Origin of the sequence: Agrococcus pavilionensis RW1 (assembly GCF_000400485.1) — a bacterium.
Classification (GTDB): Bacteria; Actinomycetota; Actinomycetes; order Actinomycetales; family Microbacteriaceae; genus Agrococcus; species Agrococcus pavilionensis.
The window spans coordinates 1-56,542 of the sequence record NZ_ASHR01000017.1; the positions used below are offsets into that span (position 1 = coordinate 1).

Annotated in this window: 52 protein-coding genes and 1 riboswitch (1 of these 53 cut by a window edge); of the genes, 29 read left to right on the forward strand and 23 right to left on the reverse strand. The window is 71.8% G+C overall.

All coding sequences use genetic code 11. The features are described from left to right. The 5 genes from L332_RS0114975 to L332_RS20295 all read left to right on the forward strand — a co-directional run. A partial coding sequence (locus L332_RS0114975) for an IS3 family transposase (RefSeq protein WP_041203883.1) occupies positions 1–552 on the forward strand: 552 nt, incomplete at its 5' end. 672 nt (positions 553–1,224) lie between these two features. Beyond that, positions 1,225–1,950 carry a competence/damage-inducible protein A gene (locus L332_RS20280; RefSeq protein ID WP_021010090.1) on the forward strand — a complete coding sequence of 242 codons (726 nt, stop codon included), beginning with the start codon at positions 1,225–1,227 and terminating at the stop codon, positions 1,948–1,950. Between the two features lie 246 nt (positions 1,951–2,196). Then, entirely contained in the window at positions 2,197–3,150 is a 954-nt protein-coding gene (locus L332_RS20285; RefSeq protein WP_021010091.1) for a DUF4268 domain-containing protein, read from the forward strand. A gap of 178 nt (positions 3,151–3,328) precedes the next feature. Next, the gene (locus tag L332_RS20290; protein ID WP_021064947.1) at positions 3,329–5,881 is read left to right on the forward strand and encodes an excinuclease ABC subunit UvrA; all 2,553 of its coding nucleotides are present in this window, start codon (positions 3,329–3,331) and stop codon (positions 5,879–5,881) included. Between the two features lie 51 nt (positions 5,882–5,932). Next, positions 5,933–6,775 carry a formate/nitrite transporter family protein gene (locus L332_RS20295; RefSeq protein ID WP_021010093.1) on the forward strand — a complete coding sequence of 281 codons (843 nt, stop codon included), beginning with the start codon at positions 5,933–5,935 and terminating at the stop codon, positions 6,773–6,775. 180 nt (positions 6,776–6,955) lie between these two features. On the opposite strand, the gene L332_RS20300 is transcribed toward L332_RS20295, so the two are convergent. The 4 genes from L332_RS20300 to arfB form a co-directional block, all read right to left on the reverse strand. After that, positions 6,956–7,285 (reverse strand): hypothetical protein, encoded by a 330-nt coding sequence (locus L332_RS20300; protein WP_021010094.1) that lies wholly within the window; start codon positions 7,283–7,285, stop codon positions 6,956–6,958. A gap of 53 nt (positions 7,286–7,338) precedes the next feature. Continuing rightward, a complete protein-coding gene (locus L332_RS20305) occupies positions 7,339–8,652 on the reverse strand; it encodes a hemolysin family protein (RefSeq protein ID WP_021010095.1) in 1,314 nt (437 codons plus the stop codon). A gap of 149 nt (positions 8,653–8,801) precedes the next feature. After that, a complete protein-coding gene (locus tag L332_RS20310; RefSeq protein ID WP_021010096.1) occupies positions 8,802–9,149 on the reverse strand; it encodes a TraR/DksA family transcriptional regulator in 348 nt (115 codons plus the stop codon). 38 nt (positions 9,150–9,187) lie between these two features. Further along, the gene (gene arfB / locus L332_RS20315) at positions 9,188–9,628 is read right to left on the reverse strand and encodes an alternative ribosome rescue aminoacyl-tRNA hydrolase ArfB (protein ID WP_021010097.1); all 441 of its coding nucleotides are present in this window, start codon (positions 9,626–9,628) and stop codon (positions 9,188–9,190) included. A 129-nt stretch (positions 9,629–9,757) separates the two neighbouring features. On the opposite strand from arfB, the gene L332_RS20320 reads away from it, so the two are divergent. Further along, positions 9,758–10,621 (forward strand): AraC family transcriptional regulator, encoded by an 864-nt coding sequence (locus L332_RS20320; RefSeq protein WP_021010099.1) that lies wholly within the window; start codon positions 9,758–9,760, stop codon positions 10,619–10,621. 128 nt (positions 10,622–10,749) lie between these two features. Here L332_RS20320 and L332_RS20325 read toward each other — a convergent pair whose 3' ends face one another. Further along, positions 10,750–14,691 carry an ATP-binding protein gene (locus L332_RS20325; protein WP_021010100.1) on the reverse strand — a complete coding sequence of 1,314 codons (3,942 nt, stop codon included), beginning with the start codon at positions 14,689–14,691 and terminating at the stop codon, positions 10,750–10,752. 73 nt (positions 14,692–14,764) lie between these two features. Between L332_RS20325 and L332_RS20330 the strand changes: the two genes are divergently transcribed. The 3 genes from L332_RS20330 (at position 14,765) to L332_RS20340 (ending at position 17,828) form a co-directional block, all read left to right on the forward strand. Further along, on the forward strand, positions 14,765–16,429 hold the full coding sequence (locus L332_RS20330) for an ABC-F family ATP-binding cassette domain-containing protein (protein ID WP_021010101.1): 1,665 nt from the start codon (positions 14,765–14,767) through the stop codon (positions 16,427–16,429). 83 nt (positions 16,430–16,512) lie between these two features. Continuing rightward, entirely contained in the window at positions 16,513–17,454 is a 942-nt protein-coding gene (locus L332_RS20335) for a zinc-binding dehydrogenase (RefSeq protein ID WP_021010102.1), read from the forward strand. Positions 17,455–17,558: 104 nt separating this feature from the next. Beyond that, entirely contained in the window at positions 17,559–17,828 is a 270-nt protein-coding gene (locus L332_RS20340; RefSeq protein WP_021010103.1) for a DUF3072 domain-containing protein, read from the forward strand. Here L332_RS20340 and L332_RS20345 read toward each other — a convergent pair. Then, entirely contained in the window at positions 17,820–18,431 is a 612-nt protein-coding gene (locus tag L332_RS20345; protein WP_021010104.1) for a dihydrofolate reductase family protein, read from the reverse strand. The genes L332_RS20340 and L332_RS20345 overlap by 9 nt on opposite strands. Positions 18,432–18,669: 238 nt before the next feature. Between L332_RS20345 and L332_RS20350 the strand changes: the two genes are divergently transcribed. Then, entirely contained in the window at positions 18,670–18,930 is a 261-nt protein-coding gene (locus L332_RS20350; RefSeq protein WP_021010105.1) for a DUF2798 domain-containing protein, read from the forward strand. 28 nt (positions 18,931–18,958) lie between these two features. Next, on the forward strand, positions 18,959–19,276 hold the full coding sequence (locus tag L332_RS20355; protein ID WP_021010106.1) for a hypothetical protein: 318 nt from the start codon (positions 18,959–18,961) through the stop codon (positions 19,274–19,276). Here L332_RS20355 and L332_RS20360 read toward each other — a convergent pair. From L332_RS20360 to L332_RS20375, 4 genes are all read right to left on the reverse strand, one after another. Beyond that, positions 19,273–19,722: an Lrp/AsnC family transcriptional regulator gene (locus tag L332_RS20360; RefSeq protein ID WP_021010107.1), complete on the reverse strand. Its 450-nt coding sequence runs from the start codon at positions 19,720–19,722 to the stop codon at positions 19,273–19,275. The two genes, L332_RS20355 and L332_RS20360, sit on opposite strands and share 4 nt — an antisense overlap. Next, entirely contained in the window at positions 19,719–21,059 is a 1,341-nt protein-coding gene (locus L332_RS20365; RefSeq protein ID WP_021010108.1) for an aspartate aminotransferase family protein, read from the reverse strand. Before L332_RS20365 ends, L332_RS20360 begins: the two co-directional genes overlap by 4 nt. Before the next feature lie 98 nt (positions 21,060–21,157). Beyond that, the gene (locus L332_RS20370) at positions 21,158–21,574 is read right to left on the reverse strand and encodes a universal stress protein (RefSeq protein WP_021010109.1); all 417 of its coding nucleotides are present in this window, start codon (positions 21,572–21,574) and stop codon (positions 21,158–21,160) included. Continuing rightward, positions 21,571–23,100, reverse strand: a complete 1,530-nt coding sequence (locus tag L332_RS20375) for an APC family permease (protein ID WP_021010110.1) — start codon at positions 23,098–23,100, stop codon at positions 21,571–21,573. Before L332_RS20375 ends, L332_RS20370 begins: the two co-directional genes overlap by 4 nt. 159 nt (positions 23,101–23,259) lie before the next feature. On the opposite strand from L332_RS20375, the gene L332_RS20380 reads away from it, so the two are divergent. Further along, positions 23,260–24,498 carry a saccharopine dehydrogenase family protein gene (locus L332_RS20380; protein ID WP_021010111.1) on the forward strand — a complete coding sequence of 413 codons (1,239 nt, stop codon included), beginning with the start codon at positions 23,260–23,262 and terminating at the stop codon, positions 24,496–24,498. A 3-nt stretch (positions 24,499–24,501) separates the two neighbouring features. Here L332_RS20380 and thpR read toward each other — a convergent pair whose 3' ends face one another. Genes thpR through L332_RS20400 form a run of 4 tightly spaced genes read right to left on the reverse strand, consistent with a single transcriptional unit; the run spans position 24,502 to position 26,478 of the window. Continuing rightward, positions 24,502–25,053 (reverse strand): RNA 2',3'-cyclic phosphodiesterase, encoded by a 552-nt coding sequence (gene thpR / locus L332_RS20385; RefSeq protein ID WP_021010112.1) that lies wholly within the window; start codon positions 25,051–25,053, stop codon positions 24,502–24,504. Between the two features lie 48 nt (positions 25,054–25,101). After that, complete coding sequence (locus L332_RS20390) at positions 25,102–25,719, reverse strand: GNAT family N-acetyltransferase (RefSeq protein WP_021010113.1); 618 nt, start codon at positions 25,717–25,719, stop codon at positions 25,102–25,104. Positions 25,720–25,723: 4 nt separating this feature from the next. Continuing rightward, on the reverse strand, positions 25,724–26,035 hold the full coding sequence (locus tag L332_RS20395; RefSeq protein ID WP_021010114.1) for a hypothetical protein: 312 nt from the start codon (positions 26,033–26,035) through the stop codon (positions 25,724–25,726). After that, on the reverse strand, positions 26,032–26,478 hold the full coding sequence (locus tag L332_RS20400) for an Hsp20/alpha crystallin family protein (RefSeq protein ID WP_021010115.1): 447 nt from the start codon (positions 26,476–26,478) through the stop codon (positions 26,032–26,034). The genes L332_RS20395 and L332_RS20400 overlap by 4 nt, the downstream gene beginning before the upstream one ends. Positions 26,479–26,608: 130 nt before the next feature. Here L332_RS20400 and L332_RS20405 point away from each other — a divergent pair, with 130 nt between their 5' ends. The 3 genes from L332_RS20405 to L332_RS20415 all read left to right on the forward strand — a co-directional run bounded on the left by L332_RS20405 (position 26,609) and on the right by L332_RS20415 (position 30,378). Continuing rightward, a complete protein-coding gene (locus L332_RS20405) occupies positions 26,609–27,055 on the forward strand; it encodes an SRPBCC family protein (protein ID WP_021010116.1) in 447 nt (148 codons plus the stop codon). A gap of 509 nt (positions 27,056–27,564) precedes the next feature. After that, positions 27,565–29,610 (forward strand): DEAD/DEAH box helicase, encoded by a 2,046-nt coding sequence (locus L332_RS20410; RefSeq protein WP_052588652.1) that lies wholly within the window; start codon positions 27,565–27,567, stop codon positions 29,608–29,610. Positions 29,611–29,616: 6 nt separating this feature from the next. Beyond that, complete coding sequence (locus L332_RS20415) at positions 29,617–30,378, forward strand: class I SAM-dependent methyltransferase (protein WP_021010117.1); 762 nt, start codon at positions 29,617–29,619, stop codon at positions 30,376–30,378. A gap of 13 nt (positions 30,379–30,391) precedes the next feature. Here the strand turns inward: L332_RS20415 and L332_RS20420 are convergent, their stop codons facing one another. The 4 genes from L332_RS20420 to L332_RS20430 are packed head-to-tail and all read right to left on the reverse strand — an operon-like array spanning position 30,392 to position 33,167. Further along, the gene (locus L332_RS20420; RefSeq protein ID WP_021010118.1) at positions 30,392–31,054 is read right to left on the reverse strand and encodes a DsbA family oxidoreductase; all 663 of its coding nucleotides are present in this window, start codon (positions 31,052–31,054) and stop codon (positions 30,392–30,394) included. A 57-nt stretch (positions 31,055–31,111) separates the two neighbouring features. Continuing rightward, positions 31,112–31,564: a hypothetical protein gene (locus L332_RS30305; protein WP_021010119.1), complete on the reverse strand. Its 453-nt coding sequence runs from the start codon at positions 31,562–31,564 to the stop codon at positions 31,112–31,114. Further along, the gene (locus tag L332_RS20425; protein ID WP_021010120.1) at positions 31,561–32,187 is read right to left on the reverse strand and encodes a CDP-alcohol phosphatidyltransferase family protein; all 627 of its coding nucleotides are present in this window, start codon (positions 32,185–32,187) and stop codon (positions 31,561–31,563) included. Before L332_RS20425 ends, L332_RS30305 begins: the two co-directional genes overlap by 4 nt. Before the next feature lie 32 nt (positions 32,188–32,219). Then, positions 32,220–33,167 carry an FUSC family protein gene (locus L332_RS20430; protein WP_021010121.1) on the reverse strand — a complete coding sequence of 316 codons (948 nt, stop codon included), beginning with the start codon at positions 33,165–33,167 and terminating at the stop codon, positions 32,220–32,222. 119 nt (positions 33,168–33,286) lie between these two features. On the opposite strand from L332_RS20430, the gene L332_RS20435 reads away from it, so the two are divergent. Together L332_RS20435 and L332_RS20440 are read left to right on the forward strand one after the other, a co-directional pair. Continuing rightward, entirely contained in the window at positions 33,287–33,694 is a 408-nt protein-coding gene (locus L332_RS20435) for a VOC family protein (RefSeq protein WP_051222897.1), read from the forward strand. A gap of 87 nt (positions 33,695–33,781) precedes the next feature. After that, positions 33,782–35,320 (forward strand): MDR family MFS transporter, encoded by a 1,539-nt coding sequence (locus L332_RS20440; RefSeq protein WP_021010123.1) that lies wholly within the window; start codon positions 33,782–33,784, stop codon positions 35,318–35,320. Here L332_RS20440 and L332_RS20445 read toward each other — a convergent pair. Continuing rightward, on the reverse strand, positions 35,289–35,777 hold the full coding sequence (locus L332_RS20445) for a general stress protein (RefSeq protein ID WP_021010124.1): 489 nt from the start codon (positions 35,775–35,777) through the stop codon (positions 35,289–35,291). The two genes, L332_RS20440 and L332_RS20445, sit on opposite strands and share 32 nt — an antisense overlap. Positions 35,778–35,864: 87 nt before the next feature. On the opposite strand from L332_RS20445, the gene L332_RS20450 reads away from it, so the two are divergent. Beyond that, complete coding sequence (locus L332_RS20450) at positions 35,865–36,590, forward strand: hypothetical protein (protein WP_021010125.1); 726 nt, start codon at positions 35,865–35,867, stop codon at positions 36,588–36,590. 15 nt (positions 36,591–36,605) lie between these two features. Here L332_RS20450 and L332_RS20455 read toward each other — a convergent pair whose 3' ends face one another. Genes L332_RS20455 through L332_RS20465 form a run of 3 tightly spaced genes read right to left on the reverse strand, consistent with a single transcriptional unit; the run spans position 36,606 to position 41,954 of the window. After that, complete coding sequence (locus L332_RS20455; RefSeq protein ID WP_021010126.1) at positions 36,606–37,766, reverse strand: LOG family protein; 1,161 nt, start codon at positions 37,764–37,766, stop codon at positions 36,606–36,608. A gap of 10 nt (positions 37,767–37,776) precedes the next feature. Further along, positions 37,777–40,776 (reverse strand): AAA family ATPase, encoded by a 3,000-nt coding sequence (locus L332_RS20460; protein ID WP_021010127.1) that lies wholly within the window; start codon positions 40,774–40,776, stop codon positions 37,777–37,779. Next, positions 40,773–41,954 carry an exonuclease SbcCD subunit D gene (locus L332_RS20465; protein WP_021010128.1) on the reverse strand — a complete coding sequence of 394 codons (1,182 nt, stop codon included), beginning with the start codon at positions 41,952–41,954 and terminating at the stop codon, positions 40,773–40,775. The genes L332_RS20460 and L332_RS20465 overlap by 4 nt, the downstream gene beginning before the upstream one ends. A 98-nt stretch (positions 41,955–42,052) precedes the next feature. Between L332_RS20465 and L332_RS20470 the strand changes: the two genes are divergently transcribed. The 10 genes from L332_RS20470 (at position 42,053) to L332_RS20510 (ending at position 54,445) form a co-directional block, all read left to right on the forward strand. Next, positions 42,053–44,899 carry a Na+/H+ antiporter subunit A gene (locus L332_RS20470; protein WP_021064952.1) on the forward strand — a complete coding sequence of 949 codons (2,847 nt, stop codon included), beginning with the start codon at positions 42,053–42,055 and terminating at the stop codon, positions 44,897–44,899. Next, on the forward strand, positions 44,896–45,342 hold the full coding sequence (locus L332_RS20475) for a Na(+)/H(+) antiporter subunit C (protein ID WP_021010130.1): 447 nt from the start codon (positions 44,896–44,898) through the stop codon (positions 45,340–45,342). Before L332_RS20470 ends, L332_RS20475 begins: the two co-directional genes overlap by 4 nt. Further along, positions 45,342–46,850, forward strand: coding sequence for a Na+/H+ antiporter subunit D (locus L332_RS20480; protein WP_021010131.1), 1,509 nt, complete (start codon positions 45,342–45,344; stop codon positions 46,848–46,850). The genes L332_RS20475 and L332_RS20480 overlap by 1 nt, the downstream gene beginning before the upstream one ends. Beyond that, a complete protein-coding gene (locus tag L332_RS20485; protein WP_021010132.1) occupies positions 46,847–47,377 on the forward strand; it encodes a Na+/H+ antiporter subunit E in 531 nt (176 codons plus the stop codon). The genes L332_RS20480 and L332_RS20485 overlap by 4 nt, the downstream gene beginning before the upstream one ends. After that, complete coding sequence (locus tag L332_RS0114985) at positions 47,377–47,715, forward strand: monovalent cation/H+ antiporter complex subunit F (protein ID WP_021010133.1); 339 nt, start codon at positions 47,377–47,379, stop codon at positions 47,713–47,715. The genes L332_RS20485 and L332_RS0114985 overlap by 1 nt, the downstream gene beginning before the upstream one ends. After that, complete coding sequence (gene mnhG, locus L332_RS20490) at positions 47,712–48,119, forward strand: monovalent cation/H(+) antiporter subunit G (RefSeq protein ID WP_021010134.1); 408 nt, start codon at positions 47,712–47,714, stop codon at positions 48,117–48,119. The genes L332_RS0114985 and mnhG overlap by 4 nt, the downstream gene beginning before the upstream one ends. A 31-nt stretch (positions 48,120–48,150) precedes the next feature. After that, positions 48,151–48,237, forward strand: a riboswitch (glycine riboswitch). A 60-nt stretch (positions 48,238–48,297) separates the two neighbouring features. Next, positions 48,298–49,419, forward strand: a complete 1,122-nt coding sequence (gcvT, locus tag L332_RS20495; RefSeq protein ID WP_021010135.1) for a glycine cleavage system aminomethyltransferase GcvT — start codon at positions 48,298–48,300, stop codon at positions 49,417–49,419. A gap of 3 nt (positions 49,420–49,422) precedes the next feature. Continuing rightward, positions 49,423–49,782 carry a glycine cleavage system protein GcvH gene (gene gcvH / locus L332_RS20500; RefSeq protein WP_021010136.1) on the forward strand — a complete coding sequence of 120 codons (360 nt, stop codon included), beginning with the start codon at positions 49,423–49,425 and terminating at the stop codon, positions 49,780–49,782. Then, the gene (gene gcvP, locus L332_RS20505; protein WP_021010137.1) at positions 49,782–52,640 is read left to right on the forward strand and encodes an aminomethyl-transferring glycine dehydrogenase; all 2,859 of its coding nucleotides are present in this window, start codon (positions 49,782–49,784) and stop codon (positions 52,638–52,640) included. The genes gcvH and gcvP overlap by 1 nt, the downstream gene beginning before the upstream one ends. Next, positions 52,640–54,445, forward strand: a complete 1,806-nt coding sequence (locus L332_RS20510; RefSeq protein ID WP_021010138.1) for an ABC transporter substrate-binding protein — start codon at positions 52,640–52,642, stop codon at positions 54,443–54,445. Before gcvP ends, L332_RS20510 begins: the two co-directional genes overlap by 1 nt. Before the next feature lie 4 nt (positions 54,446–54,449). Here the strand turns inward: L332_RS20510 and L332_RS20515 are convergent, their stop codons facing one another. Continuing rightward, a complete protein-coding gene (locus L332_RS20515) occupies positions 54,450–55,229 on the reverse strand; it encodes a CPBP family intramembrane glutamic endopeptidase (protein ID WP_031223446.1) in 780 nt (259 codons plus the stop codon). Between the two features lie 217 nt (positions 55,230–55,446). Between L332_RS20515 and L332_RS20520 the strand changes: the two genes are divergently transcribed. Continuing rightward, positions 55,447–56,542, forward strand: the 5' portion of a protein-coding gene (locus L332_RS20520) for an ABC transporter family substrate-binding protein (protein WP_021010140.1). It continues 737 nt past the right edge of the window; 1,096 of the gene's 1,833 nt are visible here — the first part of the coding sequence; it begins with the start codon at positions 55,447–55,449; its stop codon lies off the right edge, out of view.

The following is a 56,542-nucleotide window of genomic DNA, read 5'->3' on the forward strand; positions in this document are numbered from 1 at the left end:
AACCAGCGCTGGGTGGCGGACTTCACCTACGTGCGCACCTGGGCCGGGTTCGCGTACGTGTCGTTCGTGATCGACTGCTTCTCACGCGCGATCGTCGGCTGGCAGGCCGCGACCACGAAGACGACGCCGTTGGTGACCACGGCGCTGCGGATGGGCCTGTGGCGGCGCGACCGAGCCGGCCGCCCGGCGCTCGACGGACTGGTCCATCACAGCGATGCCGGGTCTCAATTCACGTCCGTGAGCTTCGCCGAGACGCTCGCCCTGGAGGGCATCGCTGCGTCGATCGGCTCGATCGGCGACGCGTATGACAATGCCCTCGCCGAGTCGACGATCGGGCTGTTCAAGACCGAAGCGATTCGCGACGACTCGCCCTTCCGGACCGGTCCGCTCAAGCAGCTGGAGGACGTCGAATGGGTCACCGCTGAATGGGTCGACTGGTACAACGCCAGGCGCCTGCATTCCACCCTCGGCGACGTCCCTCCCGAGGAGTTCGAGGCCGCGTACTACGCTGACCTCGAAACGCCATCACACCCGGTGCTGGCACCCGCATAGGAGCGGCAGAGAACCGGGGACGGTTCACTTTGCGAACCTTCTGCTTAGAACAAGAGGCAATTGTGGTGCCGAACATCTCCGGGTTCTGAAGTGGTGGACGTCCGAGTTTGATTGACCCGGAACTAGACGGGTGAGGCAGCCCGACACCGTTCTACTGCACCTCGCCGCGAGACGGAACGAGCGGTCTCGCTAGCCGGGCGGTGCGCGACCTGGCGTGCGTCACGGCCCGCCGCTCACAGAACGCGGATGCAACCCGCGAGACATGCTATAATGTAGGTCTAACTACATAGTGTGCACGGTCGCTCGCCGGTTCGAATCCGGCGGCTGCTTATTGGCACGGCAGTGCTGCTTGTCCTCCTCGTCACAGCAATATCCGTTGTTTCGGCTTCAAGCCCCGATCTGGGAGGGGGGAGTCATATGACTGGTTCGGTTGTAGCGGTTCTTACCATTGCGTCGACATTTGTATCTGACATCTTCACGGGACTGGCAGTGGCGCAGGCGACCGTTGCTTTAAGGGGCAGTGCCCTGGGCGCCTCAGTTGATTGCTGAGGCGCCCTTTCTCTTGGCGGTCACGTTGTTCACGCTGTCCGCCGCTTCGCCGAAGAGGGCAGAGCGACAGGCGAGTTGAGGCGCTCGCCGGTCTCGCGCAGGTCGATGCGGCACGCTGGAGCCATGACGAACCCGACTGCCGCGATGCTCGTGATCGGCGACGAGATCCTCTCCGGGCGCACGCGCGAGGCGAACGCCTACCACCTGGCCGGTCGGCTCGGGAAGGCCGGGATCGACCTGCGCGAGATCAGGGTCATCCCCGACGACCATGCTGTCATCGTCGACGCGGTGCGCGCCCTCAGCGCTGCGCACACCCACGTCTTCACCTCCGGCGGCATCGGGCCGACGCACGATGACATCACGGCCGACGCCGTGGCGGATGCGTTCGGCGTCGGCGTCGAGGTGCGCGACGATGCGCGCGCCGCGCTGCAGGCGGCCGTCGGGCCGGGGCGCACGCTCACCGACGCGCACCTGCGGATGGCGCGCATCCCGCACGGCGCGGCGCTCATCGACAACCGCATCAGCGGAGCGCCCGGCTTCCGCATCGGCAACGTGCACGTCATGGCCGGCGTGCCCGCGATCTTCGTCGCGATGCTCGACGCGGTCCTGCCTGGGCTCGAGTCGGGGCTGCCGGTCGTCTCCGACGAGCTGCGCTTCGAGGTGGGGGAGGGCCGCATCGCCGAGCCGCTGCGCGACCTCGCCGCCGTGATGCCCGAGCTCAGCATCGGCTCCTACCCGTTCCACGACGCCGGCGTCTACGGCACCAACATCGTCGTGCGCGGCACCGACCCGGCGCGCGTGCGCGTCGCGATCGAGCGTCTCCGCGCGATCCGCGACGCCGATGGCTGAGCAAATGTGTCGATTCTTGGCTGTACTGAGCCTGGGGCGGTCGTTTGGGCGCTTGGTCGCGATCACCAAGAGATGCTGGCTCCGCTGCTGCAGCTGGTTTCGCAGGTTGACCACGCGAACTGCGGCGCCTAGTTGACACGATCACCGACTAGCTCCACGGCGGAGATGGCCATCGACGACGCCCCGCCTATGACTGATTGCCTCGGTCGGCAGACCTCGAACTGAACTCTCGATACTGTCTATGCCATGAGTGATCTGGTGCGAGCGTTGCCGATGGCTGAGTTGGGGAAACTCGAGCAGGTCCCGCTTCGAGAGGTCTGGAAGCACGAGGCCTCCGACTTCACCCAGTGGCTTGCCATGCCCGATAACATCGATCAGCTCGCGGAGGTGATCCTCGGCGGTGGCTCACTCACGGTGACCGACACAGAGGTCAACGTGGGCACCTACAGGGCCGACATCCTTGCCGTCGACTCCGAAGATCGCGTGGTCGTCATCGAGAACCAGCTCGAGCAGACTGACCATGATCATTTGGGAAAGATCCTTACGTACGGCGCGGGCAAGCAGGCTGAAGTGCTGGTATGGATCGTCAAGGATGCTCGCGAAGAGCACGAGAACGCGGTGAACTGGCTGAACGAACACACCGACGACTCGGTTCACTTGTTCCTGATTCAGATCGAGGCATGGCGTATCGGTGACTCCAGGCCCGCCCCACGCTTCAATGTCATTGCCAAGCCCAATGACTGGCTGAAAGTCGTCAGGCAAAGCACCTCTGCTGGTTCGGTCAGCGATCTGAAGCTCCAACAGCAGGCGTTCTTCGAGGAAGTTCGTGCAGCGGGCCTGGACGGAGCTCGCCACGTGAAGAGCTGGGCTAGACCGACCCCGCAACACTGGTATGACGTGCGCGTTGGATCCGGTAAGGGGCAGATCTCGATCACCTTGAACTCACAGAAGACGTATGTCGGCGTCGAGTTTTATGCGAATGCGAAGGAGACGTACTATTCACTTGAGACCCATAAGGGTGCCATCGAGGCGCAACTCGGAATGAAGTGTGAGTGGCAGGAACTCCCGACGAAGGCTGCAAGCAGAATCCTCGTGAAGAGGCACGGCGACTTCCGAGACGAGCTGGTGCGGGCAGAGCTTCGCGAGTGGGCGGTCGCGACCGTTGATAGGTTCGCGGACGTCTTCCCGCGGTACCTCTAGCGTCGGGTCCGAGGACCGGACGCGTCCGCGAGCAGGCTGGCTGCGTCTTGGTCGCTCACGGCAGAGACCCGGCACGTTTGGGCCGGGATCGAGACCGTCCGGGTGATCCGCGACGCGGTCGCCTGAGCGCCGCGTCGCCCTCAGGGTGCTTGCACCGGCTTCGCGAGAGGCTGGCGTGATGGATGCACAGGGGAGCGCGACGCAGGACGGCTTGGATCGGGTGCGGGTCCGCGGCGCTCGCGAGCACAACCTGCGCGGCGTCGACCTCGACATCCCGCGCGATGCGCTCGTGGCGTTCACCGGGATCTCGGGCTCCGGCAAGAGCTCGCTCGCCTTCGGCACGATCTACGCCGAGTCGCAGCGCCGCTACTTCGAGTCGGTCGCGCCCTACGCGCGCCGGCTCATGAGCCAGGTCGGGGTGCCCGACGTCGACGCGATCGACGGCTTGCCGCCGGCCGTCGCGCTGCCGCAGCAGCGCTCCGGCGGCTCGGCGCGCTCGACCGTCGGCAGCGCCACCTCCATCTCGAACGTCGTGCGCATGCTCTACTCGCGCGTCGGCACGTACCCGCCCGGCGCGCCGATGCTCTACGCGGAGGACTTCTCGACCAACACCGTGCAGGGCGCGTGCCCCACGTGCCACGGACTCGGCCAGGTGCACGACGTGCCGGAGTCGCTCATGGTGCCCGACGCATCCCTCACGATCCGCGAGGGCGCGCTCGCCGCCTGGCCGACCGCGTGGCACGGCAAGCAGCTGCGCGACAGCCTCATCTCGCTCGGCTACGACATCGACGTGCCGTGGCGCGAGCTGCCGCGCGAGCAGCGCGACTGGGCGCTCTACACCGACGAGTCGCCACAGGTGCCGATCTACACCGACCGCGGCCCCGCCGAGGTGCGGCAGGCGATCGCCGACGGCACCCCGCCGCGCTACATGAGCACCTTCCAGGGCGTGCGCCGCTACGTGCTGGGCACGTTCGCGGGCTCGAAGAGCGCCCGGATGCGCGAGCGGGCCGCGTCGTTCATCGTGAGCGTCGCGTGCCCCGAGTGCGGGGGTCGCCGGCTGAAGGGCGAGGCGCTCGCGGTCACGTTCGAGGGGCTCGCGATCACCGAGCTCGCGGCGATGCCGCTCGACGACGTCGCGGCGCTGCTGCGGGGCGTGCTCGAGCCCGACTGGCGGCCGAGCGGCGGCGACGGCCACCCCGAGCAGCTGCTCGCCGCCCGGCGCCTCGTGACCGACCTGCTCGCCCGCCTCTCGCCCATCATCGACCTCGGGCTCGGCTCGCTCTCGCTCGACCGCACCACCGCATCGCTCTCGTCGGGGGAGCTGCAGCGCATGCGTCTCGCGACGCAAGTGCTCTCGCAACTCTTCGGTGTCGTCTTCGTGCTCGACGAGCCCTCCGCGGGCCTGCACCCCGCCGACACCGAGTCGCTGCTGGGCATCCTGCGGCGGCTGCGCGACTCGGGCAACTCGGTCTTCTTCGTCGAGCACTCGCTCGACGTCATCCGCGAGGCCGACTGGATCGTCGACATCGGCCCGGGCGCGGGCTCCGAGGGCGGCACCGTCGTCCACTCGGGGCCGCTCGAGGGCCTCCGCGACGCGGAGGAGTCGGTCACCCGCCGCTACCTCTTCGACGCGCCGCAGCCTAGCCGCGAGCGCCGAGCCCGGCGTGAGGGCGACGGGGCGCTCGAGCTGAGCGGCGTCTCGCGGCACAACGTGCGCGACCTCTCGGTCGCGTTCCCGCTCGGCGCGCTCACCGCGGTGACCGGCGTCTCGGGCTCCGGCAAGTCGACGCTCGTCGTGCAGGCCCTCCCGGAGCTGCTGCGGGCGAGCCTCGCGAGCGAGGTCGACGACGCCTCCGCGGCCGACGACGGCGCGGCGCCCGCCGACCCGCTGACGCAGCGCGTCGAGGCCGAGACCGCCGGTCGCGCCCACGGGCCGGCGGGGCGGCTGCGCCGCGTCGTGCAGGTGAGCCAGCGGCCTATCGGCCGCACGTCCCGCTCGAACGTCGCGACCTACACCGGCCTCTTCGACCGCGTGCGGGCGCTGTTCGCCGCGACGCCGGAGGCGAGGCGGCGCCGCTACGCCGCGAGCCGCTTCTCGTTCAACCTGCCCGCCGGCCGCTGCCCGACGTGCAAGGGCGAGGGCACGATGGAGGTCGAGCTGCTCTTCCTCCCGACCGTGCACGCGCCGTGCACGACGTGCGGCGGCACCCGCTACAACGCCGAGACGCTCGAGATCGAGCTCGACGGCCGCTCGATCGCCGACGTGCTCGCCATGAGCGTGCGCGACGCCCGCGCATCCCTCACCGACGACGCCGAGGTCAACCGGCACCTCGACGCGCTCCTCGACGTCGGGCTCGGCTACGTCGCGCTCGGCCAGCCGGCGACCGAGCTCTCGGGCGGGGAGGCGCAGCGCGTCAAGCTCGCCGCCGAGCTACAGCGGGGCCAGCGCGGCGACACCCTCTACCTGCTCGACGAGCCGACCTCGGGGCTCCACGCCGCCGACGCCGACCGCCTGCTCGCGCACCTCCACCGCCTCGTCGACGGCGGCAGCACCGTCATCATGGTCGAGCACGACATGCGCATCGTCGCAGAGGCCGACTGGGTCATCGACCTCGGCCCGGGGTCGGGGGATGCGGGCGGCCAGGTGGTCGCGGAGGGCACGCCCGAGCAGGTGGCGACGAGCGCCGCGAGCCGCACCGCCCCCTACCTCGCGGCGGCGCTCGCCCGCTGATCACCGCGACCCGAGCGCCCGCGCACGGCACCGCATCCGTACGCTGTGCGCATGGAAGAGCGTGAGCAGCGCCGGAACCTCGGCGACAGCGACTTCGACATCGAGGACGCGCTGCTCGACGAAGCCGTCACGACCGTCGTCAAGGGCGCGGAGCGGCTGAACCGCAAGTGGCCCGAGCTCATCATCACGGGCATCTTCGGCGGCTTCGACGTGGGCCTCGGCATCCTCGCGATGGTGCTCGTCAAGCAGGCGACGGGCTCTGACATCCTCGCCGGCATGGCCTTCGGCGTGGGGCTGCTCGCGCTCAAGCTCGCGCACTCGGAGCTCTTCACCGAGGAGTTCCTGCTCCCGCTGAACGCCGTGATCGCCGGGCAGGGCACGTGGCTCCAGATGCTGCGCCTCTGGGCGGTGACGCTCGTCACCAACCTGCTCGGCGGGCTCGCGTTCATGGCGATCGTGGTCGTCGCCCTGCCGGACTACCACCAGACCATGATCGACTCGGCCGTCGGCTACATCGATCAGCCCTCGCTGCCCGTGATGATCGCGCTCGCGCTCCTCGCGGGCGCGACGATCACGCTGTCGACGCGGATGCAGCAGGGCTCGTCGGACGACGTCGTCGCGGTGGTCACGTGCACGATCTCCGGCCTGCTGGTGATCGGCTTCGGCATGCTGCACGGGGCGCTCAACGCCATCATCATCTTCGGCGCGATGCTCGCGGGCGCAGACATCTCGATCGGCGACTTCGCGCAGTGGTTCGCGATCGTCATCCCGTGCAACATGCTCGGCGGGCTGCTCATCATCTCGCTGCCGCGCGTCGCGCGGACGCTCCGGGTGCTGCGCGGCATCCGCGCAGCCTCGATCCCGCTCGAGAAGGCGGAGGAGCAGGCGAGCTGACGACGGGCGGCGGTAGCCCATCCGTCCGAGCAGCGGTCTCAGGCGCCACTCGGTTCACTCCCAGCGTGGAGCGACATCATCGATCCTGGAACTCCTGGGGCGCTCGATGCCTTGGACGAAGGCCACGCGAATGCCCCTCCGCAGCGACTGCGAGAGGGGCTCTCGCTGTTCGGGGCGGCGTCAGCCGACGCCCGCGCCAGCGCCGAACGGCGGGTGCAGCGCCACGGCGATCGCGAGGGCGACGACCGCCGCGCCGATCACGAGCAGGCTCGGAGCCAGCGGCGGGTTCGTCGTGCGCGGAGAGCGCCAGGCCAGCAGCAGAGCGGCCGAGATCGCGAAGATCGACCACGAGAGCAGCACCCACCCGAGCAGCCACGCCAGCTCGACCGGTGCCTCCGGCAGGACGTTCAGCGCCGCCGCGACCTGCAGCGAGACCGCGCCGAGCGCCGCGAGCACCGCGGCGACCATCGCCGGCACCCACGCGTCGTGGGTCGCGCCCGCCTTCAGCATGACGGGAGCGTAACCGCGTCTGCGACTGCTCCGCTAGGGGTCCGGAGCCGGCGTCACGCCTCGGCGCGCGTCTCGCCCTCCGGAGTCGGGTCGGCGACGGGCGTGACGAAGAGCTCGGCGATGCGATGCCGGTCGAGCGCCGTGACCTTCAGCAGCGCGCCGTCGATCCCCACGACGTCACCGACCTTCGCCAGGCGCCCGAGTCGCTCGAGGACGAAGCCGGCGACGGTGTCGGCGGAGCTGCTCGGCAGCCGCACGCCCGTCGCCTCCTCGAAGTCCTGGAAGTTGAGTCGGCCGTCGACCGTGCCGCCCTCCGTCGAGAGCTCGCTCGGCCCGGTCTCGGTGTCATACTCGTCGAAGATCTCGCCGACGACCTCCTCGAGCAGGTCCTCGAGCGTGACGATGCCGTCGGTGCCGCCGTACTCGTCGATGATGACCGCGATGTGGTGGCCCTCCGCCCGCATGGTCGCAAGCGTCGGCAGCACGCGCGCCGTCGCGGGGAAGTAGGGGATGGGACGGCCGATCTCGTCGAGGGTCGCGGCCGAGCGATCCTGCACCGCGTCGAAGAGGTCGCGCACGTGCACGAAGGCGGTGATGTCGTCGATGCCGCGATCGATGAGCGGGTAGCGCGAGTAGGGCTGCTCGCGCACGATCGCCGCCGCCTGCTCGACCGTCGCGGTGCCGTCGAGCGCCGCGACCTCGGGCCGAGGCCGCATGACCTCGCTCAGCTGGCGATCGCGGAGCGAGAGCACGTCGTCGAGGATGCGCCGCTCCTCGTCGGGGAAGCCCGCGTGGCTCGAGACCATGTCGCGCAGCTCCTCCTCCGTCATCTCCTCGCCCGTCTTGTGGGGATCGCCGCCCAGGAGTCGCACGACGAGGTTCGTCGAGACCGACAGGAACCAGATGACGGGCTTCATCACGATCGCGAAGCCGTTCAGGATCGGCGCGACGGCGTAGGCGAAGGCCGTGTTGCGCTGGATCGCGAGCCGCTTGGGCGCGAGCTCGCCGAGCACGAGCGAGAGGTACGCGATCGCGAGCGTCAGCACGACGGTCGCGACGGTGCCGGCGACCTGCTCGCTCAAGCCCAGCTGCCTCAGCAGCGGCGTCACGTACGGCGCGATCGAGGAGGCGCCGAACGCCGCAGAGGCGAAGCCGGCGACGGTGACGCCGATCTGCACGGCGGAGAGGAAGGTGTTGGGATTCCGGGCGAGCCCCGCCACCTTCTCGCCGCGCTTGCCTCGCGCGGCGAGCGCGTTGATCTGGCCCTCGCGGAGAGTGACGAGCGCCATCTCCGTCGCGGCGAACACGCCGCCGATCAGGACGAACGCCACGACGAGGGCGATGTTCGTCGCGAGATCCGCGCTCATCGGCGGAACTCCGCGTGCTGGGGCGCGCCCAGGGTCACCTGGGCGTTCGGACTATGACCGTCGGGGGCTTCCCGGCTCGCGTTGCGTCGCATGGAGGCAGGCTACAGCCGCATGCTATGCGGAGAACCGGCGGAGCGTCGGTCGCGCGCTCAGCTCTCGAGGCGGCGAGCGCAGTCGATGCAGGTCGTGGCCTGGGGCCGCGCCTCGAGCCGCTCGGGAGCGATCGGCTGACCGCACACGCTGCAGAGCGAGTCCTCGCCTCGCTCGTGCCGGGCGCTCGCCTCGTCGATCGCGGCCAGCGCCTCGAGCTGCGTCTGCCGGAGCCCTTCGAGTCGCGACCACTCGGAGGAGAGGGAGACGCCGTCGGGATCGTGCTCGTCGTCGTCGTTGAGGCCCTCGCGCATCCGTCGCAGCTCGACGAGCTCTCGCTCGACCTCGTCGAGGCGAGCGAGCACCTCGCGGCGGCGCTCCGCGATGCTGTCGGCGCGCGATGGCATGGGGCCAGGCTAGCCGTGGCCGCTGACGCCGCGGCTCGTCACTCGGGGCGCGGAGGCCGGCGGTTCTGCTTGGTCGCGGAGCGCCGGAGCTTCGCCTCGACCCGCCGACGCTGCGAGCCGCGCGTCGGGCGGGTCGCGCGGCGCGTCAGCCGCGGCACGACGGCCTCGCGGAGCAGGGCCGCGAGCCGGCGCCGCGCGGCGACGCGGTTGTCGAGCTGCGAGCGATGCTCGGAGGCGCTGATGGTGAGCACCGTGCCGGCGAGGCGCGGCGCGAGTCGGTCGAGCGCGCGCCGCCGCTGCTCGTCGTCGAGCGCCGTCGTCGAGCCGAGGTCGAGGCTCAGCTGCACACGGGAGTCGGCGGTGTTGACGCCCTGACCGCCGGGGCCGGACGACCGGGAGAACTGCTCGACGAGCTCGGTCGCCGGCACGCGCAGGCCACGCGGCGCCCCGGGGCCGGGCGGCACGAGCAGATCGTCCATGCCTCGAGTGTGCCCGTTCGCTCGCCGTAGTGGCTGCGCGACTACTGTCGCGAGCGACGATCGAGCCCGGCACGGATCATCGGGTGCGCCGACGGGCTCGCGACGACGATGGAGTGCGGAAGGAGGACCATGATCGGCACGCTGAACGCCCTCGTCGAGCTCGTCGAGCGCGACCCGGCCGCGCCGATCGACGCCGCTCGCTTCGCTCGAGAGCACGCGACGACCGAGTACCACGTGCGCCGCATGTTCTCGGCGCTCGCTGGCATGCCGCTGTCGGAGTACGTGCGACGGCGGCGGATGACGCTCGCAGCCGCGGACCTCGTGCGCGGCGCTCCGAGCCTGCTCGACGTCGCCGTGCGCTACGGGTACGGCTCGGTCGAGGCGTTCGGTCGCGCGTTCCGCGCCGTGCACGGCACCGGGCCGGCGGAAGCGCGCCGCAGCGGTGGTCCGCTCAGCACACAACCCATGCTCCGGTTCCGCCTGAGCGTCGAAGGAGGCACCCCCATGGATGTCACGATCACCGATCGACCCGCGCTCGCCCTCGTCGGCCACGCCGCCGAGGTGCCGCTCATCCACCGCGGCGTCAACCCGCACATCCAGGCGCACATCGCCTCGCTCCCGTCCGAGGAGCACGCGCGACTCAAGGGCCTGAACGACACCGACCCCGCCGGCATCCTCGCGGTGATGGCCGACATCCAGCCGGATGCGCCGGAGGGCTCGCCGCTGACCTACCTGCACGGTGTCGCGATGCACGCCGGCTCCGCGGTGCCCGACGATCTCGATGTCGTGCGCGCGGAGGCCGGCACGTGGGCGGTCTTCCGATCGAGCGGGCCGTTCCCCGAGGCGCTCCAGCAAATGATGGCGGCGACGGCGACCGACTGGTTCCCGTCGAACCCCTGGCGACTGCGGCCCGGGCCGTCGATCCTCCGCTACCTTGAGCTCACCGAGTCGCACGCGACGTGCCAGTACTGGCTGCCGATCGAGGCGGCGTGAGGGCTTCCGCGGTGTTGACGACACCGACCGAGATCGCAGCGCCGGAAGTGCGCAGAACTCCTATCGACATCAGCGATCGCGCCGTAGCGGCTCATCGATCACGACAATCCCGAAGTGAACCTCGACGATCAGACCGCTCTCTCGAACAAGGGAGTCCACGCTGAGCCGGCGACGCTGCCCCCACGCCAAAAGATCGGTGCAACGTTATTCGGACAGTTGAACTCGAAGAGGGTTAGCAGAGCGCGGCCCCCGTATCCGAGCGGGTTGTTCGGCAATAGCGAACTCCCGATGGAGCGCGTCATTTCCTCTGCGCGCGCACGCTCGTCATCCGAATCGAAGATGCCCGATGATGCCGAAAACGGCCGGAAACGGTCCCCGAGATAGGTGCCGCCGACCGTCTCGACACTGAGCACCCCCGAGCCTAAAGGCAAGTCCCGCTCGTCCGCGACGACGCTGGCGCCAACAACGACGTGCACCTTCTCAACCCAGTCCTCGCCCATGCTCGACACGTTCTCACTAATCCGATCGAGCTCCCGACCGAGGTGTGTTCCCGTGCCGCAGTAGTCATCGAGCAGGAAGAGGACGACGGTTCCCGAGTATGAACGGATACGATCCGTAAGGTCATCGGTCTTGACGATATTTGCTTTCTTGATGCCGAGAGACTTCGCCAACGCGCTTAGTGTGCCCTGAGTGCTGTCGCCAGGGACGCCGTGGTTAACCAGAATCGCGTTCTTGTAATACTGGTTGTTTGCTTCGCGAACAAGCAGTCGCGCGGCCTCTAACTTGGAAGCCGCTTGCGCCAGTCGAGGTAGTGCGGTGTTCTGCAGTCGAGTTGACGGGAAGTATCCATCCATGATCATTCGGCGCAGCATCTTGTACGCTAGGTACTGGCGGTCATGGCCGCCGAACTGTTCTAGCCAAGCCTTGATTCGAATCTCGGATATCGCCTCGCCGCGATAACGAAGATTCTTCGAGAGAGACACAAGATCCGAGTCAGTTATCATTCGTACTGTGGCAGTAGCGTGCTTAGAGTCTGCGTATACGCTGTCGAGAGCCCGCGCCCCTGCCGACTGAAGCCAGATTCCAACCAAAGGGATGCTGATAAGGAGGCGGTCCTCGGCCGGACTGCTGACAACTTCTCGAGATTTCAAGGTCGCGATGGACTGATTCAACTCCTCCGTGGTCGCGGTCTGGATCCACCGCTGCGCCAAGCCAGTAACTTCTTCAGCGCTCGCCGGTACTAGCGCCTCACCGCCGCATCGCGCGATCGACCTCAGTACGGCGCTGGCGACGATCGCCCGACGTGCATTGTGGTCGAGGCCGCTGGTGCTATCCGCCCATAGATGAATGAAGTGGGAGTCCGGAGCCTCGTTCGCCACGCTGACAGCCGCCTCGTTGACATCGGCCGAGGTCACCACGGACCGGGACATCTCCCGCATCATGAGCCAGATGCGTTGAGCCAAGAGCGTCTCGTAATAGGGGTTCCCGGAGCACAGGTAGTGGACGCGGTCTACGGATTCGACATCCCACTCGAGTTTCGTCGCTGTAGGCGTCTCGAGAAGCTCCGCAGTGGATGTCGGCGACGCGAAGTTCGTGACCGAGACGGGCACGACCTGGTTCAGCTTATGGGCTTGCGCCTGAATGATGGACGGCAGAACTTCGCTGCCAACGACGATCAGATTCAACCAAGGCTCGTCGACCAACGAACGCAAGAAGAGGAATAGAGTGTCTGCCTGCGGACCCTCCACGAGGTGACGCGGAAGTTCGTCGAAGTCGTCGATCGCAATCAGCACCCGTGCCTCCGCAGGCAACTTGCGGGACGCGGAGCGAAGCCATCGGTTGGCAACGCGCGCGAAGTTGCCCCCGTCTGGCGGTGCCAGCAGTGTCGGGTCGTCCAGCACGATCCCATACGCTTGCGAAACTGCGTCTTGGATTTCATCGAGTAGCGAGATGACGAGGTCTCCGGCCGATTGTCCGGGCCCGAGGGCACGGCCAAGAGCCAAGAGACTGCCCGCCCATCCGCGCGACTGCGACACCTCCCGGAGCAGGACGCGCGTCAGTGAGGTCTTGCCCACCCTCTTGTGGCCGGTGATGTACGCGGAAGCGTTTCCCGCGAGCAGCGCGTCGAGCGACTTCAGGTCATCCGCGCGACCGACGAGCCTCTCCGGCTCCGAGATTGTTCCAAGGTTGAACGGGTTCACATCCATCTGAGACCAAGTCACAGGCATCTGATCTTCGGCAGCAAGGGAAGTGCTCATCGTGAAGCTCTGCAGGAGCTGATCTGTCCAGTCCATAACGCATTCTAGACTGATGGCCCGTCGCGCAATTCCGGACGCCACAATCCTGGCGACGATCTCATTCGATGCTCCAGGCCCGAGCGTCTCGAGGGTCCCGCTTCCCGCCAGGCCGATTTCCGGAGCGGAGACCCGGAGTGTAATTTTCTCCGCGGTGGCGTTTCCCGTGTTGACGACTATGAATCGGATGTCGTACGCCGAGCCCTCCGCGGCACTGAACGGCAACTTCGACGACGCGAGCCGGACCGTGATGCTCGGGCGAGATATTTCGCCCAACCTCGCGATCGCCCCATCAGCACGCTCGCAAGCGATTGTGACTAGGGGTGCTATGAGGTCCTGTAGGAGTGCGCTACCGGAGTCGATGATGCGGCTTGACAGGAGATTCAAGTCCCGGCGAGCCTCGGATAGGTCGTGATGAGTTGTCGTTTCTAGTTCCGTGAGTCGCTCCGCCTCGGAGAACATCTCCTGCGCATCACGTACTATGGCGAGCTCCACTTCGTCCAGCCAGCCCGTGCGCAACGCGACTCCGTCTCGAACGACCAGACTGGGCGTCTGCGCTTGCCGAGCCCCCACGTAGAAGGTCTGAAAGACGCGTTGGTAGAGAGGCACTAGCTTCGCCGTCGCAGCAGCGGTGTTCTTCGCTTCCAGCGCATCGAGATCAAAATGTTCTTGCCAGGCCTGTCGAAGAGTCGCCTTTTCGGAGTTCGAGTACGCAGACAGGGCCACCTCGTGACCCACGGCGGCGACCAGCCGCAGCGTGTAGGCACACCATGCCCGTTGCGATGCAGGGTCGTTCGCGACGAAATCACCCAGAGCGTTGATCAACCAAGAATCCAGGCGGTGATCGTCGGGAACGCATCGGAGGGCCAGCTCACAGACAGAGGTCCAGGAACGACGCGCATCGCTGGCTTGGCCGCGTTCGATGCGGGCGAGTTCGACGACCAGGCGTAGCCAGTTCCACGTCCGGAGGGCATCCACGCCGGATGAAGGTCCCCAGGCCTCGCCCAGTTGCGCAAGCACGCCTTCGACCGCGCTTCTCGCGCTCTCAAAGTTGCCTCTCACGAACTCGGTCCACGCCAGTTCCGGATCCGAGTGGCGGTCGGTGCGGTACAGGGCTGGATCCCAGTTCGCGCCCGCCGCCACCAGTGAGTCGACGTGGCCGACGGCTTCGACAGACAACCAATGGGGAAGGTCGCTAACGCCGCTGCCTCTCCGAGGGGAACCGAAACGTTCCTGCGGCTGTACCTGATTGCGCAGCGGCCGCTCGCCGTCGCGCGGACGGAGCTCCCTACTGAACTGTCGCATGATCGAATCGAACTGCTCACGGGACAGTCCCAGTACCGAGAGCCAGTCGCTGTCGTGCAGATCGGGGCCGCTCAGCCGAACACGCACGGCGGCGGCCTCGGCGCGCTGAGGCCCGCTCGACGTGGGGAGTGTGTGGAACAAGTTCTCTGCTGCGGTGGCCAATGCCAACCGCTGCGAGGGTGTCAGACCCGGTGCGCTTAAGCTCGCTCTCAAGTGTGCGCCGAACCTGAATAGGAAGTCGCTGAACTGCTCCCGAGACCTTGCGCTTACCGCCTCTTCGAGCGCGACCTTCGCGAGCAATAGCCCTAGTCCGGGCTTGTCCGGCTTTTCGGTAGCTGCCAGCTCCTGCGCAAGTTCGGATGCGGTGCGACCCTTGTAGCGGCTAGCGAGCGTTGTCAGGCTTTCCCCAGCGGCGCGCGCTCTGCTTTGAATGAGGATGCGAGCAGACTCGTCCAGGTCATCAATCAGCATGGCGCTAACTGTAGGGCGCCCTCACGCTCAAGCGCTTGCTGCTGGTCGTTTTCGGACCTGGGAGGATGGCGGGATGACCGCAACCCTCGTCGCGCAGGGGCTCGCGGGTGGCCACGGCCACCGCACGCTCTTCGACTCCCTCGACCTCACCGTCGCGCCCGGCGACGTCGTCGGCGTCGTCGGGGCGAACGGCGCGGGCAAGTCGACGCTGCTCCGCATCCTCGCCGGCGTCGACGAGCCGCAGGCCGGGACGGTGTCGCTCGCCCCGGCCGACGCGTTCGTCGGCTGGCTGCCGCAGGAGCACGAGCGCGTCGCGGGCGAGACCGTCGTCGACTACATCGCGCGCCGCACGGGCTGCGCGGCCGCGACCCGTGAGATGGACGCCGCCGCGGCGGCGCTCGGCGACCCCGCGCTCGCACCGGCCGGCACCGATCCCGCCGACACCTACGCATCCGCACTCGAACGCTGGCTCGCGAGCGGCGCCGCCGATCTGGAGGAGCGCACGCCGATCGTGCTCGCCGAGCTCGGGCTCGAGCTCGACGGCGAGCCGATCGAGCAGGCCCTCATGACGTCGCTCTCGGGCGGGCAGGCGGCGCGCGTCGGGCTCGCGGCGCTGCTGCTGAGCCGCTTCGACATCGTGCTGCTCGACGAGCCGACGAACGACCTCGACCTCGACGGGCTCGAGCGGCTCGAGGCCTTCGTGCAAGGGCTGCGCGGCGGCGTCGTGCTCGTGAGCCACGACCGCGAGTTCCTCGCCCGCTGCGTCACGCGCGTGCTCGAGCTCGACCTCGCGCAGTCGTCGAACCGCGTCTACGGCGGCGGCTACGACTCGTACCTCGAGGAGCGCGCGACGCTCCGCCGGCACGCCCGCGAGCAGTACGAGGAGTTCGCCGAGCAGAAGGCCGACCTCGTCGCGCGCGCCCGCCGCACACGAGAGTGGTCGAGCCAGGGCGTGCGCAACGCGATGAAGAAGGCGCCCGACAACGACAAGAACCGCCGCCGCGCGATGACCGAGTCGAGCGAGAAGCAAGCGCAGAAGGTGCGGCAGATGGAGAGCCGCATCGCCCGGCTCGAGGAGGTCGAGGAGCCGCGCAAGGAATGGCAGCTGCAGTTCGAGATCGGCGCGGCGCCGCGCTCGAGCACGGTCGTCGCGACGCTCAACGGCGCGGTCGTGCGGCAGGGCGCGTTCACGCTCGGGCCGGTCTCGCTGCAGGTGAACGCGGGGGAGCGGATCGGCATCACCGGGCCCAACGGCGCCGGCAAGTCGACGCTGCTGCGCGCGCTGCTCGGTCGCCGGGAGCCAGACGAGGGGTCTGCGAGCCTCGGCTCGAGCGTGCAGGTGGGCGAGATCGACCAGGCGCGCTCACTGCTGACCGGCGATCGTGCGCTCGCGGATGCGTTCGAGGCGCTCGTCCCGGAGCTCGCGTCGGGCGAGGTGCGCACCCTGCTCGCGAAGTTCGGGCTGCGCGCCGACCACGTCGGCCGACCCGTCGACGAGCTCTCGCCCGGCGAGCGCACGCGCGCGGCGATGGCGCTGCTCCAGTCGCGCGGCGTCAACCTGCTCGTGCTCGATGAGCCGACGAACCACCTCGACCTGCCCGCGATCGAGCAGCTCGAGCAGGCGCTCGAGAGCTACCGCGGCACCCTCTTGCTCGTGACGCACGACCGGCGGATGCTGGAGTCGGTCTCGCTCGACCGGCACTGGACCGTCGAGGCGGGCGTCGTCTCCGAGCATTGAGCCGGTGGCGGAATCCCGGGCCGATCGGATCGGGAAGGCGTAGGCTCGAAGGAGCATTTGGTTCAGATTCGAAGGAGTAGAGCATGCGCGCATGGCAGTTCGTCGGCACCCACAAGGACTTCGAGCGAGTCGACATCGAAGAGCCCACCGCCGGCCCCGGCAAGGTCGTCATCGACGTCAAGGCGGCGGGCCTGTGCCACTCCGACGTCGGCATCCTCGAGGACGAGAAGTGGCTCGAGAACATGAAGGAGCTCCCCGTCGTCCCCGGCCACGAGACCGCGGGCGTCATCAGCGAGGTCGGCGAGGGCGTCACCGACTGGAAGGTCGGCGACCGCGTGGCAGTCTGGCCGATGGCCGAGTTCATGGGCTACATGGTCAACGGCGCGTGGGAGGACCGCGCGGAGGTCTCGACCGACGCGCTCATCGCGATCCCCGACGACGTCACCTTCCAGCAGGCGGCCGCCGCCACCGACGCCGGCATGACCTCCGTCGGCGCGCTCTCGACCGCGGGCGTCGAGGCGGGCATGAAGGTCGGCGTCATCGGCTTCGGCGGGCTCGGCCAGATCGGCGCTCGCGTCGCGAAGCTCCGCGGCGCCGAGGTCTACGTCGCCGAGATCAACGAGGCGGTCTGGGACCGCGCTCGCGAGGCCGGCGCGACGCAGGTCGCGAAGTCGATCAGCGAGTTCGCCGACGCCGAGCTCGACGTCATCATCGACTACGCCGGCTTCGGCGTGACGACGGCGGATGCGCTCAAGGCCGTCAAGGCCGGAGGCCGCGTCGTGCAGGTGGGCATGGGCAAGCTCGAGGCGACGATCGACACGTACTCGCTCATCCTCGGCAAGAAGCAGCTACACGGCTCGGTCGGCGGCAGCAAGGAGGACATCGTCGAGACGATGCGCCACATCGCCTCGGGCGACCTCAAGCCCGCGATCACCGAGATCGACTTCGAGGAGATCCCGGCCGGCGTCCAGCAGCTCGCCGACGGCAGCGTCGTCGGCCGCCTGGTGGCGAAGGTCGCCGACTGACCCTCGCGAGCGGGCTCCGGCGCACGGAGCCCGCTCTCGGGCGGGCGGCATAGAGTGCCGCGCACGGCGCGCCGAGCGGCGGGTCGGCACAAAGGAGGACACCGATGAGCGACGCGATGATGCCCGAGCAGGGAGCGACCGGCGAGGGGCGCGAGACGATCGGGGCCACGGGCGACGCGCAGGGCGGCAACCTGCAGAAGGACCCCTCCGACTGGGTCAGCGGCGACGACCCGATGACCGAGGCGCAGCGCTCCTACCTCGACACGCTCGCGCGGCAAGCGGGGGAGGAGCTGCCCGCCGATCTCACGAAGGCCGAGGCATCCGAGCACATCGAGCGCCTTCGCGACCAGCAGAGCGGCACCGGCTCAGCCTGAGCGAGGCGCGTCGCGCACGACGCGGTAGGTGACGTGCGCGACGAGCGGGTTCGCGCGCGCCGAGACGGTCTCGAGCCGCACATCGCCCGACCGGACGAACAGTCGCTCGCCCGCCCCGAGCACGATCGGCGCGATGTGCAGCCGCAGCTCGTCGATGAGCCCAGCGGCGAGGAACTGATCGGCGGTGCTCGCGCCGCCCGCGACCGAGATCGAGCGATCACCGGCGGCCTCGCGGGCCCGCGCGAACGCCGCCTCCACGCCGTCGGTGACGAAGTGGAAGACGGTGCCGCCCGCCATCCCGATCGGCTCGCGCGGGTGGTGCGTCAGCACGAAGACCGGCGCGCGGTAGGGCGGTTCGCGCCCCCACCAGCCGTCCCACGGCTCGTCCCACGGCCCGCGGACCGGCCCGAACATGTTGCGGCCCATGATGTAGGCGCCGTGCCCGAGGATCGCGTCGATCTCCTCGCGATTCTCCTCCGGCGCCTCGAACATCCAGCGGTGCAGCCGCTCGCCGCCGACGCCGAGCGGTTCCTCGCGGCTCTGCGATGGCCCCGCGGCGAAGCCGTCGACCGAGACGCCGATGTCGCACGTGACGATCCCCATGCCGCCGCATCCTGCCGCGCGCGGGAGCCGTGCGCCACCCCCAGGCTCGGCCGACGCATCCGGTATCCTTGACCCGCCTAGAAGATCCTGGCCGGTGTGGTTATTCCGGCCCTCGGCTCCCCGAGATGCAGTCGCGCGAGACGCGCGAACCCATGGCGCTGATCACTCGATGATGCGGACGGCGCCGACTCCGCGAGCATCGTCGATGGGCGTCGTCGTCCGGGAACAGGAACAGACGATGGACAAGAAGATCGCCCTCCTCGCGCAGGTGTTCATGACCTGCATCATGGCCGCGACGATGTCGGGCATCATGAGCCTCATCGCGCTCGGCCCCTCGGAGGAGTGGCTCGCCGGCTGGCCGCTGCAGTTCGCGATCGCGTGGCCGATCGCGTTCGCGCTCACGATGGTCGCGTGGCCGGCCTCGATGAAGCTCGCGTTCGCGGTGCGGCGCACGGGGCCGGATGCGTCGGGCGGCGAGGGCGCACGCGGCACTGCCTGAACGGGGCTGGGCGGAGTAGCGTCGCGGCATGAGCGAGCATCGTCCGATCGTGCGGGTCTGGAGCGGTGTCGTGCGCACCCAGGACCGCGAGGAGTACGTCGACTACGTCGAGCGGACCGGCATGGAGGCGTACCGCTCGACGCCCGGCAACGTCGATGCCTGGGTGCTCACGCGCGACCTCGGCGACGGCCACAGCGAGATCACGACGGTCTCGCGATGGGAGTCGATGGCCGCGGTGATCGCGTTCGCGGGCGACGACCCAGAGCGCGCCGTCTACTACCCCGAGGACGATCGCTACCTCGTGGAGCGCGAGGCGCGCGTGCGGCACTACGTGCAGCGCGCCTAGCGCACGCCCCACGCGTAGGTCTGCTGCTGCAGCTTCAAGTACATGAGCGTGTCGGTCTCGCGCACGCCGTCGATCTGGCGGATGCGGCCAGAGACGAGCTCGAGCAAGTGGGCGTCGCTCTCGCACACGACCTCGGCGAGCACGTCGTAGCTGCCCGCCGTGATGACGACGTAGTCGACCTCCGGCAGCGCCGCGAGCGCCTCGGCAACGGGCTCGAGCGCTCCGGACGCGCGGATGCCGATCATCGCCTGGCGCGCGAAGCCGAGCTGCGTCGGGTCGGTGACGGCCACGATCTGCATGACCCCCGCATCCGTCAGCCGCCTCACGCGGTTGCGCACCGCGGTCTCGCTGAGCCCGACGGCGTGCCCGATCGCCGCGTAGGAGGCGCGGCCGTCGCGCTGCAGCTCGGCGATGATCGCCTTGTCGTGGCTGTCGGGCAGGCTCACAGGTGCGACCACGCCTCGGAGAGCACGCCGCGCAGGATCTGCCCCATCTCGTCGAAGTGCGACTGGTCGCAGATGAGCGGAGGAGAGAGCTGGATGACGGGGTCGCCGCGATCGTCGGCGCGGCAGTAGAGGCCGGCGTCGAACAGCGCCGTCGAGAGGAAGCCGCGCAGCAGCCGCTCGCTCTCCGCCTCGTCGAAGGTCTCGCGCGACTCCTTGTCCTTCACGAGCTCGATGCCAAAGAAGTAGCCGTCGCCGCGCACGTCGCCGACGATCGGCAGATCGGTGAGGCCCTCGAGCGTCGCGCGGAACGCGCCCTCGTACGCCCGCACGTGCTCGAGCACGCCCTCGCGCTCGAAGGCCTCGAGGTTCGCGAGGCCGACCGCGGTCGCGACCGGGTGGCCGCCGAACGTGTAGCCGTGCGCGAACATCGCGCCGGGCTCGGTGAAGGGCTCGAAGAGCCGGTCGCTCGCGATCATCGCGCCGAGCGGCGCGTAGCCAGACGTGAGGCCCTTCGCGCACGTGATGATGTCGGGCTGGTAGCCGTAGCGCTCCGCACCGAACATCGTGCCGAGCCGGCCGAACGCGCAGATCACCTCGTCCGAGACGAGCAGCACGTCGTACTCGTCGCAGATCTCGCGCACGCGCTGGAAGTACCCAGGCGGCGGCGGGAAGCAGCCGCCCGAGTTCTGCACCGGCTCGAGGAAGACGGCCGCGACCGTCTCGGGCCCCTCCTGCTCGATCGCGACCGCGATCTGGTCGGCGGCCCAGCGGCCGAACGCCTCGGGGTCGTCGCGGTGCACGGGCGCGCGGTAGAGGTTCGTGCTCGGCACCCGGAAGGTCGAGGGCACGAGCGGCTCGAACATCTGCTTGAGACCCGGGAGCCCCGTGATCGACAGCGCCCCGTGCGTCGTGCCGTGGTAGGCGATCGCGCGGCTGATGACCTTGTGCTTCTGCGGCTTGCCCGTGAGGCGGAAGTAGTTCTTCGCGAGCTTCCACGCGCTCTCGACCGCCTCGCCGCCGCCCGAGGTGAAGAAGATGCGGTTGAGGTCGCCGGGGGTGAGCGAGGCCAGCTTGTCGGCGAGCTCGATCGCGCTCGGGTGGGCGTACGACCAGACGGGGAAGAAGGCGAGCGTCTCCGCCTGCTTCGCCGCGACCGCCGCGAGGTCGGCGCGGCCGTGCCCGAGCTGGTTGACGAACAGACCGGCGAGCCCGTCGAGGTAGCGCTTGCCGCGGTCGTCCCAGATGTACGCGCCCTCGCCGCGCACGATGACGGGCGCCCGGTCGGCGTCCGCCATCCGGGTGAAGTGCATCCACAGGTGGTCGGCGGGCGTGCTCATGCGTGTCGGTCCTTCGTCGGTGTCGAGTCGGTGTCGGTCGGTTCGGTGTCAGTCCGTGTTGGCGGATGCGTCGGGAATGAGCGGGCGGACGGACTCGGTCAGTCGAGCGCGGGCACGCACAGCACCGGGCGGGTGCTGAGGTGCAGCAGCTTGTGCGGCGTCGAGCCGAGGATCGCGCCGCGCATGGGGCTCTCGCCCCACGTGCCGACGACGATGAGCCGGGCGCCGTGCCGGTCGGCTGCGTCGAGGAGGGCGGGGGCCGGGCGCTCCGAGACCAGCTCGACCACCGCATCCACCCCCGCCGCCTGCGCCTCGGCGAGCGCGTGGCCCGCGGCCTCGTCGCCCGCCTGACGCAGCGCGGCCTCGTGGCTGCGCGCCTCCTCGCCGAGCGATCCGGGCGGCGCGGTGCCGTAGACGATCACGAGCCGCTCGCCGAAGCGGCGCGCGATGTCGATCGCGACGGGGAGCGCGGCGCGCGCCCCGGGCGACTCGTCGTAGCCGAGCGCGATCGTCATGCGTCCGTTCCCTCCCTGCGGCCCGTGGTCGCGTCGATGCGGACGATGGGCTGCTCGGCGGTGCTCGGCCGCTCGGCCCAGAAGCGGCGGTCGCGGAAGTACCAGACGATCATGAGCACGATGCCGGTGAGGAAGATGCCGACGCCGATCACGAGCGGCGGGCCGACGCCGAACCACGGCGTCTCGGTGTAGGAGTTCTCGGGGTTGCCGTAGTCGATGATCGCCGCGACGAGCAGCCAGAGGAGCATGAGCGAGCCGAGCACGGGCCCGACGCCGATGAGCAGGAAGCTCTTGACGCTGCGCGTGAGCCGCTTGCGGAAGTAGACGGCGCACGCGATGCCGGTGAGCGCGTAGTAGAAGGCGATGAGCAGGCCGAGCGCGGTGAGCGTGTCCCACAGCGCGGTCTCGCTCAGCAGGCCGACGACGAGGTAGTAGGCGATCGCGATGCCGGCGACCCACCACGTCGAGACGTCGGGGGTGCGGAAGCGCGGGTGGATGTGCCCGAAGGTCTTCGGCAGGGCGCCGCGGCGGGCCATGCTGAGGCCCGTGCGCGACGCGGGGATGATCGTGGTCTGCGTCGAGGCGATCGCCGAGGTCGCGACCGAGAGCATGACGACCCACGCCCAGGGGCCCATGGTCTCGCTCGCGAGGATCTGGAAGATCGCGTCCTCCTCGTCGGCGTTCTCGGCGAGGAACGACTCGCCGGCGAGCGCGACGACCGCGATCGTCACCGAGAGGTACGTCGCGAGCAGCACGATCGTCGACCAGATCGCCGCCTTGCCGGGCGCTTGCGTCGAGTTCGTCGTCTCCTCGGTGAGGTTGACGGCCGATTCCCAGCCCCAGTAGGCGAAGACGCCGAGCAGCAGGCCGGCGGTCACGCCCTCCCAGCCGCCGCCGAAGGGGTTGAGCCACTCCCACGAGGGGGTGAGCGAGTCGAAGGGCGAGTCGCCCGAGAAGACGAGCACGAGGGCGAACACCGCGAAGGCGAGCAGCGAGAGCACCTGGAAGACGATGAGCACGTTCTGCAGCCGTGCCGAGATCTCGGTGCCCCAGACGCAGATCGCGGTCATCACGAGGATGAGCACGACCGTCAGCACGCGGATGAGCACCGGGTCGTAGGCGGCGTCCTCGAGGCCGAAGGTCAGCAGCGAGTAGCGCACGCCCACCTCGGCGAGCGAGCCGACGATGAGCACGCCCGTCATCGCGATCGCCCAGCCGCCGATCCAGCCGAGCCACGGCCCCATCGCGCGCGTGACCCACGAGAAGGTCGTGCCGCAGTCCTGGTCGACGGTGTTCAAGTAGTAGAAGGCGGATGCGATGAGCAGCATCGGGATGAAGCTCGCGAGCATGATGCCCGGGGCGTGCACGCCGCTGAAGGCCACGAGCCCGCCGATGATCGCCGCGATCGTGTAGGCGGGGGAGGTCGAGGCGAGGCCGATGACCATGGCGTCGAGGAAGCCGATGGCGTTCGGCTTCAGCCCGGTCTGCCCGGCGGGCGGTCGCGCCGCGATGGTGTCTTCGCTCACTGGGGCTCCTCGTCGCGCTTCGGCGGATACCGTGCTCGCCGCCCGCGTTGGGTGACGCATCCGCACCTTCTGCTCGCAGACCATACTGATTCCGTCGCGCTTGCGCTACAGTCTGGCGCAGCCGGGATCCGCGGGCGATGCCGGCGGAGAGGTGAGTCCATGCGGATCCTGCTGATCGGAGCCGGAGGGGTCGGTGGCGCGTTCGCCGCGATCGCGGCTCGGCGCGACTTCTTCGAGGCGATCGTGATCGCCGACTACGACGCCGCGCGCGCGGAGCGCGCCGCCGCGGTCGACGCGCGCTTCACGGCCGCGCGAGTGGACGCATCCGACCCCGAGTCGGTCGCCGCGCTCTGCCGGGAGCACCGCATCACCCACGTGATGAACGCGGTCGACCCCCGCTTCGTCATGCCGATCTTCGACGGCGCGCTCGCGGCCGGCGCCGACTACCTCGACATGGCGATGAGCCTGTCGAAGCGCCACCCCGAGGACCCCTACCGCAAGGTCGGGCTCAAGCTCGGCGACGAGCAGTTCGCGAAGTCGGGGGAGTGGGAGGCGGCCGGGCGGCTCGCGCTCGTCGGGATCGGCGTGGAGCCGGGGCTCTCGAACGTGCTCGCGCGCTACGCCGCCGACGAGCTCTTCGACCACATCGACGAGCTCGGCACGCGCGACGGCGCGAACCTCGCGGTGCACGACGAGCACGGGAACGAGATCTTCGCGCCCTCGTTCTCGATCTGGACGACGATCGAGGAGTGCCTCAACCCGCCGGTCATCTGGGAACGCTCGCGGCAGGACGTCGACGGCGGCTGGTACACGACCGAGCCGTTCAGCGAGCCCGAGGTGTTCGACTTCCCCGAGGGCATCGGGCCGGTCGAGTGCGTCAACGTCGAGCACGAGGAGGTGCTCATGATGCCGCGCTGGCTCGAGGCCGATCGAGTCACCTTCAAGTACGGGCTCGGCGAGGAGTTCATCGGCGTGCTGCGCACGCTCAACACGCTCGGGCTCGACCGCACCGACAAGGTGAGGGTCGGCGGCGTCGAGGTCGCCCCGCGCGACGTCGTCGCGGCGGTGCTGCCCGACCCCGCGACGATCGGGCCGATCATGACGGGCAAGACATGCGCGGGCGTGTGGGTGCGCGGCACCGGCAAGGACGGGCAGCCGCGCTCGACGTACCTCTACCACGTGGTCGACAACGAGTGGTCGATGGCCGAGTACGGCCACCAGTGCGTCGTGTGGCAGACGGCGATCAACCCGGTGATCGCGCTCGAGCTGCTCGCGCGCGGCGACTGGTCGGGCGCTGGCGTGCTCGGCCCCGAGACCATGCCGCCCAAGCCGTTCCTCGACCTGCTCGGCGAGTACGGCTCGCCGTGGGGGCAGATGGAGGTCGCGGCGAAGGAGTGACGCTCAGCCGCCGAGCGGCAGCCGCGCGACGGTCTCGTGCAGCGGCCGCCGGCCGTGGCCGAGCAGCTGCGAGTCGATCAGCTCGACCTCGTCGACGGTCCAGGGGCGGGAGCGGTAGGTGTCGAGCACGCGCAGCCAGCGCAGGGCACTGCGGTCGCGCGGCGGCCGCGCGAGCGTGAGGTGGGGCGTGAAGCGCTTGCCGTCGGGCGGCGCGCCAGCGGCGTTCGCGCCGTCGTGCACCCGGCGGGCGAGCCGCTCGAGCTCGTCGCCGCCCTCGCCGACGCCGAGCCACAGCACGGCCGGCCGGTCGGGGTGCGGGAACGCGCCGGCGCCCGCGAGCGAGCACGCGAACGGCTCGACGCCCGCGGCGGCGCTCGCGAGCCGCTCCTCGAGCGGCTCCAGGATGCGCTCCGGGACGTCGGCGAGGAAGGCGAGCGTCAGGTGCATCCGGTCGGGCTGCGTCCAGCGCAGCCCCTCGCGCACGTCGAGGAACTCGGCGAGCTCCTCCCGCACGTCCTCGGGCGGCACGACCGCCGCGAACATCCGCCGACCCATCCGCCCACGGTAGAGCGCGAGGCCGAGCGCGCGGTGTGCGCAGCGCGCTCAGCGCGTCGCGAGCTGCTTGCGCATCACGACGCGCGGGAAGCCGCCCGAGACCGCGTCCGTCGGCGCCGCGAGCTCGAAGCCCGCGCGCTCGAAGAGCGCTCGCGTGCCCACGTAGGCCATCGTGAGGTCGACGCGCTCGCCGCCGTTGTCGACGGGGTACCCCTCGACGGCCGGCGCCCCGTGCGCCGCGGCGAAGTCGACCGCGCCCGCGAGCATCGCGTGCGAGATGCCGCGGCCGCGCCGGCCCGGCCGCACGCGGATGCACCAGATCGACCACACCGGCTGGTCGTCGACGTGCGGGATCTTCCGCGAGCGCTCGAACGGCAGCTGCGCGCGCGGCGCGACCGCGGCCCACCCGACGACCTCGTCGCCGTCGTAGCCGAGCACGCCCGGCGCGACCGGCTCGCGCGTGAGCCGCTCGACGAAGGCGCCGCGCTCGACGCCGCGCAGCGCCGTGTTCGTCTTCGCGTCGATGCGGTGGCTGAGGCACCAGCAGACGGATGCGTCGGGCCGCTTCGGACCGATGACGGCGGCGAGGTCGTCGAAGCGGTCGTGCGTCGCCGGGTGCACGACGATCCCGCTCGTGGCCGTGTCGCCCGTGCTCGCGCGCGCCATGCCGTCAGCGCTCCGGCGGGGCGAGCTCGTCGAGGCTCGAGAGCCGCTCCGCCGCGCGCTCGGCCCGCTCGGCCTCCGTGAGCTCCCACCACGCGGTGCCGCGCTCGCCGAGGCCCTCCTTCGCGAGCTGCACGCGATCGCGCACGCGCCGCCGGCTCGCGTCGTCCGGCGCGCTCCGCACGGCCGAGCGCGCGCGGCCGAGGTGCGAGCGCAGCCGCCGCGCGACGTCGGGGTCGAGCGACGGGTCCTCCGCGCGCCACCGCCGGCCGTCGACGACGATCCAGCGGCCGTCGTCCGTGCGCTCCGGTGCTGTCACCGGCGCCCGCGCCGCGCGCTCGACCGATGCTCGATCGGGATGTGCCGCGCCTTCGTCGGCACCGGATCGAGCCCGACGCGCACGGTGAGCACGCCGTCCTCGTAGGCGGCGGTGATGTCGTCGTCCTTCGCGCCCTGCGGCAGTCGCACGGCACGGGCGAGCGCGCCGTAGCGGAACTCCGAGCGCTGCTTCTCGCGCTTGTCGGGGTGCCGCTCGGCGTGGATCGTGAGCGTGCCGTGCTCGACGGTCACGTCGATGTCGCGCTCCGGGTCGAGGCCGGGGAGCTCGGCGTGCACGATGAACTCGTCGTCGTGCACGAGCTCCTCGACGCGGATGCCGGGGAGGGGCCCTCGGCCATCCCACCCGCCCAGCAGGGCGAACGCATCCACCCACTCCGTGAACGGCGGGAAGACCGGGTACTTGCGGGCGGCGTCCGTGCTCATGGCTGCTCCCTCCGTCGCGTCGGTCGCGTGCCTCGTGTCTACTCCGCTTCCGCTGCGGTCTCAATGGGGGCGGATGCGTCGGGTCGCGCACCGGTGGCGGCGCGAGGCGCGCGCGTGGTTCGATCGAGCCATGAGCGAGAGCGAATCCCGAGTGGTGCGCGCGAGCCGCGTGATCGCCGCCCCCGCGGACGTCATCTTCGAGGAGATCGCCGATCCCTCGCGCCAGCCGGCGTGGGACGGCAACGACAACCTCGGCTCGGCGCCCGAGGGGCAGCGCGTGCGTGCCACCGGCGAGGTGTTCTCGATGACGCTCGGCAGCGGCGCGGTGCGCGAGAACCACGTCGTGGAGTTCGAGGAGGGCCGCCGCATCGCGTGGAAGCCCGCCGAGGAGGGCAAGCCGCCGATCGGGCACCTCTGGCGGTGGGAGCTCGAGCCGGCGGACGGCGGCACGCTCGTCACCCAGACCTACGACTGGACGCAGCTGTGCGACAAGTCGCGCCTCGACCGCGCGCGCCGAACGCAGGAGCCGCAGCTGCTCGCCTCGATCGACCGGCTGAAGGCGCTGCTCGAGGGCTGAGCCCCCACCGCGGCATCCTGCGCTGCCCCGCCTGCCATCGCGAAGTCCACAGCGGCCGCTTCCGCATCGACAGGATCGGCACCCGCTGGCGCGTCACCCGCACGCTCCTGCCACCCATCCGGAGGCCCAGGCGGCGCGAGCGCGCGCCCGTCGCGAGACGGATCGGGGCGCCCGTCGCACGCGCCGGCGGGGCGACCGAGCGGATCCGGGGCTCGACCTAGTAGCATTGGCGTGGCGACAGCGCCGGTCACCGCCGGAGCCGCGAAGCGGCCCCGCCCGTGCACCGCAGCCGCAGCCGCCGGCTCGATGAGTCACGCACCGATCTGTCGGTGCTCGTCGAAGCCCGTCAATCCGGGGCCCGCACCGCCGGCCCCGCCTCGAATGGAGGACACGTGGCAGACGCCGCAACCATCGATGCGACCGACACGGACGCATCCCAAGACCTCGACGCGATCGTCGTCGACGAGGCGGCCGCCGAGCGGCCCGCCACCCGGGAGCGCGACGCGCTCATCCCGCAGCTCGCCCGCGCCGTGCGCCAGGTCGAGGCGGCCGTCAAGCGCGGCGCCGCCTCCCGCTCGACGCGCGTGAAGCTGCAGGTCGTCGCGATGCTCGCGCGCGAGGAGCGCGCCCGAGTGCGCGCCGACAAGACGCTCACCGACGCCCAGCGCGCCGAGGACCTCAAGCGACTCGACGGCATCGCCGTCATCCTCGCGAAGGCCGCGAGCCGCGAGCCCACGCTGCTGCCGCTGCTCGGCGACGGCGCGCCGATCACCGACGCCGTGCGCGAGCGCAAGCGCGAGATGCTGCAGGCCGCGGGCATCGAGGAGGCGCCCGAGCCGCAGTCGGCTCCCGAGCCCGAGGTGACCGAGCCGCAGGCGCCGCAGGTCGTGCCGCCGTCGGTGCGCCGGGTCGCGCTCGCGAACCCCTTCCTCGAGCCCGACCTCACGCACGTGCGCCGCAAGCCCGAGCGCGACCGCCTCGCGGGCTTCGACCTGCTCTCGCCGCTCTACCTCTCGTTCGAGGTCGCGGCCGACGGCCGTCCCGCGTGCATGCCGCTGCCCGAGCCGAAGCGGCACATCGCGCCGGGCGGCAAGGAGCTCATGCACCACCAGGCCGAGCTCGTGCAGGCCGCCCGCGACGGGCACCGCACGTTCCTGCTCGCCGACGAGCCGGGTCTCGGCAAGACCGCGCAAGCGCTGCTCGCCGCGCAGGCGGCCGATGCGTTCCCGCTGCTCGTGGTCGCGCCGAGCGTCGTGAAGATCAACTGGGCGCGCGAGACCGAGCGCTGGCTGCCCGGGCGCCGCGCCGCGGTGCTGCAGGGCGACGGCGACACGCTCGACGCCTTCGCCGACGTCGTGGTCGTGAACTACGAGGTGCTCGACCGCCACATCGGGTGGCTCGAGCGGTTCGGGTTCCGCGGCATGGTCGTCGACGAGGCGCACTTCATCAAGAACACGCGCTCGAAGCGCTCGCGGCACGTGCTGCAGATCTCGGCGGCGATGCGCGAGCGCATCGGCAACCCGCTGCTCATGGCCCTCACCGGCACGCCGCTCATCAACGACATCGAGGACTTCGGGGCGATCTGGCGCTTCCTCGGCTGGATCGACCACAAGGAGCCGAACGCCGAGCTCACCGACCACCTCGAGGAGATCGGCCTCACGCCGATGGACCGGGCGTTCTACCCGGCAGCCAGGCGCGCCGTGATCGACATGGGCATCGTCCGGCGCCGCAAGATCGACGTCGCCTCCGACATCCCGGCCCGCCGCATCGCCGACATCCCCGTCGAGCTCGACGAGGCATCCGTGCGGTCGATCCGCGCCGCCGAGCGCGAGCTCGTCGAGCGCATGCTGCGCCGCTACGACGCCGCGATCGAGCAGCGCTCCGCCGACGCGCGCGACGACAGCCGCGTCGACGACGAGCTCGTGCGCCGCATCGCGCGCAGCGAGGTCGAGGCGCAGGAGGGCGGCACGGGTGAGAACGTCTTCGCGCTCGCGCGCCGCATCGGCCGCGCGAAGGCCGAGCTCGCCGCCGACTACGCCGCGCAGCTCGCGCACTCGGTCGGCAAGGTCGTCTTCTTCGCCAAGCACATCGACGTCCTCGACGCCGCCGAGCAGACGCTCGCGAAGGCCGGCATCAAGACGGTCTCGATCCGCGGCGACCAGTCGCCGACGCAGCGCCAGGCCGCGATCGACGCGTTCACGAACGACGAGTCGGTGCGGGTCATCGTCTGCTCGCTCATGGCCGCGGGCGTCGGCGTCAACCTGCAGGCGGCGGCCGACATGGTGCTCGCCGAGCTCTCGTGGACCGACGCCGAGCAGACCCAGGCGATCGACCGCATCCACCGCATCGGCCAGTCGATGCCCGTCACCGTGTGGCGCATCCTCGCCGCGCAGACGATCGACACGCGCATCGCCGAGCTGCTCGACACGAAGGCGGGCATGGTCGGTCGCGCGATCGACGGCGCCGTCGGCGACGAGCCCACGAGCACCGACCCGCGGCTCGAGGCGGTCGCGGGCATGCTGCACGACGCGGTGGCCGCGCGCATCGCACGCTGACCGGCGGTGGTCGACGCGATCTTCGGCGAGCCGCGCCTCGCGGCCGTCTACGACGCGCTCGACCCCGACCGCTCGGATCTCGAGGTCTACGCGCGGATCGTCGTCGACGAGCTCGGCGCCCGGTCGGTGCTCGACATCGGCTGCGGCACCGGCACGTTCGCGCTCATGCTCGCCGCGCGCGGGCTCTCGGTCACGGGCGTCGACCCCGCGAGCGCGTCGATCGGGGTCGCGCGGGCGAAGCCGGGGGCGGATGCGGTGCGCTGGCTCGAGGGGACGCTCGACGCCGTCGAGGCGGATGCGTCGATCGGCTCGGGCTTCGACGTCGCGACCATGACGGCGAACGTCGCGCAGGTCTTCGTCGAGGAGCACGACTGGGCCACGACGCTCGGCGCCGCGCGGCGGCTGCTGCGGCCGGGTGGGACGCTCGTGCTCGAGTCGCGGCGGCCCGAGCGCCGCGCGTGGCTGCAGTGGACGCCGGAGGTGTCGCGGCAGGTCGTCGACGTCGCGCACGAAGGGCCGGTCGAGGACTGGGTCGAGCTCATCGCGGTCGACGAGGAGGCGCCCGGCGGCGCGCTCGTCACGTTCCGGTCGCCGACCGTGTTCCACCGCGACGGCGCGCGCATCGACTCGGAGTCGACGCTGCGGTTCCGCTCGCGCGAGCAGATCGAGGCATCGCTCGAGCGCGCGGGCTTCGCGGTGGTCGACGTGCGCGATGCGCCCGACCGCCCCGGCCGCGAGTGGGTCTTCCTCGCTCGCCGCGCCGACTGACGCCGTCGGCGGCTCAGCGGGCGGGGGAGTCCTCGAGGCTCAGCTCTCGCGCGCGCTCGAGCGCCTGCACGAAGACCTCCGGCGGCTGCGCGCCCGAGAGCGCGAGGCGCATGTCGAAGACGAAGAACGGCACGCCGTTCACGCCGATCTCGCGCGCCTGCTGGATGTCGGCGCGCACGGCGGGGAGGTGGCGCTCGTCGGCGAGCGACGCCCGGATCTCGTCGGCGTCGAGCCCCGCGGCGGTGCCGATCTCGACGAGCGCCTCGACGTCGCCGATGTCGACGCCGCGCTCGAAGTGGGCCGACAGGAGCCCGTCCTTCACCGCATCCGCCGTCTTCGCGTCCGTCGACCTCGCGAGGTGCAGCAGCTGGTGGGCGCGCAGGCTGTTGGCGACGACGAGCGCGTCGAAGTCGTACCGCAGGCCCTCGCCCGCGGCCTGCTCGGCGACGTGGCCGATCATCTGCCGCACCTGCTCGACCGGCATGCCCTTCACGCGCGAGAGGTACTCGACCTCGCCGCCGTCGTAGCGCTCGGGGAGCGTGGGGTCGAGCTGGTACGAGTGCCACGTGACCTCGACCTCGTCGCCGTGCTCCCAGGCGCCCAGCGCCCGCTCGAACCGCCGCTTGCCGATGAAGCACCACGGGCACGCCACGTCTGACCAGATGTCTACCTGCATGCTGGGGTCAACGCGCGCCCCGCGCCGCTATTCCGCGCGACTGCTCCCCGCGGCGCGCTACGCCGGCAGCTCGTCGATGAGGGCGTCGGCCTCCGGGTCGTCCCAGTCGTCGAGGTCGAAGTCGTCCTCGTCGTCGTCGTCCTCAGCGGCGGCGGTCGTCGCGACGGGGTCGTCCTCCACGGCGGCGTCGTCGCCGAGCCACGCGTCGGCGGCGGCCTCGAGGTCGTCGTCCTCGTCGTCGTCGAGGTCGTCGTCGTCGCGCTCGTCGTCCTCGGCGAGCTCATCGCGCAACCACTGCGCGAGCTCGCCGTCGGCCTCGGCGTCGACCATCTCCTCGACGCTCTCCTCATCGAGGGGCAGGATCGCCGCCACCCGGTCGCCGTCGCGCGCGACGATCGTGTCGGGCTCGCCGTCCTCGCCGGGCACACGCTCGACCGACTCGTGCCAGCCCGCGAGGATGTCCTCGACGTGCGCCGCGAGCCGTTCGCGGTCCTCGTGCCACTCGTTCATCGCGCCTCCTCCGCCTGCCGACTCGTAGGCCTCCCAGTCTGCACCCGGCGCAGGCGACGCGCCTGCAGGAAGTAGTCGATCCCCGCGATCACGTGCAGGCCGACGCCGACGAGCATGAGCGTCATGCCGAGCGCCGTCGCCTCCGGCAGCACGGTGTGGCCGAGCAGCACGACCACGATCGCCGTCAGCAGCACCGCCGTGCGCACCTTGCCGAGCCACGAGACGTGGATGCTGCCGTCGCGGGCCGCCTTGCCCGCCGAGATGACCGAGAGCACGTCGACGGCGAAGATGACCGCGAGGATCCACCAGTCGACCGCGCCGCCGATCGCGAGCGCGAGCGTGACGCCGACGATGCCGATGCGGTCGGCGATCGGATCCATGACCTCGCCGAGCCGCGAGGTCTGGTCGAGCGCGCGCGCGAGCACGCCGTCGATCCAGTCGGTCGCCGCCCACACCGCGAGCAGCACGACCGGGGTCCACGAGCCCGGAGCGCCGTCGATGATGAGCCAGCAGACGGGCACGAGGAGCAGCAGCCGGGCGATGGTGAAGGCGTTCGGCACCGTGAGCACGCGCGTGAAGTAGGGGTCGGCCGGATCGCGGTCGCGAGCCGAGATGAGGCGCATGCCCTCTTGGATAGCACAGGGCGAGCGACGGGTCAGGCCCGGCGGCCGTCCCACCGGCGGGTCGCGAAGCCGACCGCGATGCCCACGAGCGCGCCCACGATCGACTCGACGAGCCGGTCGACGAGCAGCCGGTCGACCGGCACGGGGCTCGAGAGGTGCACCGCGAGCAGCGCGAGCGGCGTGACGAAGACCATCGCGACGCCGTAGTTGCGGCCCACGAGCAGCTCGGTGCCGAAGGCGACGGCCGCGATGAGCAGCACGACCACGACGTCGCTCGGCCGCAGCGCGAGGAGGGCGGCGGCGAGCACCACGCCGAGGCTCGTGCCCAGGATGCGGTGGGTGCCGCGCGCGAGGCCGGCCGCGAACGTGCCGGTCGAGACGGGCACGACCGCCGAGACCATCGCCCAGTAGGGGTGGCCGATGCCGAGCGCCGTCGCGATCGAGCCCGCGAGCGCGACGCTGAGCGCGTAGCGGGCGACGCGCCGCAGCTGCACCCGGCGGCCGGGGGAGAGGCGGTAGCTGCGCGCGACGGGCAGCGACTCGAGCGCCGGCAGCCGCCGCGCCCGCCGCCACGCGGTGCCGATCGAGCCGATGAGCACGGAGAAGGCGGCGGATGCGGTGGCCACGGCGGTCGCGATCCCCGCGTCGGCGAGCGAGACGTCCGGCAGCGATGCGGAGCCGCTGAAGGCGAAGAGCGCGAAGAGCGGACCCGGCGGGTGCCAGTCCTCGGCGTCGGAGACGATCGAGACGAGGCCCGCGAAGACGGCGCCGAGCGCGATCATCGGCCACGCGGGCGCGGGCAGCGTCGCGACGAGCGAGCCGAGCCCCACCGCCGCGACCATGACGACCGCGGCCGTCGACTGCATGACGAGCCGCGGCAGCTGCACGCGATTGCGGCCGTAGAGCGAGGTGAAGGCGCCGAAGGCGGCCCACGCGCCCCACTCCGCGTGGCCGATCGCGACGAGCACGAGGAGCGGCACGGCGGTGCTGACGCTCGCCCGGATCGCGACGCGGTGCGCGCCGTCGTGGGGCCCGAAGGCGAGGAACGCGCGCCGGAACTCGGCGCTCGCGCGAGTCGAGCGGGATGAGCGGAGCGGTCATGGCAGTGCAGATGGTCTTCCCGAACTACGCCGTCGCCGACGTCGGCGTCGCGACCGCCTTCTACGAGGCGCTCGGCTTCACGCGCAACCCGGCTTTCAGCGACGAGACGACGAGCTGCATGGCCGTGAACGAGCAGGTCTCGATCATGCTGCTCGAGCACGAGCGGTTCGATGAGTTCCTCGTCGGCGAGCAGCGGCGCGCCGAGCGCGGTTCGCTCGAGAACCTGCTCGCGCTGCTGCTCGGCAGCCGCGAGGAGGTCGACGCCTTCGGTGCCGCGGGCACGGCGGCGGGCGGTAGGCTCTCCAAGCCCATCGAGGAGAGCGAGTGGGGCATGTACGGCGGTCAGCTCACCGACCCCGACGGCCACATCATCGACTTCTTCCACATGGAGGCGCCCGCGGCCTGATCCGCCGCGGCAGCCGCCCACCCTTCTGATCGCAGCGACGCGGATCCGCCGATCGGCGGGTCCGCGCGGTGCCGCCCGAGAGAGCACATGCCGACCGACACCCAGTCCACCCCCGCCCGGGCCGACGCATCCACTCGACTGCCTGCCGGCGGCGCGATCGTCATCGCGACGCTGCTCGTCTCGGCCTTCGTCGTCATCCTCAACGAGACCGCGATGAACGTCGCCATCTCGACGCTCGTCGCCGACCCCGTGCTCGGCATCGACGAGCGCGCCGCGCAGTGGCTCACGACCGCCTTCCTGCTCACGATGGCGATCGTCATCCCGACGACCGGCTGGCTCATGGCGCGCTTCAGCACGCGCTCGCTCTACCTCGTCGCGATGGGCGCGTTCGTCGCCGGCACGCTCCTCGCGGGCGTCGCGCCGTCGTTCCCGCTGCTGCTGCTCGGCCGCGTCGTGCAGGCATCCGGCACCGCCGTGGTGTTCCCGCTGCTCATGACGACGGTCATGCGCCTCGTGCCGCCCGCGCGCCGAGGCGCCTTCATGGGCACGATCTCCCTCGTCATGTCGGTCGCACCCGCGCTCGGCCCGACCGTCTCGGGCGCGATCCTGCAGTTCGCGTCGTGGCGCTGGATCTTCCTCGGCGTCGCGCCGCTCGCGATCGCGATGCTCCTCACGGGCGCCCGCACGCTCCGCGGGGGCGACGTGCAGCAGCCACCGCGGCTCGACGTCGTCTCGATCCCGCTCGCGGGGCTCGGGTTCGGCGGCCTCGTCTACGGGCTCTCGCTCATCGGCGCGGAGGGGCTGCCCGCGTGGCAGCTGCCCACGGCGCTCGCGATCGGCGTGCTCGGCCTCGTCGCGTTCGTGCTGCGGCAGGTGCGGCTCCAGCGCACCGACGACGCGCTGCTCGACCTGCGCACGTTCCGGCACCCGCTGTTCACGGCCGCCGTGACCGTCATGATGATCGCGATGGCGGCGATGTTCGGCACGCTCATCCTGCTGCCGCTCATCCTGCAGGACTCGCTCGGCCTCGAGCCGCTGCAGGTCGGGCTCATCACGCTCCCGGGTGCGCTCCTCACGGGTCTGCTCGGACCGGTCGTCGGTCGGCTCTACGACCGGTGGGGACCGCGCCCGCTCGTGATCCCCGGCGCGCTCGTCGTGCTCGCGGCGCTCGTGCTCTACACGCAGCTCGCCACGACGACGCCGTGGTGGATGGTGCTCCTCATGCAGATGGTGCTGAGCCTCGGCTTCGCGCTCACCTTCCCGCCGCTGTTCACGGTGTCGCTCGGCGCGCTCCCGAAGCACCTGTACGGCCACGGCTCGGCGGTGCTGAGCACGGTGCAGCAAGTGGCCGGCGCCGCGGGCACGGCTGCGTTCGTCACCATCATGGCGACGCGGCAGGGGCAGCTCGTCGACACGGGCGTTCCCTCGGGCGACGCGCTGCTCGAGGGCGCGCGCCTCGCGTTCATGGGCGCGGCGGCGCTGTGGGTGCTCGGCGTCATCGCGACGCTCCGGCTGCGGAAGCCCGCCGACGACGTGCCCGACGAGCCGGAGCACCGCGACGCGGCCGCGGCGCCCGCGGCGGCTGCGGACGGGGCTACGCCTGCGCCCGCGGCGCCTGCCCCATGAGGCGCACGGCCTCGGCCGCGTGCTCGTTCGTGACCTGCACGCCGTAGCGCGCGGCCTGCAGGGCGCGGATCGAGGAGAAGTCGCGCTTCCCGCCCGTCATCGCGTGCTGGACGACGCCGGCGATCATGCCGAACGCGGCGCCCATGAGCACGGCCCAGATGACCCATGCCCACGAGTTCACGATGATGAGCCCGAAGAGCAGACCGACGAAGAGGCCGAACCACGCGCCGCCGAGCGCGCCGGAGAGGGCGGCCCGGCCGTAGGTCATGCGGCCGAGCACCTGCTCGACCGTCGTGAGCCCCGTGCCGATGATGCGCACGTGCTCGACGGGGAACCTCGCGTCGCTCAGCCGGTCGACGAGCGCTTGCGCCTCCTCGTACGTGTCGAACTCGGCGATCGTCGTCGACGGCGGCGTCGGCTCCGTGCGGTTCGGCATCGGGTTCTGGATGTTCGACATGGTGCCTCCTCCGGCCCGGGGACGGGCCTCGCGCGCATCATCGCATCCGATCCCGAGCGATCGCAGAGCGGCAGGTAGGTTCTCCTCGTGGACGACATCCTGCAGTTCGCCGGCAGCTACTGGTGGCTCATGTTCATCGTCGGCCCGATCGTCGGCGGCTGGATCGGCGGCGCCGCGAAGTACAGCGAGCGCCGCCGCCGCGACCGCATCGAGCTCGAGCGCATCCGCCGCGCTCCCGTGCAGGCCGTGCCGCCCGCGCCCGAGCAGCGCACGGGGAAGGGGAAGGGCAAGGGCGCGACCGACGACCGGCTGGAGCGGGAGGACCGCGACCGGCAGATCCAGCGGATCATCGCCGACCACGCCGAGGCCGATCGGCGCTGGCTCGACTTCGAGCTCGACGTCGCGAAGCTCATCGACTACCCGCTCATGACCGACATGCGCGAGCCGCTCACGCAGACCTTCCACCGCGCCAAGCGCGTCGCGGACGGGCTGAAGCCGAGCGAGCCGGAGGAGCTGCGCCCGCCGGGCGCGCTCGAGCGCTACCGCGAAGCGGTGCGCGACTTCGAGGTCGCCTTCGAGGCGGCGCTGCGCGAGGCGAAGCGGCGCGCGCAGTCGGGCTTCACCGACGCCGAGCGCGGCCGCTTGCAGTCGGCGCAGCGGCTCATGGCGCTCGCTGAGAACGAGGCGTCGACGGCCGCGGAGCGCCAGTCGGCCTATCGGCAGGCGCGGCGCGAGCTCGACGGGCTCATCGCGCTGCCGGAGGCGACGACGCACGACATCGAGCGCAGGATCGCGGGGGAGCTGCTGCCGTAGGGCGCACGGCCCTCGTCAGCGCCGATCCTCCGGCGCCGGCGCGTGCAGCGCCGACCCGCCCGGTGCCGGCTCGAACGCCGAGATCGCCGCCACCGCATCCGCCACCGAGTCGACGAGCGCGATGCCCGCCTCGCCGGGCTTGCCGCGCATGACCGCCTGCAGGAGCGGCCACGCGGGCATCGTCTCGGTCCAGTAGCGCTCGCCGAGCAGCACGAGCGGCGCCCACGCGCCGTCCTCGGCGTAGGAGTTCTCGCACGCGTCCTGGAAGATCTCCTGGACCGTGCCGCCCGCGCCGGGCAGCACGACGATGCCGGCGCTCGCGACGCGCAGCAGGATCGACTCGCGCACCGAGTTCTGGAAGTACTTCGCGATCGCGGTCGCGAACGAGTTGGGCGGCTCGTGGCCGTAGTGCCACGTCGGGATGCCGAGCGAGACGCCGTCGCCGACGCGTGCCGCGACTCGCCGCGCGGACGAGATCCAGGCGGGGATCGCGCCGTGGAACGCCGGCTCGGCCGCGAGCTCGTCGATCGCCGCGTCGAGCTGCTCGGTCGAGAGCGCGACGGCTCGCGCCCCGAGGTTCGCCGCCTCCATCGCGCCCGGCCCGCCGCCCGTCGCGACGACCCGGCCGGCGCGCGCGAGCCCGTGGCCGAGGTGCGCGGCCTGCCGGTACGCATCCGAGTCGCGCGTGAGCGCGTGGCCGCCCATGACGCCGACGATCTGCTTGCCCCGCACCCAGTCGGCGAGCGCGTCGTCGATCGAGTGGTCGTGCAGGGCGGCGGCGAGCGTGTCGGCGACGTCGTGCTGCCGGGTGCGCGACCACGCGTAGACGCGCGCGTCGAAGGTCGCCGGGTAGCCCTCGTCGAAGCCCTGCACGAGGTCGTCGGGCGAGTAGAGCGTCGAGCGGTAGGCGTTGAAGGGCGTGTCGGGCACGTCGTCGAAGACGATCGCGCCCTGCGCGACGAGCCGCTCCCTCGCGCCGGGCGGCAGGTCGCAGCCGAGCAGCAGCGCACCGCCGCCGTCGAGCCGCTCGAGCGCGCCGGCGCGGTCCGTGAGGTCGACGTCCTGCAGGCGCCAGTCCGCCATGCTCGACGCGCGGCGCGCGAAGAAGTCGAACGCGGCGAGCGACGAGATGTCGATGCGCCGCCCGTGCTGCGGGCGCTCGTCGAAGTCGGGCACGCCCGAGAGCCTACCCAGCGCGGAGCGCGGTCTCCTGGGCACGACCGGGGGAGTCGCTCGCCGCCACCTCGATGCGGCTGCCCCCGCCGGGCACGGGCACGACGCGGATGCGCCACGGGATGCGCTCCTGCATCTGCTGCACGTGGCTGATGACGCCGACGCTGCGGCCGCCGGCCCGCAGCGCGTCGAGGGTCGCGAGCGCAGCCTCGAGCGAGTCCTGGTCGAGCGATCCGAAGCCCTCGTCGACGAAGAGGGTCTCGAGCGAGATGCCGCCCGCCTCGGCCTGCACGACGTCGGCGAGCCCGAGCGCGAGCGCGAGCGACGCGAGGAACGTCTCGCCGCCCGAGAGCGACTTCGTCGTGCGCGCCCGACCGGTGTGCGCGTCGAGCACCTGGATGCCGAGCCCGCTCGCCTTGCCGCGATAGGCGGTGCCCTCGTCGTGCAGGAGCGCGAAGCGCCCATCGGTCATCGCGCCGAGCCGCAGGTTCGCCGCCTCGATGATCGTGCCGAGCCGGGCGGCGAGCACGTAGGTCTCGATGTCCTGCCGCAGCTCGTTGCGGCCGTCGAGCGCGTCGGCGAGGGCGCGCACGGTCGCGGCGTGCTCGGCGCCGTCGGCGAGCGAGCGGATGGCCTGCCTCGCGTCGTCGAGGTCGGCGGCGGCGTGGTCGAGCCTGGTCTGGGCAGTCGCCTCGGCGCGAGCCGCGAGGGCGGATGCCGCCTCGGCCTCGACGAGCGCGGCCTCGAGCGGCGCGACGTCGGGCGCGGTCTCGGGCAGGCCCTGCAGCTCGGGCTGCGCGAGCACGCCGCGCGCGCTCGCGAGCTCGTCGTCGTGGGCTCGGATGCGCTCGCGGAGCGCGAGCCGCTCGGCGGGCTCGAGCCGCATGGCCGCGAGGGCTTCGCGGTCCGCGATGCCGAGGCGCTCGAGCGCCGCGCGTCCGTCGGCCGCGGCCTCCTCCTGCTCGGCCGCGGCGCGCGCCCGCTCGGCGTCGGCCTCGAGCCACTGCTCGAGCGCATCGCGGCGCGTCGAGGCCGCGTGCAGCATCGACCGCGCGTCGGGGTGCTCGCCGAGCGCCTCGCGCACCCGCGCTCGCGCGTCGGCGAGCCGGGTCGCGGCCGAGGCGGCGGCGGAGCGGCGCTCGCCGACGACGCGCTCGAGCTCGGCGATGCGGCCGTCGAGCTCGCGCGAGCGCTCGTCGTGCTGCTCGAGCTCGCGGCCGAGCCGCTCACGCTCGGCGGCGGCGTCGATGCATGCGCGCTGCGCGGCCCGAGCGGCGTCGAGCGCGGCGGCGAGCGCGTCGCGATCCGCGGCGCCGGCGATCGCCTCGAGCGATGCGCGCTCCCGCTCGAGCGCGGCGAGGGTCTCGTTCGCGGCGGTCGCGGCGGCGAGCGCGGCCTCGCTCGCGGCGATCGCGTCGGCGACGTCGTCGGCCGTGACGATGTCGCCGCCCGGCGCGTGCGGACTCGGGTGCTCGAGCGCGCCGCACACCGGGCACGGCTCGCCGGCCACGAGCGCGCTCGCGAGCTCGCCCGCCATGCCCGCGACGCGCGCGGCCTGGAGGCGCTGGAGCGCGTCGGCTGCGGCGTGCTGGGCGGCCGCGGTGCGGCCGGCCTCGGCGGAGGCCTCGCGCTCGTGCTCGACGAGGCGGTCGGCGCGCTCGCGCGCCTCGAGCCGTGCCTCGGCCGCCTCGAGCGCGGCGCGAGCGGGCTCGGTGCCCGCGGCGCGCGTCGCGGCGTCCTCCCTCGCTCGCACGAGCGCGTCGCGCGCCTCCGGGTGCTCCGCTCGCTCGCGCCTCGCCGCATCCACCGCCTCCTCGGCGGCGCGCGCGTCGCGCTCGGCCTCGTCGGCGGCGTGCTCGAGCTGCGGGAGCTCGCGCTCGAAGCGCGTCGTCTCGCTCGCGCGGGCGACGTCGTCGAGCGCGGCCTCGCGCTCGCGCTCGACGGCCGCGCGCTCGGGCTCGAGGCTCTCGGGCAGCACGGCGGTCGCGGCCTCGAGCGCCGTCGCGGCGCGCTGCGCGCGGCGGTCGGCACGCGTCCAGCGGTCGACCTCGGCCGCGGCCTCCGCGACGCGGTCGGCGTCGGCGAGCCGCTCGCGATCCGCCGCGATCGCGTCGCTCGCCGCCTCGAGCGCGGCGACCGCTGCGACTGCGCCGTCGCGGCGCGCGATCCGCTCGGCGAGCGCACGCGCCGCGTCGCGCGCCTCGCGCGCCTCGCGCTCGGCCGCCGTCGCGGCGACCGCGGCGGCTGACGCGGCCTCGAGCCGCTCGGTCAGGATGCCCTCGAGCGCCGCGAGCGACCGCTCGTCGGCGGCGCCGTCGTCGGCGGGCGCCTCCTCGTCGTCGTCGCCGGGGCCGATGAGCGAGCGCACGCGCGCGACCCGGTCGTCGCGCCGCTGCTCGAGCTCTGCCCGCTGGGCGCCGAGGGCCTTCCCGTCGGCGAGCGCGAGCTCGCGCAGCCGCCGCATGCTGCCGGTGCCGAAGAGCCGCTCGAGCAGGGCCTTCCGCTCGTCGCTCGACGCGCCGAGGAACTCGGCGAAGCCGCCCTGGGCGAGGAGCGTGACCTGCAGGAACTCGTCCTTCGTGAGCCCGACGAGGCGCGCGACCTCGTGCCCGACCTCCTTCGCGGTCGTCGCGACCGCCTCCCAGCCCGACGGCGTGCGCTCGAGCAGCGTCGCCTGCGCCTTCTCGCGCGTCGTGCCGCTGCCGCGCTGCTTCGGGCGCTCGTACTCGGGCGAGCGGCGCACGCGCAGCACCCGGTCGCCGAGCTGCACGTCGAGCTCGACCCACGTCGCCTCGTCGGGGCCCGCGAGGTCGCTCCGCAGGTGCGCCCGCTCGTCGTAGCGGGGAGCGGAGCCGTAGAGCGCGAAGCACACGGCGTCGAGGATCGTCGACTTGCCGGCGCCCGTCGGCCCGGCGATAAGGTAGACGCCGTCGGCCTCGAAGGCGGCGAAGTCGATCTCGAAGCGCCCGCGGTAGGGGCCGAATCCCGCGAGCTCGAGCCGCAGGAGCCTCACGCGGCCGACTCCTCGGCCGACGCGCGCGCGAGCAGCTCGCGCACGAGCGCCGCCTCCGCGTCGGTGGCCGACGCGCCCGCGCGGACGTGGGCGAGGAAGTCGTCGACGACCTCGGCCTCGCTCCGCCGCGCGAGCCGCTCACGCAGCTGCCGCTGGGGCGCGCTCGCGCCGCCGATCCACGAGACCTCGGCCGCGTGCGGCCAGCGCTCCTGCAGCCGGCGCATCGCGTCGAGCGGCCGCACCCGGTCGGTGAGCCGCACGCGCAGCCAGTCGTGCTCCGTGCCGTCGAGCGACGCGTCCGCGAGCAGCGCCGCGAGCTCGCCCTCGACGGTCGTGAGCGCGCGAAGCACCGGCAGCCCGATCCACTCGACGGCGGCGAGTCCCTCGGCGTCGAGCTCGACGAGCCAGCCGCCGCGCTCGGGCGAGCGCTCGCGGAACGAGTAGTGCAGCGGCGCGCCCGAGTAGCGCACGGAGGGCGAGAGCTCCTGCCGCGAGTGCAGGTGACCGAGCGCGACGTAGTCGACGCCGTCGAAGACGGACGCGGGCACGACGTCGAGGCCGCCGGCCGTGATGTCGCGCGGCGCGTCGTCGAGCCGCACTGCCTCGTCGACTCGCACCGCGTCGTCGGCGACGCCGGCCGCGAAGCAGTGCGCGAGCACGACCGAGCGCGCCGGGACGTCGACGAGCGACGCGCGCACCGCATCCATCGCCCATCGCATCGCGTCGGCCTGCGTCGCGATGCCCGCCTCCGGCAGCGCGGCCCGGAGCGCGACCGGCTCGAGGTAGGGCACGGCGAAGACGGCCACCGGCCCGTGCTCGTCGGCGAGCTCGATGCGCCACGACGCGGGGTCGAGCGCCGCGGTGCTGAGGTGCAGCCCACCCGCTCGCGCGAACGCGGCGTTCGCGCCGAGCCGCGCGGGGGAGTCGTGGTTGCCGCTCGAGAGCACGATCTCGGCACCCGCCTCCCGGATCGCGGCGAGCGACCGCGAGAGCGCCTCGACGTGCCGGCCGGCGGGCATCGCCGAGTCGAAGACGTCGCCCGCGACGAGCACGACGTCGACCGCGCGCTCCCGCACGACCCTCGCGAGCGCGCCGAGCGCATCCTCGAGCGCCTCGAGCGTGTCGGCGCCGTGGAACGTGCGGCCGACGTGCCAATCGGAGGTGTGCAGGAGGCGCATCCTCCCACGGTAGATCGAGCGACCCACGCGCGTCGGAGGCCCGCCGCGCCGGTAGGGTTGACACAGCCCCTGCCCGAGCTCGAGAGGGACTCCACCACGTGCTGCTGACTGTGACGACGCTCGCCGTCCTCGGCGTCGTCTCCAGCGCGCTCAGCGGCCGCTTGGGGCGGTTCGTCTTCCTGCTGCCCGCCGCGGCGAGCCTCGCGGCCGCCGTGTGGTTCGGCCTGCAGGCGCCGCTCGTCGCTGCCGGGCAGGTGCTGCAGGAGCGGATCGAGTGGATGCCGTCCCTCGGCATCGCGATCGACCTGCGGCTCGGCGCGCTCCAGTGGCTGCTCTCGATGGTCGTGCTCGGCGTGGGCGGCCTCATCTTCGTCTATTGCGCGTGGTACTTCGACTCCGAGACGCTCGCGGCCCGCACCGTGGGACTCCTCACGGGGTTCGCCGCCTCGATGCTCCTGCTCGTGCTCTCGGACGACCTCATCGTGCTCACGGTCGGCTGGGAGCTCACGACGCTGTTCAGCTACCTGCTCGTCGGCCTCAACCACCGCTCGGCGAGCAACCGCCGAGCGGCGCAGACGGCGCTCGTCGTCACGACGATCGGCGGGCTCACGATGCTCGTCGGCATCCTGCTGCTCGAGGCGGAGACCGGCACGTACTCGCTCAGCGCGATCGTCGCCGACCCGCCCCGCTCGGCCGCCGCCGCGTGGGCCGCCGGCTGCCTCGTCGTCGGCGCGCTCTCGAAGTCGGCGATCGTGCCCTTCCAGTACTGGCTGCCGGGCGCGATGGCGGCGCCGACGCCCGTCTCGGCGTTCCTGCACGCCGCCGCGATGGTGAAGGCCGGCATCTTCCTCATGGCCGCGTTCACGCCGGCGTTCGTCGACCTGCCGTGGTGGCGCTGGACGCTCGTCGGGCTCGGCATCGTGACGATGCTGCTCGGCGCGGTGCGCGCGATGCGGCAGCTCGACATCAAGGTGCTGCTCGCGCACGGCACCGTGAGCCAGCTCGGCCTGCTGATGACGGTCATCGGGATCGGCACCCAGGGCGCGATGCAAGCGGGCCTCACGCTGCTCGTCGCGCACGCGATCTTCAAAGCGGGGCTCTTCATGGTCGTCGGCGCGGTCGACCGCGCGACGGGCACGAGGGACCTGCGCGAGCTCGGCGGCCTCGCGCGGCGGATGCCGATCGTCACCGGGGCCGCGATCCTCGCCGCCGCGTCGATGGCGGGGCTCCCGCCCGCGCTCGGCTTCCTGGCGAAGGAGGCGGCGATCGCCGCGGCGATCGCCGGCGCGAGCGAGGAGCTCGTCGCGCTCGGCTGGCTTGCGTTCATCGCGATCGCGCTCGGCGCCGCCATCACCGTGACGTACTCCCTGCGCCTCATCATGGGCACGTTCTTCGGTCCTCAGACGGTCGAGGTCAAGCGGCGCACGGGCGCGCTCGCCGTCGCACCCGTCATCCTCGCCGCCGCCGGTCTGCTGCTCGGCTTCGCCGGAAACCTCATCACAGAGCTGCTGCGGCCGCACGTATCGACGGTCCCCGCCGGCGAGTCCGCGCCGCTCCTCGCCTTGTGGCACGGCTTCACGCCCGCGCTCGCCGCGTCGATGATCGCGTGGGCGGTCGGCACGGTCATCCATCTGCGGGTCGGCAGCGCCAGGCGCGCTCCGCACGGGCAGGACGTGTTCGAGCGCGGCTACCACGCGGGCATGCGCGCCCTCGACCGCCTCGCGGTCGAGGTGACCGGCCGCATCCAGACCGGTTCGCTCCCGCTGCACCTCACGACGATCCTGCTCGTCGTGGTGGTGCTCCCGGGCGGCGCGCTCGTCATGGCGGGCGCCGTCTCCGGCGACATCCGGCTCTTCGACTCCGTCGGCCAGGTCGGCGCGGCCGCGCTCATCTCGATCGCGGCGCTGCTCGTCACGACCGCGCGCGGTCGGCTCAAGGCCTTCATGCTCGTCTCGGTCGTCGGCTACGGCGTCGGCCTGCTCTTCCTGCTGCACGGCGCGCCCGACCTCGCGCTCACGCAGGTGCTGACCGAGACGGTCTTCCTCATCGTGCTCGTGCTCGTGCTGCGCCGGCTGCCGAAGTACTTCACCGATCGGCCGCTGCGGGCCGCTCGCTACCCGCGAGCCCTGCTCGCGATCCTGGTCGGCGCGTTCGCGACGCTCGCGTCGCTCGCCGCGCTCCAGGCGCGCACGGCGGAGCCGATCTCGGAGGGCTTCTACCGCTGGGCCTACGAGTTCGGCAACGGCGAGAACATCGTCAACGTGACGCTCGTCGACATCCGCGCGTGGGACACGCTCGGCGAGGTGTCGGTGCTGCTCGCCGCCGCGACGGGCGTCGCGAGCCTCATCTTCGTGCGCCGCCCGGTCGCGGGCCTCGGCGTGCTGCGGCAGAACGATCCCGCGACGCGGCGCGGCAACTGGCTGCGCGGCGCGTTCACCGACGAGCACATGGCCTCGCCCGTGCTCGAGATGATGACGCGCCTGCTGTTCCCGATCATGATGCTCGTCTCGATCTACCTGCTCGCGGTCGGGCACAACGAGCCGGGTGGCGGCTTCGCCGGTGGCCTCGTCGCGGGCATCGCGCTCGCGGTGCGCTACCTCGCGGGTGGCCGCGACGAGCTCACGGAGGCCGCCCCGTTCGACGCGGGCAAGCTGCTCGGCGCGGGCATCGTCGTCGCGGTGCTCGGCGTCGTCTGGCCTGTCCTCGTCGGCGGCCGCATCGGCGAGTCGTACGCGATCGAGTGGGTCATGCCGCTGCTCGGCGAGCAGAAGCTCGTCACGACCCTGTTCTTCGACATCGGCGTCTGGCTCATCGTCATCGGCGCGATGCTCGACTTCGTCCGCTCGCTCGGCGCCGGCATCGACCTGCACGCCGAGCAGAACGCGGCGCCCCGACCCGCGTGGCGCTCCGACCGCTCGCTGCCCGGCAAGGAGGTGCGCCGGTGACCCCGTCCCTCGCCCTCGCCGTGGCCGGCGGCGTGCTCATCGCCGCCGGCACCTACCTGCTGCTCGAGCGCAGCCTCATGCGCATCCTCGCGGGCGTCATGCTCGCGGGCAACGGCGTCAACCTGCTCTTCCTCGTCGCGGCGGGACCGGCGGGCCTCGGCCCCATCGTCGGCACGCCCGAGGACGAGATCTCCGATCCCCTCCCGCAGGCCATGGTGCTCACCGCGATCGTCATCTCGCTCGCGACGAGCGCGTTCCTGCTGGCCATGTCGTACCGCTCCTTCCAGCTCGAGGGCCATGACGAGGTCGCCGACGACGTCGAGGACGCCATCGTTCGGCGTCGCGCCGAGGCCGACCTCTCGAGCGAGGCATACGTCGAGCTCACGCCCGAGGAGCAGCCCGACACCGAGTCCGGCGGCCGCTCCGGGAGGGCCGACGACTGATGGACCTCGCGAACCTCGTCCCCGTCCCCGTGCTCCTGCCGCTCCTCGCGGCCGGCGTCACGCTCGCGCTCGCGCGCCACCCCGCGTGGCAGCGCATCGTCTCGGGCACGACGCTCGGCATCGTCGCGGTGCTCGCGCTCGTCCTGTGCCTCGCGGCCGACGCCCAGGGCCCGATCGTGCTGTGGGTCGGCGCGTGGCCGGAGGGGCTCGGCATCGTGCTCGTCGCCGACCGGCTCTCGGCGCTCCTCGTGCTCGTCTCGAGCATCGTCACGGCGATCGTCGTGATCTTCCCCTCGCGACGCGACATCGCCGACAGCGCCGACGGGGCGCCGGTGTCGGTCTTCCACCCGACGTTCCTCGTGCTGACGGCCGGCGTCGCGAACGCGTTCCTCGCGGGCGACCTCTTCAACCTCTTCGTCGGCTTCGAGATGCTGCTGTTCTCGTCGTACGTGCTCATCATGCTCGGCGCGACGAAGGAGCGCGTGCGCGCGGGCAGCACGTACGTCGTCGTGAGCGTCGCGTCGTCGACGCTGTTCCTCCTCGCGCTCGCGCTCGTCTACGGCGCGACCGGCACGGTGAGCTTCGCGCAGCTGCCCGAGCGCTTCGCGGCCCTCGACCCCGCGCTGCAGCTCACGATCCAGCTGCTGCTGCTCGTGGTCTTCGGCATCAAGGCGGCGGTCTTCCCGCTCCAGGCGTGGCTGCCCGACTCGTACCCGACCGCGCCCGCGAGCGTCACGGCGGTCTTCGCGGGCCTCCTCACGAAGGTCGGCGTCTACGCGATCATCCGGCTGCAGACGCTGCTCTTCCCCGACAGCCCGCTCACCGACCTGCTGCTCGTCGTCGCGATCCTGACGCTCGTGCTCGGCATCCTCGGCGCGCTCGCGCAGGGCGAGATCAAGCGACTCCTGTCGTTCACGCTCGTGAGCCACATCGGCTACATGCTGCTCGGCGTCGCGCTGGGCACCGAGCAGGGCATCGCCGGCTCGATCTTCTACATCGTCCACCACATCCTCGTGCAGACGGCGCTGTTCATCGTCGTCGGCCTCATCGAGCGCATCGGAGGGTCGACGAGCCTGTCGAGGCTCGGCGGCCTCGCATCGGTGCCGCTGCTCGCGGCGCTCTACCTGCTGCCGGCCCTCAACCTCGGCGGCATCCCGCCCTTCTCCGGCTTCCTCGGCAAGGTGGCGCTGCTCGACGCGGCGCTCGACGCGCCGTCGCCGCTCGCGATCGCCGCCGTCGTCGCGGGCATCGCGACGAGCCTCCTGACGCTCATCGCCGTGATCCGGGTGTGGCAGCGGGCGTTCTGGCAGGACCGCGGCGAGGACGACGACCGCGTGCACTCGCTGCGCGTGCTGCCGCGCATCTGGATCTTCGCGGCATCGACGCTCGTCGGCATCACCGTCGCGCTCACCGCGCTCGCCGGACCGCTCTCGGCCTACGCCGAGCGCGCATCCATCGACATCGAGGGCGGCGCCTACCACGACGCGGTCGAGGAGGCGATGCCGTGAACCGCCCGGCCCTGCGCTACCGCTTCTCGCTGCCGACGACGATCGGCCTCGCCGTCATCTGGATGCTCCTCTGGGGCCAGCCCACGATCGGCGCAGCCGTCTGGGGCCTGCTCATCGCGCTCGCGATCCAGCTGATCTTCCCGCTGCCGGACGTGCCAGAGCTCGACTCGTTCCGGCCGCTCGGCTTCCTCCGGCTCGTGCTCGTGACGCTCCGCGGCCTCATCGTCTCGTCGTTCCAGGTCGCGGTGAAGGTGCTCGCGTTCTGGCGCCCCACGCGGAACGCGATCATCCGCGTGCCGCTGCGGAGCGACTCGATCTTCATCACCGTCATCACCGCCGAGCTCGTCACCCTCGTGCCCGGCTCGGTCGCGATCGACGCGGGGGAGGGCTGGCTGCTCGTGCACGTCTTCGACGCGCAGGACGAACCCGCGATCGACCGGGCGCGCGCGAGCGTGCTCGCGACCGAGGCGACCGTGCTGCGGGCGTTCGGCACCCCCGAGGACCGCGCGCTGCTGGAGGAGGACTGATGGAGATCGTGCTCGTCATCGCCGGCGTCATGCTCGTCGTCTCGGCGGCGCTCGCGCTCATCCGCATCGTGCGCGGACCGGGTCCGAGCGACCGCGTCGTCGCGACCGACGTGCTCATCACGACCGTCGCGGGCGGCCTCGCCGTCGAGGCGGCGATCAACCACCAGCCCTTCACGATCCCCGTGATCCTCGTCCTGTCGATGCTCGCGTTCGCCGGCACCGTGTCGATGGCGCGCTTCGTCGCAGGTCGTGAGAACGTCGTCGGCCCCGCGCCCGCGCGCGAGCCGGGCACCGGCATCGAGGGCGACGGGCCCGTCGGCGGGGAGGACCGCGAGTGACCCTGGAATCCGTGCTCGACGTCGTCGGGGCCGCACTCATCCTCGTCGGCGCGTTCTTCACGCTCACCGCGGCCATCGGCATCCTGCGGCTGCCGGACGTGCTCAACCGCATGCACGCCGCGTCGAAGCCGCAGACGCTCGGCTTCCTGCTGCTGTGCGTCGGGCTCTCGCTCGTGCTGCGGAACGGCAGCGCGACCGCGATGCTCGCGGTCGCCGCGTGCCTCCAGCTCGTCACCTCGCCCGTCGCGACGCAGATGATGGCGAAGGCGGCGCACCGCTCGCGGCAGTACCGCGCCGACCTCGTCGTCGACGACCGCGAGCGCGAGCGGATCGACGACGACGGCGATCGCGCGGGGCTCGACCCCGATGAGACCGATCCCGACATCGGCCGCGCGAGCAGGTAGGATCGCAGGCAGAACGCACAGCCGGCCGCTGCACACCCGTGCGGGAGAGCCCCTCCGGGGGCACCGAAGGAGCAAGCCTCCCCGCCAAACTCTCAGGTCCTCGAACCGCACGGGCAGGCCGCTCTGGAGCGATCGGCGACGATCGCGACAGTGGGGGAGTCCAGACACAGGAGGACTCATGACCGCAGACGCTCCGCAGCCGGCCTCGCCGCTCCTGCACGTGCACGGGGAGGCGGGGGCCCAGCTCATCGACTTCGCCGGCTGGCAGATGCCCGTTCGCTACGGTTCCGACCTCGCCGAGCACCAGGCGGTGCGCGAGCGCGCGGGCCTCTTCGACCTCAGCCACATGGCCGAGCTGCGCGTGAGCGGGCCGGACGCCGGCGCGTTCCTCGACCACGCGCTTGCCGGCCGCATCTCCGCGATCGAGCCGTGGCAGGCGAAGTACTCGCTCCTGCTCGCCGAGCACGGCGGCATCGTCGACGACCTCATCGTCTACCGGGTCGACGAGTCGGGCGCAGCGCCCGAGTACCTCGTGGTCGCGAACGCCTCGAACCGGCACGCCGCTCTCGACGCCCTCTCCGCTCGGGTCGCGGGCTTCGACGCGAGCGTCGTCGACGAGACCGAGCAGACGGGCCTCGTCGCGGTGCAGGGCCCCGTTGCCGCCGCGATCGTCGGCGCGATCGGGCTCGAGTCGGAGCCGCTCGAGGGCCTGCGCTACTACCGCGCGCTCCCCGCGGTGTTCGAGGGGGAGGACGTGCTCGTCGCCCGCACGGGCTACACCGGCGAGGACGGCTTCGAGCTCTACATCGCCGCGCACGCGACGGAGTCGCTGTGGCGCGCGATCGTGCTCGCGGGCGAGGAGCACGGCCTCGCGCTGTGCGGGCTCGCCGCGCGCGACACGCTGCGCCTCGAGGCGGGCATGCCGCTCTACGGCAACGAGCTCTCGCTCGACGTGCTGCCTGCGCAAGTGGGGCTCGGCCGGGTCGTGGCGCTCAAGACCAAGGGCGACTTCGTCGGCCGGGCGGCTGTCGAGGCGGGCCCTGCGGACGACGCGCCCGTGCTCGTCGCGCTCACCGCCGAGGGCCGCCGCGCGCCGCGCGCCGGCTACCCCGTGCTCGACGACGGACGGCCGGTCGGCCGCGTCACGAGCGGCGCCCTGTCGCCGACCCTCGGTCATCCGATCGCGATGGCCCTCGTCGAGCCGGCGTCCGCCGGTTCCGACGCCCTCACCGTCGACGTCCGCGGCACGCAGCTGCCCGCGACCGTCGCCCAGCTGCCGTTCTACAAGCGAGAGGCCTGAACCATGAGCGAGACCAAGTACACCGCCGACCACGAGTGGATCCGCATCGAGGGCGACGTCGCCACGATCGGCATCACCGACTACGCGCAGTCGGCGCTCGGCGACGTCGTGTTCGTCGACCTGCCCGGCGTCGGCCGCTCCTTCGCGGCCGGCGAGGCGATCGGCGAGATCGAGTCGACGAAGTCGGTGGGCGAGCTCATCGTGCCTGCCGCCGGCGAGGTCGTCGAGGTCAACGACGAGGTCGCGGGCGACCCGACCCTCGTGAACTCCGCCGCCGAGGGCGCGGGCTGGCTCGTCAAGGTGCGCTTCACGGAGGAGCCGGAGCTGCTCGACGAGGCCGCCTACCGAGAGCTCACCGCCTGATGCGCCCCTTCGTCGACCGCCACATCGGCACCGATGCGGCGGCGCAGGAGCGCATGCTCAGCGCCGTCGGCTTCGACTCGCTCGAGGCGCTCATGGACGCCGCGGTGCCCGCGGGCATCCGCTCGGCCGGCACCGGGATCGGCGAGGCGGCGACCGAGACGCAAGCGCTCGCCGAGCTGCGCGCGCTCGCGTCGCGCAACCGCGTGCGGCACTCCGCGATCGGCCTCGGCTACGCCGGCACCGTCACGCCCGCGCCGATCAAGCGCCTCATCCTCGAGAACCCCTCGTGGTACACGGCCTACACGCCCTACCAGCCCGAGATCAGCCAGGGCCGGCTCGAGGCGCTCATCAACTTCCAGACGATGGTCGCCGACCTCGCGGGCCTCGACATCGCGAACGCCTCGATGCTCGACGAGGGCACCGCGGTCGTCGAGGCGATGCTGCTCGCGCGCCGCGCCTCGAAGTCGGCCTCGTCCGTCTTCGTCGTCGACACCGACCTCCTGCCGCAGTCGCGGGCGCTCCTCCGCCACCGCGCGCACCGCACGGGCATCGAGCTCGTCGAGCTGCCGCTCGCGACGACCGACCCCGCCGACCTCCCCGACTCGTTCGGCGTCGTCGCGCAGCTGCCCGGCGCATCCGGCCTCGTGTGGGACGCGCGCGGCATCTTCGCCGCCTCGGCCGCGATGGGCGGCGTGCCGGTCGCCGCCGCCGACCTCCTCGCGCTCGCGCTCATCGAGGCGCCCGGCCACCAGGGCGCGCGCATCGTCGTCGGCTCGTCGCAGCGCTTCGGCGTGCCGATGGGCTTCGGCGGGCCGCACGCGGGCTTCATGGCCGTCGCCGAGCAGCTCACGCGCCAGATGCCGGGCCGCCTCGTCGGCGTCTCGGTCGACGCCGAGGGCTATCCCGCCTACCGCCTGACGCTCCAGACCCGCGAGCAGCACATCCGCCGCGAGAAGGCGACGAGCAACATCTGCACCGCACAGGTCCTGCTCGCCGTCATGGCGTCGATGTACGGCGTCTACCACGGGCCCGACGGCATCACCGCGATCGCCGAGGGCGTCCACGCGGTCGCGACGCGCTTCGCCCGCGCGGCGCGAGAGGCGGGCATCGAGCTCGTCCACGAGCGCTTCTTCGACACCGTGCGGATGCGCGTGCCCGGCCGGGCGCGCGAGCTGCAGTCGAGCGCGGCCGACGCGGGCATCCTCGTGCACGTCGTCGACGACGACACCCTGCACGTCGCGTTCGACGAGACGTGGGCCGAGCTCGGCACGGGGGTGCGCCTCGACGCGCTGCTGCCCGCGCTCGGGCTCGCCGACGCGGGCCCCGCCGATGCAGGCACCGGGGATCGGGCGATCCCGGCGACGCTCGCGCGCGAGAGCGAGTTCATGACGCACGAGGTCTTCCACGCGCACCGCTCCGAGACGCGGCTCATGCGCTACGCGAAGCGGCTCTCCGACCGCGACTACGCGCTCGACCGGGGCATGATCCCGCTCGGCTCGTGCACGATGAAGCTCAACGCCGCCGCCGAGATGGAGGCCATCACGTGGCCCGAGTTCTCGCAGCCGCACCCGTACGGCCCGCTCGAGGACGCCGAGGGCTCGCTCGCCCTCATCGACCAGCTCGGCGAGTGGCTCGCGCGCATCACCGGCTACGACACCGTCTCGCTGCAGCCCAATTCGGGCGCGCAGGGCGAGCTCGCGGGCCTCATGGCCATCCGCGGCTGGCACGACTCGCGCGACGACGGCCACCGCGACGTCGTGCTCATCCCCGCTTCGGCGCATGGCACGAACGCGGCGAGCGCCGTGCTCGCCGGCATGCGCGTCGTCGTTGTCGCGACGCGCGGGAACGGCGATGTCGACGTCGACGACCTCGAGGCCAAGATCGGCACGCACGCGGGGCAGCTCGCGGCGCTCATGATCACCTACCCGTCGACGCACGGCGTCTACGAGTCCGAGATCCGCCGCATCACCGACCTCGTGCACGAGGCCGGCGGCCAGGTCTACATCGACGGCGCGAACCTCAACGCGCTCCTCGGCCACGCGACCTTCGGCGACATGGGCGGCGACGTCTCGCACCTCAACCTGCACAAGACGTTCTGCATCCCGCACGGCGGCGGCGGCCCCGGCGTCGGTCCCGTCGCGGCGAAGGCGCACCTCGCGCCGTTCCTGCCGCGCGACCCGCGCGAGGAGTGGCAGGAGATCGACGGCGTGCGCATCGGCGCGAACCCGATCTCGGCCGCGCCGTGGGGCTCGGCGTCGATCCTGCCGATCTCGTGGGCGTACGTGCGCATGATGGGGCTCGAGGGCCTCACGAAGGCGACCGCGAGCGCCGTGCTCGCCGCGAACTACATCGCGACGCGCCTGCGCGAGCACTACCCGGTGCTCTACACGGGCGAGCACGGCCTCGTCGCGCACGAGTGCATCCTCGACCTCCGCCCGCTCAAGGAGGCGACGGGCGTCACGAACGACGACGTCGCGAAGCGGCTCGTCGACTTCGGCTTCCACGCGCCGACGATGTCGTTCCCCGTCGCGGGCACGCTCATGGTCGAGCCGACCGAGTCGGAGGACCTCGCCGAGCTCGACCGCTTCGTCGACGCCATGATCGCGATCAAGGCGGAGGCCGACGCGATCGGCCGCGGCGAGGTGCCGCTCGACGAGAGCGCCCTGCGCCGCGCCCCGCACACGCCCGGCTCGATCGTGCACGGCGAGTGGGACCGCCCCTACTCCCGCGAGCAGGCGGTGTTCCCCGTGCCCGGCATCGAGCGGGCGAAGTACTGGCCGCCGGTCGCGCGCGTCGACCAGGCGTACGGCGATCGCAACATCGTCTGCAGCTGCCCGCCGGTGGAGGCCTTCGCCTGATGCCGGCCCGCGGTCGCCGCCCGATCGCCGCCCGGACCGTCGTCGCGACGGCCGTGGCGGCGATCGCCGCGCTCGCGCTCAGCGCGTGCGGCCCCGATGTCACGCCGCGCGTGCAGCCCGGCACGAGCGTCGAGGTCGCGTGGAGCGGCGAGCTCACCGATGCGAACGCCTCGAGCACGCGCGGCGCGACCGAGGGCAACCGCGACGTCGCGGCGATGACGCGCGGCGCGTTCTTCGTGGTGGATGCCGAAGGCGAGCACCGCGCCGACCCCTCGTTCGGCACCGCGACCGTCGTCGATGGCGCGGGCTTCGCCGTGCGCTACGACGTCGCCGACGGCGTGCGCTGGTCGGACGGCGTGCCGCTCGACGCGGCCGACCTCATGCTCGCGTGGGCGGCGACGTCCAACGCGCTCTCGACCGACGGCCTCGAGGTCGAGGAGCGCCGCGCGCCGGACGGCTCGATCGAGCTCGGCGCGAGCGAGGTGTGGTTCGACGTCGCCGATTCCGGGGGCATGGCGCTCGCGAGCGAGCGGCCCGCGCGCGACGACTGGGCGCGCTCGATCGACGTCGCCTTCGAGCAGCCCGTGCCCGACTGGCGCACGGCGCTGCCGGTCGCGGTGCCCGCGCACGTGCTCGGGCAGCGCGTGTTCGGCGTGCGCGACCCGATGGAGGCGAAGCAGCGCGTGCTCGACGCGATCGACCGCGCCGACCCGCTCGCGCTCGCGCCGCTCGCGGCAGCGTGGAGCACGGCGCTCGCGATCGACCCGGCCGCCTCCGATCCCGACGTGCTCGTCTCGTCGGGCCCGTACCGCGTCGAGGAGGTGAGGGACGGCCGGGTCGAGCTCGTCGCGAACGACCGCTACGTCGGCGCGCAGGGCGCCGCGATCGAGCGCATCGCGCTGCGGTCGGTCGCCGACGACGCGGCCGCGCTCGCCGCGCTCTCGGCCGGCGAGGTCGACATCGCGACCGTCGTGCCGACCGAGGCCGACCGCACCGCGGTGCGCGACCTCGACCGCGACGGCGCGACCCTCGCCGAGCACGGCGACGGGAGCCGTTGGGAGCTCACGCTCCGCACGGATCGCGCGCCGCTGCAGTCGACCGAGGCGCGCGCGTCCCTCCTCCACTCGATCGACCGCCGCGGCCTCGCCGAGGCCGCGCTCGGCGAGCGCGCCGCCGAGGCGAGCGGCGTCGATGCGCTGCTGTTCCTCCCGGGCACGCGCCTCTACGACTACGCGCTCGAGGACGCTGGCTTCCCGCAGGCCTTCGGCGGGCGCGACGTCGACCTCGCGATCGCGGAGCGCGACTCGATGGGCATCGCGGCAGGCACGTCGATCTGCGTGCGGTACGACAGCGCGGACGCCTTCGCCGCGGCGGCGCTGCCCGCGCTCGCGGCCCAAGCGGCCGAGGCGGGCTGGGCCGTCGTCGACTGCGGCGTCGACGACCTCGCCGCCGGGCTGGAGGAGCAGGACTGGCACGCGGTGCTCCACCGCGTCGACGCGCCCGCCGACGCCGCGGCCGTCGTCGAGCGGTGGCGCGACGGCGGGCTCACGGCGCTCGCCGACCCCGAGCGCGAGCTCCTGCTCGACGAGGCGCTCGCGACCGGCGACCCCGAGGCGCTCGAGGAGACGCTGCTCGCGATCGAGGCCTCGCTCGTCGCCGACGCGCTCGCGCTGCCGCTCATCGAGCCGACCCGGCTCACCGTGAGCGCCGCCGAGGTGCAGGGCGTCTCGCCCAGGCCCGGTCACGCATCCCTCACCTGGAACGCGTGGGAGTGGGGCATCGACGGGGGAGCGGCGACGCCGTGACCGGTCAGCTCGCGAACAGGCCCGGGAACGTCGCGTAGGCCCACGGGTAGCCGACGAAGACGGCGACGTCGATGAGCGTGTGCGCGACGATGAGCGGCACGAGCCTGCCCGTGCGCGCGTAGAGCCAGCCGAACACGAGCCCCATCGCGATGTTGCCGACCATCCCGGGCACGCCCTGGTAGAGGTGGTAGACGCCGCGCAGCAGCGCCGCGGCGACGATGATCGGCCACGTGCCCCAGCCGAGCCGCCGCAGCCGCTCGAAGAGGTAGCCGACGACGATGACCTCCTCGGTGAGCCCGGCGCGCAGCGCCGACAGCAGCAGCACCGGCACGGTGAACCAGTGCGCGTCGAGCGGCGAGGGCACGACGTTCACCGTCATGCCGAGCGAGCGCCCCGCGAGGTAGAGCGCGAGCCCCGGCACGCCGATGACGGCGACGAGCGCGAGCCCCGAGAGCGCGTCGCGGGCAGGGCGGGTGCCGTCGATGCCGAGCGCGCCGAGCCGCGGCGGCCGGGCGCGCCACAGCAGCCAGCACACGAGCGCGACCGGCACGAGGTCGAGCGCGATGCCGGTCAGCTGGTAGGCGAGGTCGAGCCACGCACGATCCGAGCGGGCGGGGTTGAGCGCGACCGACTGCTCGCCGATCGGCGCCTCGCGCGTCGAGACGTCGGCGAACTGCAGCACCGACCACAGCGCGCTGCCGCCGAGCGAGAGCAGCAGCACGATCGCGAGCTCCCACTGCAGCCGGCGTCGCGAAGGCTCGCCTGGGCGGATGGGGTCGGTCACCTCCTCAGCGTACGGTCGGCACGATCCGGGCGTGCGCGCGCCGCTCGCGCACGATGCGAGCGCCGCGGGCGGGGCTCGCGCGAGGATCACGATTCTGCGTCGAGTTGGTAACGATCCGAGGTTCGGCGCCGATGAGCGCTTGAGCGGGGCCTAAGGTGGCACTCATCCAGAGCACTGCGGCTTCCTGGCCGCGCGCTCACCTTGCACAGGAGGAACATTGAGGATCAAGCGATTCGCTGCGGGCGGCGTGCTGCTCGCAACGGGAGCACTCGTCCTCTCCGCTTGCACGCCTGCACAGGCGCCGGGAGCGGAGATCGTCGAGGGCACCTCGATCACCGTCGCGTGGAACCAGCCGTTCTACTCGGCCAACGGCAACACGTCGTTCGGCAACGCGACGGCGAACAACAACATCAACTACATGACCTACTCGGGGTTCAACTACTACGACAACACCCCGGAGCTGCAGCGCGACGAGTCGTTCGGCACCTACGAGCTGGTCTCCGAGGACCCGCTGCAGGTGCAGTACACGATCAACGAGGACGTGCAGTGGAGCGACGAGGTCCCGGTCGACGCCGCGGACATGATGCTCAACTGGGCCGCCCTCTCGGGCGCGTTCAACACGGCCGACTTCGACCCGGCCGAGTTCCAGGACCCGGAGACCGGCGAGTTCACGACCGAGTTCCCCGAGGGCACGGTCTTCTTCGACTCGGGCGCCACGCCTGACTCGGGCGTCGGCCTCGTCCGCGAGGCGCCGGAGGTCAACGAGGACGGCCGCGGCATCCTCATGACGTACTCCGACTTCTACGTCGACTGGGAGCTCGCGTTCCAGGCGGGCCTGCCGGCTCACGTCATCGCGCAGCGCGCCCTCGGCATCGAGGACGCCATGGAGGCCAAGCAGGCCGTCCTCGACGCGATCGCGAACGAGGACACCGAGGTCATCGGCCAGCTCGCCGCAGAGTGGAACACCGGCTTCAACTTCACGGAGATGCCGTCCGACACGTCGGTGCTCACCGCCAACGGCCCGTACCAGATCACCGACTTCGTCGCCGACCAGTACATCACCCTGCAGGCGAACGAGAACTACGTCGGCGACCACCAGCCGCAGGTCGAGACCATCACGGTCCGCTTCATCACCGACGCCATGGCGGCGGTGACGGCGCTCCAGAACGGCGACGTCGACGTCATCCAGCCGCAGGCGACGCCTGACGTCCGCGCTGCCCTCGAGGGCACCGATGGCATCACGGTCAACTACGGCGAGGGCGCGACGTACGAGCACGTCGACCTCCAGTTCGACCAGTCGAAGAACCCGGGCG

What these genes read in the sequence shown, in the direction of transcription:
- L332_RS20280 (WP_021010090.1), top strand. Translation starts at nt 1,225, where the DNA reads ATGACGAACCCGACTGCCGCGATGCTCGTGATCGGCGACGAGATCCTC.
- L332_RS20285 (WP_021010091.1), top strand. Translation starts at nt 2,197, where the DNA reads ATGAGTGATCTGGTGCGAGCGTTGCCGATGGCTGAGTTGGGGAAACTC.
- L332_RS20290 (WP_021064947.1), top strand. Translation starts at nt 3,329, where the DNA reads ATGGATGCACAGGGGAGCGCGACGCAGGACGGCTTGGATCGGGTGCGG.
- L332_RS20295 (WP_021010093.1), top strand. Translation starts at nt 5,933, where the DNA reads ATGGAAGAGCGTGAGCAGCGCCGGAACCTCGGCGACAGCGACTTCGAC.
- L332_RS20300 (WP_021010094.1), bottom strand. Translation starts at nt 7,285, where the DNA reads ATGCTGAAGGCGGGCGCGACCCACGACGCGTGGGTGCCGGCGATGGTC.
- L332_RS20305 (WP_021010095.1), bottom strand. Translation starts at nt 8,652, where the DNA reads ATGAGCGCGGATCTCGCGACGAACATCGCCCTCGTCGTGGCGTTCGTC.
- L332_RS20310 (WP_021010096.1), bottom strand. Translation starts at nt 9,149, where the DNA reads ATGCCATCGCGCGCCGACAGCATCGCGGAGCGCCGCCGCGAGGTGCTC.
- arfB (WP_021010097.1), bottom strand. Translation starts at nt 9,628, where the DNA reads ATGGACGATCTGCTCGTGCCGCCCGGCCCCGGGGCGCCGCGTGGCCTG.
- L332_RS20320 (WP_021010099.1), top strand. Translation starts at nt 9,758, where the DNA reads ATGATCGGCACGCTGAACGCCCTCGTCGAGCTCGTCGAGCGCGACCCG.
- L332_RS20325 (WP_021010100.1), bottom strand. Translation starts at nt 14,691, where the DNA reads ATGCTGATTGATGACCTGGACGAGTCTGCTCGCATCCTCATTCAAAGC.
- L332_RS20330 (WP_021010101.1), top strand. Translation starts at nt 14,765, where the DNA reads ATGACCGCAACCCTCGTCGCGCAGGGGCTCGCGGGTGGCCACGGCCAC.
- L332_RS20335 (WP_021010102.1), top strand. Translation starts at nt 16,513, where the DNA reads ATGCGCGCATGGCAGTTCGTCGGCACCCACAAGGACTTCGAGCGAGTC.
- L332_RS20340 (WP_021010103.1), top strand. Translation starts at nt 17,559, where the DNA reads ATGAGCGACGCGATGATGCCCGAGCAGGGAGCGACCGGCGAGGGGCGC.
- L332_RS20345 (WP_021010104.1), bottom strand. Translation starts at nt 18,431, where the DNA reads ATGGGGATCGTCACGTGCGACATCGGCGTCTCGGTCGACGGCTTCGCC.
- L332_RS20350 (WP_021010105.1), top strand. Translation starts at nt 18,670, where the DNA reads ATGGACAAGAAGATCGCCCTCCTCGCGCAGGTGTTCATGACCTGCATC.
- L332_RS20355 (WP_021010106.1), top strand. Translation starts at nt 18,959, where the DNA reads ATGAGCGAGCATCGTCCGATCGTGCGGGTCTGGAGCGGTGTCGTGCGC.
- L332_RS20365 (WP_021010108.1), bottom strand. Translation starts at nt 21,059, where the DNA reads ATGAGCACGCCCGCCGACCACCTGTGGATGCACTTCACCCGGATGGCG.
- L332_RS20370 (WP_021010109.1), bottom strand. Translation starts at nt 21,574, where the DNA reads ATGACGATCGCGCTCGGCTACGACGAGTCGCCCGGGGCGCGCGCCGCG.
- L332_RS20380 (WP_021010111.1), top strand. Translation starts at nt 23,260, where the DNA reads ATGCGGATCCTGCTGATCGGAGCCGGAGGGGTCGGTGGCGCGTTCGCC.
- thpR (WP_021010112.1), bottom strand. Translation starts at nt 25,053, where the DNA reads ATGGGTCGGCGGATGTTCGCGGCGGTCGTGCCGCCCGAGGACGTGCGG.
- L332_RS20390 (WP_021010113.1), bottom strand. Translation starts at nt 25,719, where the DNA reads ATGGCGCGCGCGAGCACGGGCGACACGGCCACGAGCGGGATCGTCGTG.
- L332_RS20400 (WP_021010115.1), bottom strand. Translation starts at nt 26,478, where the DNA reads ATGAGCACGGACGCCGCCCGCAAGTACCCGGTCTTCCCGCCGTTCACG.
- L332_RS20405 (WP_021010116.1), top strand. Translation starts at nt 26,609, where the DNA reads ATGAGCGAGAGCGAATCCCGAGTGGTGCGCGCGAGCCGCGTGATCGCC.
- L332_RS20420 (WP_021010118.1), bottom strand. Translation starts at nt 31,054, where the DNA reads ATGCAGGTAGACATCTGGTCAGACGTGGCGTGCCCGTGGTGCTTCATC.
- L332_RS30305 (WP_021010119.1), bottom strand. Translation starts at nt 31,564, where the DNA reads ATGAACGAGTGGCACGAGGACCGCGAACGGCTCGCGGCGCACGTCGAG.
- L332_RS20425 (WP_021010120.1), bottom strand. Translation starts at nt 32,187, where the DNA reads ATGCGCCTCATCTCGGCTCGCGACCGCGATCCGGCCGACCCCTACTTC.
- L332_RS20435 (WP_051222897.1), top strand. Translation starts at nt 33,287, where the DNA reads ATGGCAGTGCAGATGGTCTTCCCGAACTACGCCGTCGCCGACGTCGGC.
- L332_RS20440 (WP_021010123.1), top strand. Translation starts at nt 33,782, where the DNA reads ATGCCGACCGACACCCAGTCCACCCCCGCCCGGGCCGACGCATCCACT.
- L332_RS20445 (WP_021010124.1), bottom strand. Translation starts at nt 35,777, where the DNA reads ATGTCGAACATCCAGAACCCGATGCCGAACCGCACGGAGCCGACGCCG.
- L332_RS20465 (WP_021010128.1), bottom strand. Translation starts at nt 41,954, where the DNA reads ATGCGCCTCCTGCACACCTCCGATTGGCACGTCGGCCGCACGTTCCAC.
- L332_RS20480 (WP_021010131.1), top strand. Translation starts at nt 45,342, where the DNA reads ATGGACCTCGCGAACCTCGTCCCCGTCCCCGTGCTCCTGCCGCTCCTC.
- L332_RS0114985 (WP_021010133.1), top strand. Translation starts at nt 47,377, where the DNA reads ATGGAGATCGTGCTCGTCATCGCCGGCGTCATGCTCGTCGTCTCGGCG.
- gcvT (WP_021010135.1), top strand. Translation starts at nt 48,298, where the DNA reads ATGACCGCAGACGCTCCGCAGCCGGCCTCGCCGCTCCTGCACGTGCAC.
- gcvH (WP_021010136.1), top strand. Translation starts at nt 49,423, where the DNA reads ATGAGCGAGACCAAGTACACCGCCGACCACGAGTGGATCCGCATCGAG.
- gcvP (WP_021010137.1), top strand. Translation starts at nt 49,782, where the DNA reads ATGCGCCCCTTCGTCGACCGCCACATCGGCACCGATGCGGCGGCGCAG.
- L332_RS20510 (WP_021010138.1), top strand. Translation starts at nt 52,640, where the DNA reads ATGCCGGCCCGCGGTCGCCGCCCGATCGCCGCCCGGACCGTCGTCGCG.